This window comes from Streptomyces sp. NPDC017890 (genome assembly GCF_044328675.1).
Taxonomy (GTDB): domain Bacteria; phylum Actinomycetota; class Actinomycetes; order Streptomycetales; family Streptomycetaceae; genus Streptomyces.
The window spans coordinates 1-56,802 of record NZ_JBIRHU010000034.1; the positions used below are offsets into that span (position 1 = coordinate 1).

Below are 56,802 nucleotides of genomic sequence, written 5' to 3' on the forward strand. Positions count from 1 at the left end.
GGCCCGGGACCGGGCCGGGGGCCGCCGCGCGTATCCGTAGCGCCCCCCAGCCACAACATCGGCCGCCCCCGGGGGGCGTCTGGGCACCCCCGGGGGGGGCGGGGCCCGGGGGGCGCCCCCGGCCCTCCCGTATGTCAGTGACGTGTGGTGACGCGACGGCGCTCAGAACAACCGCAGCTTGTCGTCCTCGATGCCCCGCATGGCGTTGTAGTCCAGTACCTGGCAGCCGATGCCGCGGTCCGTGGCGAGCACGCGGGCCTGCGGCTTGATCTCCTGAGCCGCGAAGACGCCGCGTACGGGGGCGAGATGGGGGTCCCGGTTCAGCAGCTCCAGATAGCGGGTGAGCTGCTCCACGCCGTCGATCTCGCCGCGCCGCTTGATCTCGACCGCGACGGTCCGGCCCTCGGCGTCCCGGCACAGGATGTCGACGGGGCCGATGGCGGTCATGTACTCACGGCGGATGAGGGTGTAGCCCTCGCCCAGCGTCTCGATACGGTCGGCGAGCAGCTCCTGGAGGTGCGCTTCCACGCCGTCCTTGATCAGGCCGGGATCGACGCCCAGTTCGTGCGAGGAGTCGTGGAGGATCTCCTCCATCGTGATGATGAGCTTCTCGCCCGCCTTGTTGACGACGGTCCAGACGCCCTCCTCCTCGCCCGTGCCCTCCTTCAGGGTGCAGGGCGGCGACATCCAGTTGAGGGGCTTGTAGGCCCGGTCGTCGGCGTGGATCGAGACGCTGCCGTCCGCCTTGACCAGGATCAGCCGGGGGGCCGAGGGCAGGTGGGCGGTGAGCCGCCCGGCGTAGTCGACGGAGCAGCGGGCAATGACGAGACGCATGGTCGGCAACGCTACTCGACGCGCCCGGCCCGACGCGATTCGCCCGTACCCGGGTGACCCCGCCCGCTGTCCCACTTCTCCCATTGGCCCCACCTTGCACACTGGCCGATTGTGGGCCTACCGGTTGGTGTCCATATAGCCATTCTCCTGGTGCGGTCACGATCGGTTGCTTACGGTATTGAACGGGAGGTCGCGAGGTGTGTACACAGCGTGTTCAATATCGCGTCTCCCTCAACTGTCCGGCAACCCTCGCCAGTCGGGGGTGCGAGAGGAGAACCCATGTCGCTCGACGTCTCACCGGCCCTACTCGAACAGGCCGAGCGAGGCGAGGTCGACGAAGCAGCCTTCGTCGACTGCGTCCGGACTTCCCTGCCTTACGCATGGGAGATGGTCAGCTCCCTGGTGGCACAGCTGAAGGTCGACGGCGGTGCGTTCGCCGACAACCAGACGCCCCCGCCGGACGAGCAGGCGCGCGGCCAGCTGCTGCGTGCGCTGGCGAGTGACGCCATACGCGGTGCACTGCAGCGGCACTTCGGGGTGCGGCTGGCCTTCCAGAACTGCCACCGGGTGGCGGTGTTCCCGTTGGACTCCTCCGTCGACGAGAAGCTGACCCGATTCACCTCGGTACGCAGCCAGGTACTGAACCAGTCGCCCGAGTTCCGCGACTGCTGACGCGACGGTCGTCCGCTTGCCGTTCCGTACGTGGGAGGTGCAGTTCGTACCGGAGCGGCAAGCTGCCCGACAGGGGGGCGGCCTCTCGCGGGCCGCGCCCGGGTGCCCGTCACCGGCTCGCTCAGTGGAGCTGGGGGAGTACCTCGGCCCCGAGCCGCCGTACGTTCTCCTCGGTCGCCGCGAGGTCTCCGGACCCCTCGACGAGCAGGGCGAAACGGTGGATGCCGGTCCGCTCGCCGGTAGCCGCGAGCCGGTCCGCGCACAGCCGGGGCGGGCCCACCGGGTGCAGTCCGCAGAGCAGTTCGGTGTACGCGTACGGGTCGCGCATCTGCCGGGTGCGGCCGTCCACCGTGATGTGGGCGCCCAGCCCCTGCCGCAGCCAGCCCGGCATCGCCTTGAGCAGGGTCTCGGCCGCGTCCGTGCGGCGGTCCGCGATCTGGCAGACGCCGGCCGACACGTGGGCCGCGCGGTGGATCTCCGCCGCCGGCCGCCCGGCCGCGCGGGCGTGCTTGCGCCACAGGGCGACCATCTCGGCCTTCTCCTCGTCCCCGATGTGCATGCCGAGCAGCATGGGCAGCCCCCGCTCGGCCGCCGTGCGTACGCTCGCCGGGGACGTGCAGGCGACGACGACCTCGGGGCCCGGGCCTTCCGTCAGGGACTCCGACGGGCGGGGGACGACGGGCACCTCGCGGAACCGGAAGCGTTCGCCCGAGGTGCCGACGGACGGTTCGCGCAGCCAGCGGAGCAGCAGATCGAGTGACTCCGGAAAGCCTTTCTCGTACGCCTCCAGGCCCGCGTCGAACACCTCCAGGTCCACCCACGGGCCGCCCCGGCCCACGCCCAGCGAGAACCGGCCACCGCTCGTGACGTGCAGCAGCGCGGCCTGCTCGCCGAGCGCCACGGGGTGGGTGGTGGGCAGCACGCTGACGGCGGTGCCGACCCGGATGCGACGGGTGCGGCCCAGCAGCAGCGCGGCCAGCGTGACGGCCGACGGGCACGTGCCGTACGGCACGAAGTGGTGTTCGGCCAGCCAGACCGTGTCGAGCCCCGCCTCCTCGGCGACCTCGGCCGAGCGGACCGCGCGGTACAGCGCTTCCCCCTGGCCTTGGCCCGGGAACTGGGCGCCCAACACGAAACTTCCTACGCGCATCGTTCTTCCTGCTTCCTCGGCTCCGACAGGGAGCTCCCCCACAGGGCATAACCGTCTGACACGTGCCGAGGACACGGCAGGGCGAAGGGATATGCGGATTGTCTACAGAATCGGTCGTTGTGCAGCCCGTTGTGCAAGCCGTTGTCCGAGCCGTTGTGACGGCTGTCCTACCGCCCCGGTGTACCGGCTGCCGCGGTGGCGCGACGGCCGCGCACAGGCTCCGCAACGGGGGCGCTGCGGCGGTCGGCGGCATACGCGTACCCCTGTCCGTGCCGCGTAGGCTGGACGCCGCCCCTACTTCCTGTACAGCTCCGTGAGGTGTCCTGTGTCCCCGCGTCGCAACCGACCCAAGGAAGCCGGTTCTTCCGGCCGGAGCGCCGAGGACGACGGCTCCGTCCGCTACGGCGGCTGGCAGTCGTCGGAGAGCTGGCAGGGCGAGGAGTGGAGCGTACGGCACGTGGCGGGCTCGAGCGCGCAGGGGAAGTCGTACCGCTGCCCGGGCTGCGACCAGCTGATCCCGGACGGTTTCCCGCACGTGGTGGCCTGGCCGGCGCACTCGGGCGTCGACGACCGCCGGCACTGGCACAAGTCCTGCTGGAACGCGAAGGACCGCCGCACCACGCGGGTGCAGCGGTCCCGTAACGCGCCGAGGTTCTGAGCCCTCCCGCGCGTCGCTCTCCGGTACGTCGGTCTCCTACACGTCCCGCTTCTCCAGCAGCGCGAACGCGCCGGCGAACGCGGCGGCCGTCACGCCGAGCATGATCCACAGCGGGTCCCAGCCGGACGGGCCGGAGTCGCTGAGCGAGTTGGCGTAGAAGATGCTCATCTGGTTGGGGATCGAGTACTCGAACAGCGCCTGCTGCACGTCCTTGAGCGACTCCGTGAACATGAACAACGCGATCACGAGCGGGGCGAGCAGCGTCCCGATCATGATCGTGATGGCGCCCGCGGAATGCCGGATGATCGAGCCGATGGCGAGCGACAGCAGTCCGAGCAGCGCGGTGTAGAGCGAGACGCCGACCGTGGCCTTCAGCCACTCGCCGCCACTGGGATCGTCGGCTCCGTTGCCCTCCAGGAGTGCCATGTGCGCGAGGGCGACGAGCGCCGTGCACACCAGCGTCACGACGAACGCCACGAGGAAGAACACGATCGCCTTCGCCCCGAGGACCCGGCCGCGGCTCGGGCAGGCGGTCATCGTGGTCCGCACCATGCCGGTGCCGTACTCCGACGCGGTGGTCATCACGCCGAGGGTGATGACGCAGATGCTGCCGAGGAGCAGTCCGAAGAAGCCCAGCTCCAGCGAGTTCGAGCCGGAGAGGTCGGACTCGGTGCTCGCCACCACCAGGCCGGTCAGCAGCCCGATACCGAGGACCAGCAGGACGAACACGCCCAGCGTCCACATCGTCGAGCGCACCGACTTGATCTTCGTCCACTCGGAGGCGAGCGCGTGGCCGAGGTGCGTGCGCACCACCGGGATCGGCGACGTGTAGCTGGGGTACGGCGAACCGGGCCCCGCCTGCCGGTCGGGTGCGGCCTGCTGCATCGGGGGCTGGGGCGTGCTCATCGGGCGTCCTCGGGCTTGGTCGGGTCGGTGACGGGCGCGGTGACGGGCGCGGGGGCGGGAGTGGGGGAGGGGGCGGGAGTGGGGGAGGGGGCGGGAGCGGGTGAGGGGGCGGCGGCGGGCGGCGTGGGGAGCGGAGCGGGCGCGTGCGGGGCCTGCGGGGCCTGCTGTGCCGCGTACGGGTTGACGGGCTGCCCGCCCGGCACCGCGCCGGGCGCGGCCGGGGCGCCGTACGGTCCCGCCGGGGCCTGGCCCTGCGGCGCGGCGAAGGGCTGACCGCCCTGCTGGGGCGGCGGCGGGGCGTACCAGCCGGGCTGGCCCTGCCCGGGCACCGGCATCGGCGGCTGCGTGCCGGGCGGCAGCGGCTGCTGGAGCCCGGCCTTCTGGTCGATGGTCGACCGGTAGTCGACGGCGCCCTGCGTCATCCGCATGTACGCCTCCTCCAGCGAGGCCTGGTGCGGCGACAGCTCCCACAGCCGTACGTCACTGTCGTGGGCGATGTCGCTGATCCGGGGGAGCGCCAGCCCGGTCACCCGCAGCGCGCCGTCCTGCTCGGGCATCACGTGCCCGCCGGCCTCGGCCAGCGCGGACGTCAGCTTCTCGCGCAGCTGCGGCTCGCTGTCCGGCGTCCGCACGCGCGCGAAGTCGGCGGAGTTGGCCGAGATGAAGTCCTTCACGCTCATGTCGGAGAGCAGCTGGCCGCGCCCGATGACGATCAGGTGGTCGGCGGTCAGCGCCATCTCGCTCATCAGGTGCGAGGAGACGAAGACGGTACGGCCCTCCGCCGCGAGCGCCTTCATCAGGTTGCGCACCCAGTGGATGCCCTCGGGGTCGAGGCCGTTGACCGGCTCGTCGAACAGCAGCACCTGGGGGTCGCCGAGCAGCGCCGCGGCGATGCCGAGCCGCTGGCCCATGCCGAGGGAGAAGCCCTTGGAACGCCGCCGGGCCACGTCCTGGAGGCCCACCACACCGAGCACCTCGTCCACGCGCCGGGCCGGGATGCCCGACAGCTGGGCCAGGCTCAGCAGGTGGTTGCGGGCGGAGCGGCCGCCGTGCACCGCCTTGGCGTCGAGCAGCGCTCCGACCTGGCGGGCGGCGTTGGGCAGCTTGCGGTAAGGGTGGCCGCCGATCGTCACATGGCCGGCGGTCGGATTGTCCAGGCCGAGGATCATGCGCATCGTCGTCGACTTGCCCGAGCCGTTGGGCCCGAGGAAGCCGGTGACGGCGCCCGGCCGCACCTGGAAGGAGAGGTTGTACACAGCGGTCTTGTCGCCGTAGCGCTTGGTCAGGCCGACAGCCTCGATCATGCTCCGCACCCATCGGAAGGTTCAGGGACAGCAGGGCACACGCCCCCGTAAGGGTTAGGAGGATATCGAGGCGCTGACGGTTCCGTTCAAGCCCGGGCAAAATCCGGGCGCGGACGGAACCCTTCCAGCGTCTGCCCGGTCCTCACGCGTCCCGCCTCTTCAGCACAAGGTACCCGCCGACGAGCGCCGCGATCACCCACAGCGCCATGATCCCGAGGCCGCCCCACGGGCCGTACGGGACGTCGTCGTCGATCGGTGCGACCACCTGCATGATCTTGCTGCCGGCCTGGTCGGGCAGGAACCGGCCGACCTTCTCCGTCGCCGGGACGTTGCCCAGGATGTTGGAGATCAGGAAGAAGAACGGCATCAGGATGCCCAGTGACAGCATCGGCGAGCGCAGCATCGCGGCGACGCCCATCGAGAACATCGCGATGAGGGTCATGTACAGACCGCCGCCGATGACCGCGCGCAGCACGCCCGGATCGCCGATCGACGCCCTGAGGTCGCCGAGCATCGCCTGCCCGAGGAAGAAGGTGGCGAAGCTGGTGACCATGCTCACGACGAGGGCGAGCGCCGTGGCCACCGTGATCTTGCTGAGCAGGAAGCCGCCGCGTCGCGGCACGGCGGCCAGCGAGGTGCGGATCATGCCGGTGCTGTACTCGTTCCCCACGACCAGCACGCCGAAGACGATCATCGCCAGCTGGCCGAGGCTGGTTCCGGCGAAGCTGATGAAGGTCGGGTCGAAGGAGAGCCGGTCCCGCTCGCTCATGTTGCCGAACTCGCTCTTCGACAGCGCCGAGATCAGCATGCCGAGGGCGATGGTGACGACCAGGGCGAGGCCCAGCGTCCACACGGTGGACGCGACCGACCGGATCTTGGTCCATTCGGACCGGACCACCTGTGTCGCCGCCATGCTCATCCCTTCCTCCAGTCGCTGCCCCACTGCCGTTGCTGCTGCTGCCGTTGCTGCGGCGGCGGTGGCACTGCGCCGGTCGGCTGCCCGTCGTGCGCGTGGTACTCCACCGACTCCGCCGTCAGCTGCATGAACGCCTCCTCCAGCGAGGCCCGCTGCGGACTCAGCTCGTGCAGCACGATGTGGTGCCGCGCCGCCAGTTCCCCGATCGCCTCCGACTTGTCGCCGTCGACCTCCAGGGCCTCGGAGCCGGCCTCGACGACCGTGACGCCCTCGCCGTGCAGTACGTCGAGCAGCCGCTCGCGCTGCGGGGTCCGGATCCGGACGTAACCGCGCGAGTTCTCCGCGATGAACTCGGCCATCGATGTGTCCGCCAGCAGCCTGCCCTGGCCGATGACCACCAGATGGTCCGCCGTCAGCGCCATCTCGCTCATCAGGTGCGAGGAGACGAAGACCGTGCGGCCCTGGGCGGCCAGTGTCTTCATCAGATTGCGGATCCAGTGGATGCCCTCGGGATCGAGGCCGTTGACCGGCTCGTCGAACATCAGGATCCGCGGGTCGCCGAGCAGCGCGCCGGCGATGCCGAGCCGCTGGCCCATGCCGAGGGAGAAACCCTTGGTCTTCTTGCGGGCCACCGCCGTGAGCCCGACCGTGTCCAGGACCTCACGCACCCGGTTCGCCGGAATGCCGTTGCTCTGCGCGAGGCAGAGCAGGTGGTTGTAGGCGCTGCGCCCGCCGTGCCAGGCCTTGGCCTCCAGAAGGGCGCCGATGTACGTCAGGGGGTCCTTGAGCTGGTCGTAGTGCTTGCCGTCGATCCGGACGTCCCCGGCGGTGGGCCGGTCCAGGCCCAGCACCATCCGCATGGTGGTCGACTTGCCCGCGCCGTTGGGCCCGAGGAAGCCCGTGATGATGCCGGGTCTGACGGTGAAGGAGAGGTTGTTGACCGCCACCTTCTCGCCGTACCGCTTGGTCAGCCCCTCGAGCTCGATCATGGCGCCCACGCTAGAACGGGACGAAGCCCCCTGCCACCGCAGCGGCAAGAGGCCTCGCCCTCGTTCCGTACGCGTTCGTCCGGCGTACGTCCGGCGTCAGCGGGACTGCTGGGCCGGCACCCCGCGGGAGACCGGCTCGTCCTCGGCGGGCGTACCGGCGGCGGCCACCGCGGCGCCCGTGAGGGTCGCCAGCATCTCGCGCACGTTGGTCAGCTGCGCGTTGATGGAGTCGCGGCGGTTGGTGAGCGCGGCGAGCTCGCGCTCCGATTCCGAACGGATCCGGTCCGCCTTGGCGTTGGCGTCGGCCACGATGTCCTCGGCCTGACGCTGCGCCGTCTCGACGGTCTGGCGGGCACGGCGCTCGGCGTCCGTGCGCAGCTTCTCCGCCTCCAGGCGCAGCTGCTCCGCCCGGTGCTCGATCTCCGCGAGGCGCTTCTCGGCCTTGGCCTGACGGGAGGCCAGGTCGCGCTCGGACTGCTCACGGCGCTTGGCGAGGTTCGTCTCGAAGTCGGCGGCGGCCTGGGCGGCCTTGGCGCGGGTCTCCTCGAAGAGGGCGTCCGCCTCCTCGCGCTTGGACTGCGCGTCCTTCTGCGCCTCGGAGCGCAGCTGCGAGGCGTCGCTCTTGGCCTTCTCGACGATCCGGACGCCCTCGTCCTCGGCCTTGGCCTTGCGCTCCGCGGAGTACGACTCCGCGTCGTTGCGCACCTGCTGGGCCGCCGACTCGGCGAGCTCGCGGTGCTGCTCGGCCGCGCGCCGGGCCTCCTCACGCAGGTCCTTCGCCTCTTCCTCGGCGAGACGCAGGATCTTCTCGACCCGGGCGCCGAGACCGGCGTACGACGGCTCGGCGTCGTTGACCTGGGCCTGGGCGTTCTGAGTCTCGAGGTGGAGCTCCTCGATGCGCTTTTCCAGAGCGGTGATGCGGGCGAGAGCGCTGTCACGGTCGGAGACGAGCTTGGAGATCCGTTCGTCCACCTGAGCGCGGTCGTACCCACGCCGCACAAGCTCGAAGCCGTAGGGGGAAGTGTCGCTCATGGGGTTCCTGTCGAAAGAGACCGAGTGAGGTGATAGAGGGAATCCTAGGCGCCGATGCGGTGTGTCATCGAGTGGATGCACGTTTGGAACGGAGAATGACACCTCTTTTGGGTGGCTGACCCCCGGATGACTTGCCAAAGTTCTGGTCAAGGGTTTGACCGGAAAACCAGCCAAAGATCTCCAGGAGACACCCGATCGGCCCCGGGCGCTAGCCGTCTGACGACTTGCCACCCGAACGTGGGGCACCCACCGTGGCCCCGGCCTTGACCCCGTTCTCCTTGCCGCCGCCCGTCGGCGCCTCGAAGGACTCCAGCGCCTCCAGCACGTCCTGCACCCGGGAGATCTCGGTGTTGATGTCCTCGCGGCGCCGCACCAGGACCTCCAGCTCGCGCTTGCCCTCCTCGACCGTGCGCCGGGCCTCCTCGACCGCCTCCGCCTTGATCCCCTCGGCCTCCCGGACCAGGGACCCCTTCTTCTGCTCGGCCTCCTTGAGCAGTGCCTCCGCCTTCTTGACGGCGGCGATGCGCACCTTGCCGGCCTCGGAATTGGCCTCCGACACCAGCTCCTTCGCCTTCGCCTCCGCCTTGGCGAGCTGCTCCTCGGCGGCCTTGACGAGCGCGTCGCAGCGGTCGCCGGCCGACTTCATCGTCTCGGCGGCCTCGCGGCGGGCCCGCTCGTGCAGCTCCTCGATCTCGGAGGTGAGCCGCTCCCGCAGCTCCTCCGCGCGCTCTCTGATGGCGGTCGCGTCCCGGCGGGCGCCGACCAGCAGCTCGTCCGCGTCCGTACGGGCCTTCTCCACCCGCTTGTTGCCCTCGACCGTCGCCTCCGCGACGATCCGGTCCGCCTCCGCGCGGGCCGCGCCGACCATGGTGTCGGCCTGCGACTCGGCGTCCGCGGTGGCCTTCTGGGCCTGCTGCTGCGCCTCGGTGAGCAGCTTGTCGGCCTCGGCCGTGGTCTCCGTGATGAGCGTGTCGACCTGCTCGGCCGCCTCCGAGCGCCGCTTGTTGGCGTCCTTGCGGGCCTCGTCGAGGGTGCGCTCGGCCTCCTCGCGGGCGGCCGTGGTCACCCGCTCGGCCTCCGCGGCCGCCTCGGCCCGGACGCGCTGCGCCTCGGTGCGGACGCGCTCGGCGTGCTGCTGGGCGGAACCGACCGTCTCGGCGGCCTCGGCGCGCAGCCGCTCCGCCTCCCCGGTGGCGTCCGAGACCAGCTGCTCGGCCCGGGCACCCGCCTCGGCCCGGACCCGGTCGGCCTCGGCGACCGTCTCGGTCCGCAGCCGCTCCGCCTCGCCGGCCGCCTCCGTGCGGACCCGCTCGGCCTCGTTCGCCGCCTCCGTGCGGACCCGCTCGGCCTCGTTCGTCGCCTCGGTGCGGACGCGCTCCGCCTCCGTGACCGTCTCCGTGCGGATCCGGTCGGTCTCGGCCGCCGTCTCCGTGGTGAGCCGCTCCGCCTCGGAACGCGCCTCGGTGATCAGGGTGTCCGCCTGCGTCGCCGCGTCGGACCGGATGCGGTTGGCGTCCTCGCGGGCGTCCGCCCGGGTCCGCGCCGCGGACTGCTCGGCCTCGGCGATGGTGTCGGAGGCCTCGGTGCGCACCCGCTGGGCGTGCTCGGAGACGTCCGAACGGATCCGGTCGGCCTCCGCGATGGCCTCGGACATCGTCCGCTCGGCCAGCGCCTTGGCGGCCTCCGTCTCCTCCTGCGCCTCGCGCCGCAGCCGCCCGGCGTCCTCGCTCGCACGTTCCCGCTCGGCGTAGGCGTCGGCGCGGACCCGGTCCGCCTCCTCCTCGGACTCGCGCCGGACGCGCTCCGCCGCGTGCTCGGCGGCGCTGCGCAGCCCGGTGATCTCCTCCTGCGCCTGCTCGTGCAGCCCGGCGACCGACTCCCGTACCTGCGTCGCGTGCTGTTCGGCCGCCGACACCATCTCGGTGGCGCGCCGGTCGGCCTCCTCGACCAGCCGGACCGCCTCGGCCTGCGCCTCCTCCACGCGCTTGCGTGCCGAGGCCAGCAGCTCCTCGCTCTGCTCGCGGGCCCGCTCGCGCTCCTGGTCCGCCTCCTGCCGGGCGTCACCCAGCAGCTCCTCGGCCTCGCGGCGGCGCCGGGCAGCCTCCTCCTGGGCGGCGGACAGCGTCTCGGACGCCTCGGCGGCGATGCGCTCGGCGGCGGTCTGCGCCTCCGCCCGCACCCGGTCGGCGCTCTCCTGCGCCTCCGACTTCAGCCGCTCGGCCTCGCTCGCCGCCTCGGTCCGCAGCCGTACGGCGACGGCCTCGCCCTCCGCGCGGGAGGCGGAGGCGTCCGCGGCGGCCTCGGTGCGCAGCCGCTCGGCCTCCGTCTCGGCCTGCTGCTGGAGCGTACGGATCCGCTCCGCGGCCTCCGTGCGCAGCCGCTCGCTCTCCTCGGCGGCCTCGCGGCGGATCCGCTCGCCCTCCTCACGGGCCTCGGTCAGCGCCTGCTCGGCGGCGGTGCGGCGCTCCTCGGCCTCGGACTGCAGCCGCTTCAGCTCGCCGGCGGCCTCCGCCTGCCGGGCCTCGACGGCGCGCTCGGTCTCCTCGCGCAGCTCGCGGGCGGCCCGCTCGGCGTCCGCCTGCAGCTCCTCGGCACGCTCGACGGCCTCCGCGCGGTGCCGCTCGGCCTCGGCACGGGTGCGCTCCAGCGTCTCCTCGGCCTGCCGGCGCAGGGTCGTCGCCCGCTCGATGGCCTCGGTGCGGACCTTCTCGCTGTCCGTCGTCGCGGTCTGCCGAAGCTCGTCGGCGTCCGCCTTGGCCTTGGCGAGCAGCTCCTCGGCGGTCTTCGCGGCCTCCTCGATCTGCGCCACGGCCTCCTTGCGGGCCTCCGCGCGGATCTTCTCGCCCTCTTCGACCGCGTCGGCCCGCAGCTGCTCGGCCTCGCCGCGCAGCCGGCGTGCCTCCTCCTGCAGCTCGACCGTCTTGGCGCGGTACTCCTTGGTGTCGTCCTTCGCCGCGCCCTTGAGCTGAGTGGCGATGTCGTGTGCCTCGGCGCGCAGCCGGTCCGCCTCGGCCTCGGCCTCGGTGCGGATCCGCTCGGCCTCCTCGGTGGCGGCCTTCGTGGTGCGCTTGGCGTCCTCGGACGCCTTGTTCAGCACGTCCTCGGCGGTCTTGGCCGCCTTGGACAGCTGGGTGGCCGACTCCTCGGCGGTGAGGGTGCGGGCCCTCTCGGCCGCCTCGGTGACGATCTTCTCGGCCTCGGCGCGGGCGTCCGCGACCAGCTGCTCGGCCTCGGACTTCGTCGACTCGGCGTCCTTCGTGGCCTCGCTGACCAGCCGGGCGACCTGCTCCTTGGCGGTGCGGGTGCGCTGCTCGTTGGTCTGCTCGGCGCTCGCGAGTGCCTTGGCCGCGGCCTCCTTGGCCTCGGCGACCACCTTCTCGGCCTCGGTCTGTGCCTTGCGCAGCGCCTCCTCGGCGTCGGTCATGCGCTGCTCGGCGGCCCGGCTCAGCTCCTGCACCTGGCGGCGGGTGGACTCCGACTCGGAGGCCGTGGAGCTGCGCAGCTGCTCGGCGTGGTCGGTGGCCTCCTGTGCCTGCGTGGAGGCCGCGTCCAGCAGCCGCTCGGCGTCGGCGCGGGCCCGGCGCAGGATCTGCTCCGCCTCGGCGCGGGCGCTCTCGGCGTCGTTGCGCAGCCGCTGCCGGGCCTCGGAGGTGAGCCGGTCCGCCTCCGCGCGGGCCGCGGCCAGGGCCTGCTCGGCCTCGGCACGGGACTCGTCGAGCAGCCGGCGGGCCTGCTGCTCGGTGCGGGCGCGCAGTTGTTCCGCCCAGGCCACGTTCTCGTTGACGTGCGACTCGACGGTCTGCCGGCGCTCGGCCAGCTCCTGGTCCAGCTGCTGGCGCCGGGTCACCGCCTCCTGGTGCAGCTCGGCCTGGAGCCGGGCGGCCTGCTCGGCGTGCTCCTGGAGGATGCGCTGGGTCTGCGCCCGGGCCTGGCTCAGCTCCCGCTCGGCGTCCGAGCGCAGCTGGTCGGCCTGCGTCTGCGCGTTGCGCAGCAACTGTTCGGCCTGGTACCCGATGTCGCCGCCGTCGAAGGCGGGCCGGGACATGATGGTGCGCCGCGCCTCGTGCAACTTGGCGCGCAGCACCTCGACCTGGTAGCCGAGGTCCTCGGCGTGCTGGATCGCCTTTTCCCGCTCGGTCTTCAGCCGCTTCATCTCGGCCTCGAACCGAGAGAGGTGGTCGACGTCAGCCGCCGGCTCTCGCTCCTGGCTCTCGTAGCCCCGCACTGCGCGGTCCCATCCGTCCCCTGGTCGCAATCTTCCCGTACGAGCTCCGTCCGTCCACCGGACGGGGCCCCCGGGGAATGGTGTCAGATCAACGGCGGGGCACGTGCTTCTGCCCCGGCGCCCGCCCCCCGAAACACGACCCCGGCGGTCCCGCCACCACTGACGGCAGGACCGGGTCACCCTGGACTGAGCGGCGACCGCACCCAACCCTACCGGCCCCTATGTACGAGGGTCAGTGCTCAGGTGTCTCAACGGCCGCCGAAGTGACCAGTTCTGTCAGTACGCCATGGCAGTCCTTGGGGTGCAGGAAGGTGATCCGCGACCCCATGGAACCGCGCCGGGGCTCCTCGTACAGAACGCGTACGCCCTTGCCCCGGATGTCCGCGGCGTCCGCGTCGACGTCCGCCGTGCCGAACGCGATGTGGTGGACGCCCTCGCCGTTCTTGGCGAGCCATTTGCCGACCGCGGAGTCCTCGCGAACGGGCTCCAGGAGCTGGAGGTACGAGGCACCGCCGTCCGACGTATCGTTGATCTTGAGCATGGCCTCACGCACGCCCTGTTCCTCGTTGACCTCGGTGTGGAACACCTCGAAGCCATAGGTGGCACGGTAGAACTCGACGGTCGCGTCGAGGTCACGGCAGGCGATTCCGATGTGGTCGATTCGCGTCAGCATGAATTGATTGCAGCGCTCCGGAGGTGGTTACGCAACGTGCGCGCGATCACACCGACAGCCCGGTGACGGGCGGCATACCGCTCAGTACATTCGAGTAAACCCTCGTTCACTCCTCGGCCTGTGCGGGCCGGAAAAGGGGATCGCAGCTCATGTCTTCCGCAACTTCTGGAACGAACGGCACGACCTCCGTCATCGTCGCGGGTGCCCGCACCCCGATGGGGCGGCTGCTCGGCTCGCTGAAGTCCTTCTCCGGGGCCGACCTCGGCGGCTTCGCGATCAAGGCCGCCCTCGACCGTGCGGGGATCGGCGGCGACCAGGTCCAGTACGTGATCATGGGCCAGGTGCTCCAGGCCGGCGCGGGCCAGATCCCCGCCCGCCAGGCGGCCGTCAAGGCCGGCATCCCCATGAACGTCCCGGCGCTCACGATCAACAAGGTGTGCCTCTCCGGCCTTGATGCCATCGCGCTCGCCGACCAGCTCATTCGCGCCGGCGAATTCGACGTGGTCGTCGCCGGCGGCCAGGAGTCCATGACCAACGCCCCGCACCTGCTGCCGAAGTCCCGCGAGGGCTACAAGTACGGCGCGGTCCAGATGATCGACGCCATGGCGCACGACGGTCTGACCGACTCCTTCGAGGGCATCGCCATGGGCGAGTCCACCGAGAAGCACAACACCCGCCTCGGCATCGCCCGCGACGCCCAGGACGAGATCGCCGCCCTGTCCCACCAGCGCGCCGCCGCCGCCCAGAAGAACGGCGTCTACGAGGCCGAGATCACCCCGGTGGAGGTCCCGCAGCGCAAGGGCGACCCGGTGCTGTTCAGCAAGGACGAGGGCATCCGCGGCGACACCACCACCGAGTCGCTCGGCAGGCTGCGTCCGGCCTTCTCGAAGGACGGCACGATCACCGCGGGCTCCTCCTCGCAGATCTCCGACGGCGCGGCGGCCGTGGTCGTCATGAGCAAGGCCAAGGCGCAGGAGCTCGGCCTGGAGTGGATCGCGGAGATCGGCGCACACGGCAACGTCGCGGGGCCGGACAACTCTTTGCAGTCGCAGCCGTCCAACGCCATCCGGCACGCCCTGAAGAAGGAGGGCCTGGAGGTCGGCGACCTCGACCTGATCGAGATCAACGAGGCGTTCGCGGCCGTCGCCGTGCAGTCAATGAAGGACCTCGGCGTATCCACCGAAAAGGTGAACGTCAATGGCGGTGCCATCGCCCTGGGCCACCCCATCGGCATGTCCGGCGCCCGGCTCGTGCTGCACCTGGCGCTGGAGCTGAAGCGGCGCGGCGGCGGGGTCGGCGCGGCGGCGCTGTGCGGCGGTGGCGGCCAGGGTGACGCGCTGATCGTGCGGGTACCCAAGGCCTGACGTCGCGTCACCGGGTTACGACTCTCACCGACCGGGTTACGACTTCCCACTGAACGGAGCTGTGATGCAGGACGTCTCCTCGCTGGTTGCCCAGGCCAGGGAAGGCAGGCCGCGGGCCGTGGCCCGGCTGATCTCCCTGGTGGAGGGGGCGTCCCCGCAGCTCAGGGAGGTCATGAAGACGCTCGCGCCGTTGACCGGCGGGGCGTACGTGGTCGGGCTGACGGGCTCGCCGGGCGTCGGCAAGTCCACCTCCACCTCGGCGCTGGTGACGGCGTACCGGGGGCAGGGCAAGCGGGTCGGCGTCCTCGCCGTCGATCCGTCCTCCCCCTTCTCCGGCGGCGCCCTGCTCGGCGACCGCGTCCGGATGTCGGAGCACGCGTCCGACCCGGGCGTCTACATCCGCTCCATGGCGACCCGCGGCCACCTCGGCGGCCTCGCCTGGGCGGCCCCGCAGGCGATCCGCGTCCTCGACGCGGCCGGCTGCGACGTGATCCTCGTCGAGACGGTCGGCGTCGGCCAGTCGGAGGTGGAGATCGCCTCCCAGGCCGACACCTCCGTCGTCCTCCTCGCCCCGGGCATGGGGGACGGCATCCAGGCGGCCAAGGCCGGAATCCTGGAGATCGGAGACGTCTACGTCGTCAACAAGGCCGACCGCGACGGCGCGGACGCGACCGCCCGCGAGCTGAACCACATGCTGGGCCTCGGCGAGGCCCGCGGCCCCGGCGACTGGCGCCCGCCCATCGTCAAGACGGTCGCCGCGCGCGGCGAGGGCGTCGACGAGGTCGTCGAGGCCCTGGAGAAACACCGCGCGTGGATGGAGGAACGGGACGTCCTGACCGAACGCCGCCGGGCCCGCGCCGCCCGCGAGGTCGAGACCATCGCCGTCACCGCCCTGCGCGAACGCATCGGCGACCTGCACGGCGACCGCCGCCTCGGCGCACTGGCGGAACGCATCGTCGCGGGCGACCTCGACCCGTACCGCGCGGCCGACGAACTGGTGGCCGGGCTGACGAGCGGCTGACACCGAGGCCGGAAAAACCGGTGCGGCCGCAGCGCCGCGCCGGTATGTTGACCCGCATGTTCCTCCTCTTGGCCTAGGGCCCGCCCCGCACGCGACCGCCGCACCCGGCCGTCGCGTGCTTCGGCGTCCCCTCGTTGCCTTCCTCTGAGGAACCTTCCGTGTCCACGCATGCTCCGCGGCCCTCGTACGCCGCCGTCCTCCGTGTCCCCCACGCCCGCCGTACCTTCGCCGCCGCCCTCGTCGGCCGGCTGTCGTACGGCACGGTCGCCCTCGCCCTGATGCTCTCCCTGACCCGGTCCACCGGGTCGTACGCCGTGGCCGGCACGGTCATGGCGATCTTCGGCGCCACCGGCGTCTTCCTGTCCCCCTACCGCGCGGCCCTCGTCGACCGGCACGGTCCGCGCCGGGCCCTGCTCCCCATGGCCCTGCTGTACGCCGCCCTGCTCTGCGCGCTGGCGGCGGTCTGCGCCCGGCCGGGCACGCCCGCGGCCGTCCTCGCGGTGACCGCCGCGTTCGCGGGCGCCTGTACGCCCCCGCTCGGGCCCACGATGCGCGCGGTGTGGGCCGAACTGCTGCCCGACCGGGCCATGCTGCAGCGCGCCTACAGCCTGGACGGCGTCGCCGAGGAGCTGCTCTTCGTCTCCGGCCCGCTCCTGGTCGGCGTGGTGATCGGGGTCGCCCCGCCGACCGTCGGCGTCGTGCTCAGCGCGCTGCTGGTGACGGTGGGCACCCTCGCCTTCGTCACGTCACCGGCGGCGGGCGTGCTGCGTCCGGCGGAGCGTGCGAAGGACGGCTCCGCGCCGGCCGGCCGAGGGGGAGCGGGGCAGGGACGTGCCCTGCTGCAGCCCGTCGCCGTCGCCGCGGGCGTCGGCATCTCGGTGAGCGCCGTCGACCTCCTCGTGGTCGCCTTCGCGGGCCAGCGCGGTCTCGGCGGCTCCACCGTCGCCTGGGTGCTCGCGGCGCTGTCGGCGGGCAGTGCGGTCGGCGGGCTCCTGAACGGCGCCATCGCCTGGAGCTCGGCCGCCCGTGCCCGGCTCCCGTTCCTCGCGGCCGGCCTCGGGGTCTGCATGGTCGCCGCGGGCCTCGCGTCCGGCGTCGGCACGCTCGCCGTGGCCGTCGCCTGCGCGGGCCTGTTCGTGGCACCGGCGCTGACGACGGCGTACCTGATCGCCGAGGAGAGCGCGGCGCCGGGCTTCCGGATCCGGGCGGGAGCCTGGTGCAACACGGCCGTGAACGCCGGGGGTTCCGCCGGCGCCGCGGCGGTGGGCCTGCTGGTGGAACGGCTGCCGCTGCCGGTGTGCTTCGCGGTGTCCGGCGCGGTCGCCGTGGCGGCGGCGCTGGTGCCGGGGTGCCGCCGCGGCCGGCCCGTCGAGCGGCCGGGACTGCTCAGTCGTCGTCCGAGCCGGAGTGGTCCGACTCGTCCGACTCATCCGACTCGTCCGAGTCCTCGGGGTGCGAGTGGTGTGAGCGATCGGCCGTGACCTTGCCGGTCTTCGGGTCGACGCGCCAGTCCTGCTCGGCCTCGCCCGAGGCGCGGGTCTCGACCTCCCAGGCCGCCTCGCCGTCGCCGTAGTAGCCGTCGTCGTCCAGCTCCACGGAGGTCACGGTCCCGTGGCCGGCCGCGGCCTTCGCGGCCTCGGCGGCGTCCACGGACGTGCCTTTCAGCGCGGTACGCACCTCGTCGGTGTCGTCCTCGTCGCCGGTCTCCGAGCCGAGGACCTTGCCGTCGGCAGGGTCGATGCGGACGCTGTGCCAGGTGCCGTCACCGGAGAGGACGTCGACCTCCCAGGCCGCGCGGTCGTCGCCGTCGTCGCCGTCCTCGTCGTCCAGTTCGGCGGAGACGGCGGTGCCGGGCGCCTCCTTCAGGGCGGAGGCGATGGCGTCGGCCGCCGTCACCCTCACCGAAGGCACGCGGGAGGCGTCGTCGTCACGGTCGCGGGAGTCGTCCCGGTCCTCGTCATCGGCGTCGTCGTCCCGGGTGCCGTCGTCCGCCCGGTCGTCCGCGCCGTCGTCCGAGGCGTCGCGCACGTCCGCCTGACGCGTCGTCGTACCCGGGTCGTCGTCCCCCGTGGTCGCCAGAGCCGTCGCCGTACCGCCCCCGATCAGTGCGGCGGCGGTGACGGCGGCGATCACGATGTTGCGCTTCATGCGGTTCCTCCCGAGTCGTGCACAGTTGTTTCGAGCCGATGTGATTTCGACGTCTTCACTGTCGCGGACCGACGCTGAGGCCGAGCTGAAGCCGCCTGAAGGGATCTTCAGCTTGGTTTTGGGACCCTCTACCCATGCGCCTGTTGATCGTGGAGGACGAGAAGCGCCTCGCCGTGTCGCTCGCCAAGGGGCTCACCGCCGAGGGCTACGCCGTGGACGTCGTCCACGACGGCAGGGAGGGCCTGCACCGGGCCGGCGAGGGCGCGTACGACCTCGTCATCCTCGACATCATGCTGCCCGGACTCAACGGCTACCGGGTCTGCGCGGCCCTGCGCGCCGCCGGGCACGACGTTCCGATCCTGATGCTCACCGCCAAGGACGGCGAGTACGACGAGGCGGAGGGCCTGGACACGGGAGCGGACGACTACCTCACCAAACCCTTCTCGTACGTGGTCCTCGTCGCCCGCGTGAAGGCCCTGCTGCGGCGGCGGGCGCAGGGCGCCGGGGCGTCGCCCGTGCACGTCCACGGCGACCTGAAGGTCGACACCGCCGCCCGCCGGGTCTTCCTGGGCGAGCGCGAGGCCACCCTCACCGCGAAGGAGTTCGCCGTCCTGGAGCAGCTCGTGGTGCGGGCCGGACAGGTCGTCTCCAAGGCGGAGATCCTGGAGCACGTCTGGGACTTCGCCTACGACGGCGACCCCAACATCGTCGAGGTGTACGTCAGCGCCCTGCGGCGCAAGCTGCGCGCCGGTCTCATCCGCACCGTGCGCGGCGCCGGCTACCGGCTGGAGGGCGAGCGGTGAGCCGGCTCCTCGGGTCGGTCCGGGCCCGGGCCACGCTCGGCGCCACCCTCGTGGTCGCCGTCGCCCTCGTCGCCGCCGGCACCGCGGTCCTGCTGTCCCTGCGCTCCAACCTGCTCGGCGAGGCGGGCACCCAGGCCGAGCGCTCCGCACGCGACGTCGCGACCGAACTGGCCGTCGGGACGCGCTACACCGAGCTCCACCTGGACGTGGACGACCGCCCCGTGCAGATCGTCGACGAGGAGGGCACGCTCGTCGCCGCCAGTGAGGACCTGGAGCGGATCACCGGTACCGGCGTCGACGCCGTCGAGCCGCAGCCGTCCCCCACCGACGCCGGCGACGGCGACGGCGACTCGGACGACGATGACGACTCCGGCGAGCCGCTCGAGGCCGGCGAGATCGGCGCGCGGACCACCGTCAGCGACGGCACGGCGACGATCGACGGGGACACGGAGGACTACCGCTTCGCCGCCGTACCCGTGGAGACCCGGGGCGGAGACCAGCTCACCGTCTGGGCCGGTGCCCCGCTGTCCGCCGAGCACGGCGCCGTGAACACCGCGCTGACCGTCATGCTGATCGGCTTCCCCCTGCTCCTCGCGGTCGTCGGATGGGTGACCTGGCTGGTCACCGGGCGCGCGCTGCGCCCCGTGGCCGGCATCCGCCGGGAGATGGCCGCGATCACCGCCAGCGAGGACCTGGCGCGCCGCGTCCCGGTGCCGGGCACCCACGACGAGGTGGCCAGGCTCGCCTCGACCACCAACGAGACGCTGGCCGCCCTGGAGTCCTCGGTGGAGCGGCAGCGGCGCTTCGTCGCCGACGCCTCGCACGAGCTGCGCAGCCCGATCGCCTCGCTGCGCACCCAGCTGGAGGTGGCCGCCGCCCACCCGGAGCTGCTCGACCTCGACGGTGCCGTGGCGGACACCGTACGGCTGCAGCGGCTCGCCGCCGACCTGTTGCTGCTGGCCAGACTGGACGCGGGGGAGCGGCCCGCCGACGCGCGCGTCGACCTCGCGGCGCTCGCGCGGGAGGAGGCCGGAGGCCGGCCGGGAGTGCGCGTGCGGTCCCGGGGTGACGGAGCGGGGGACGGAGCGGGCGAGGTGACGGTGTCCGGGTCGCGGGGGCAGCTGGGGCGGGTGCTGGCCAATCTGCTCGACAACGCGCAGCGGCACGCCCGCTCGGTGGTGGAGGTGTCCGTCCGGCGGGACGGCGGCGTGGCGGTGGTCGCGGTGGCCGACGACGGGGAGGGCGTGCCGGCCGCCGACCGGGAGCGGATCTTCGAGAGGTTCGTCCGGCTCGACGCCGCCCGCAGCCGCGACGACGGCGGTGCCGGGCTGGGGCTGGCCATCGCCCGTGACGTCGCCGTGCGGCACGGTGGCACGCTCACCGTCCACGAGACACCGGCAGGCGGCGCCCTGTTCGAGCTCCGCCTGCCGACTGCCGATACCTTCACGCCTTCGAGAATGTGACCGAGGACGTGATCGAGGACGTGGTCAGGGACGCCCCCGCTGCCCGCGCAGGTGCTCCGCGATCGGCTTGAGCGCCTTGTCGAGGTCGGTCATGGCCTCGGGGGCCAGCAGGTCGATGAAGTGCCTGCGGACGGACGCCACATGGTGCGGTGCGACCTTCCGCATCGTCTCCAGGCCGTGCTCGGTGAGGACGGCGTAGAGCCCGCGGCGGTCGGACTCGCAGTTCTCCCGCCGGACCAGGTTCGCGTTCTCCATGCGGGTGATCTGGTGGGAGAGGCGGCTCTTGGACTGCATCGTGGCGGTGGCCAGATCGCTCATCCGGAGTCTGTCGCCCTCCGACTCGGAGAGGTTCACCAGGATTTCGTAGTCGTTCATTGTCAGGCCGAACGGCTGCAGATCCTTCTCGAGCTGGTGCGTCAACAGCCTGTTGACCTCCAGGTGGGTGCGCCAGGCACACTGCTCCGTATCGGTCAGCCAGCGGGTGGCCGTCTCGGTCTCCATGAATGAAGTCTACCTAAAAAGTTGAAAGGCGAACTAGTGAAGGGGTGTCCGTGACGGTGACGGTGCGCACGCGTTCGATGTCACACTCCGCAGATTACCGCTCACAGCCCGAAGCGGCGCTGGAGGTCCCCCAGCTGTCCGGGAAGCCCCGGTACCCCCGGCCGGCCTCCCGGCGCTCCGGAAGTCCCGCCTCCGGGCACCCCCGCCTGCTGCGGAGTGGCCCCCGTGGCCTGCTCCGCCATCAGCGCCTCGCTCGACTGCAGCAGCACCGTCCCCGCCCCCACGAACTCGAACTGGTGCTCCTCCCCGGATGCCCCGCCGAGGCCCGTCATCGCACGTAGGCCGCCCAGCAGGCCGGTCATGTACCCGTGGTCGTAGTGATGGCACGGCGACGGGCAGTCGGACCAGCCGACCAGGGCCTGCGGGTCGACCCGGACCGGGGGTTCCATGAACACCACCGGACCGTTCGACGCGGCCACGAACTTCCCGGTTCCGATCAGGGTCAGAAAGCCCGGCACGATCGACTGCTTGAGAGCGAGACTTGGCTGAAAAGCAAGCAAGTTGCCCGAGCGAATGGTCAGGTTGCCCTCTTCGAGGTCATACGAATTCACATCGAAGGCCCGGTCGGCGAGGAGCATCTTGCCCGAGCCCTCGGCCACGACCCAGTCGCTCGCGTGCAGAGGCGAATGGAAGGACGTCCGCACCAGACGGTCCAGCCGGCCGTGCCCGATCCCGTTGAACTCGATCGTCCCGTAGTAGGCGATCATCTTCCCCTTCTGCAGGAACCACTGGCTCCCCTTGAGCTCCACGCAGAAGGTGTAGTCGTTGACGTTGTCATCGGCCGGCAGCGTCGCCGGGTCGTGGTGAACGGTGCTCACAGCTTCTCCTCGGACGCCTGGACGTACACCGTGCCGCTGCCGCTGAGCTCCAGCTGGAACGCCTCGCCGGAGCCGCGTCCGACCATGTCCCGCCAGCCCATCGCCGTGGACAGCCTGTTGCGTACGTCGCCGTGGTGGGCGACGTACGCCTGCGGGTCGACGCGCACCGGGCGCTGCGGGGTGATGGGGATCTCGAAGACGCCCCCGTGGGCCATCACCGCCACCGAGCCGTGACCCTTGAGGGTGGTCGTGAACAGCCCCTGCCCGCTGACCTGGCCGCGCACCATGCCCATGACCCCGCCCTGCGAACCCAGGAACACCGTGCCCTGCTGCAGGGTCCCCTCGAAGGCGAGGAGGCGGTCCGCCTCGACGTACAGGGTGTCGCCGGCCAGGCCGATCACCTGGACGTGGTGGCCGCCGTGCCCGAAGAGCACGGTGCCGTTGCCCTCGACGGTCATCAGCGGCGTGTCCTCGTCCGCCACCCGGCGGCCGATCATCGACATGACGCCGCCCTGGCCGCCGCGCAGATCGGGGGTGAAGGACACCTCGCCCCGGTAGGCGAGCATCGCGCCGCGCTGACTGAACAGCCGCTGCCCGGGTGCCACGGTCGCCTGCACCATCTTGGAGTTGATCTCCTGGAAGGCCATGGTCAGACATCCCCCGCGATCGTGTTCCGCTCGCTCGGCTGCACGTACACCAGGCCGTCGCCCTCGAAGCGGATCTGGAAGGCCTCGCCACCGCCCTCCCCGAACAGGGTGCGGAAGGTCACACCCGACTGGAAGGACTGCCGCAGGTTCCCCTGGTGCGCGACGTACGCGCCCGGATCGACGGTCAGCGGGTACTGGGCACTGACGCGCAGCACCACCGCCGGTCCGTCCGACATGATCGCCACCTGCCCGTGGCCCTCCACGGTCGTGGTGAACAGCCCGTTGCCCTGCGAGGCACCGCGCGTTCCCGTGAAACTGGTGCCCGTCCGCAGCCCGGCGTCGGCCGCCAGGAAGTTGCTGGACTCGACGTACAGCGTGTCGCCCCGGAGACCCACGAGGTTGATCTCCGAGGCGCGGTCCGCGAACCAGCAGGTCCCGTGCCCCTTCACCTCCATCACCGTCATCTGCTCGCCGGTGATCCGCCGGGTCACCATGCCCCGGATCCCCTCACCGCCGCCGCTCAGCTTCTTGAAGGCCATCTCCCCGTCGTACGCGACCATCGAGCCGTTCTTCGCCTTCACGGCGTCCCCGGTCATGTCGACGGCGAGTACCTTGCTGTCTTGAAGTCGGAACATCGCCACAAATGGGAAGGTAGCCCGCCGAGCGGGCCCGCCGACAGGTCCCACGGGCACGGACGTCCCCAGATCACCCCCGGGTGCCGTTGTCGCCGCCCCCCTCACCCGGGCGCGTCGGAGGTTTGCCACAATGGACGCGCGCTTGTGCGCACGTTCACAAACCCCCAGTTCGTCGATGTCCGGCGACTCTCCCACCGAAGGTGACCCGTGGACCTCAAGACCGCCTCCGCCCTCCGCCGCCTCCGCCTGGTCTCCGGCCCCGAGGCGATCTCCTTCCTGCTGCTGCTGGTCTGCTCCGTCCTGAAGCGGACCACCGACTTCAACGCGGTGCCCGTGATGGGCGCGGTCCACGGGTTCCTCTTCGTCGTCTACGTGGTCTTCTGGGCGGACGCCTGGAACCGCGCCAAGTGGTCCTTCGGCACCGCCGCCTTCTACTTCGTCATGTCGGTCCTGCCGACCGGCGGCTTCTTCGCCGACCGCAGGCTCAAGCGGGAGGCCGAGGACGCGGTCATCGCCTCCCGCGCCCGCCAGGAAGGCGTCGTGGGCGCATGATCGTCGCCTTCTCCGTGACGCCGCTCGGCGTCGGCGAGGACGTGGGGGAGTACGTCGCCGACGCCGTCCGGGTGGTCCGCGAGTCGGGCCTGCCCCACCGCACCGACGCGATGTTCACCTCCGTCGAGGGCGAGTGGGACCAGGTCATGGACGTCGTCCGGCGGGCCGTCGCCGCCGTCGAGGCGCGGGCGCCGCGCGTCTCCCTGGTCCTCAAGGCGGACATCCGCCCCGGCGTGACGGACGGCCTCACGTCGAAGGTGGAGACGGTGGAGAGGCACCTCGCCGAGTAGCGGCGCGCCCGGGCGTCGGTACCGAAACGCGAGACGGGGCTGACCGGGATATGACCGGCCGGTAGGGTCTGATGCCGTGCCGAAGCCCCTCAGTCTCTCCTTCGATCCCATCGCCCGTGCCGACGAACTCTGGAAGCAGCGCTGGGGCGGCGTGCCCTCCATGTCCGCCATCACCTCGATCATGCGGGCGCACCAGATCCTGCTGGCCGAGGTGGACGCGGTGGTCAAGCCGTACGGGCTGACCTTCGCGCGCTACGAGGCGCTGGTGCTGCTCACCTTCTCCAAGTCGGGCGAGCTGCCGATGTCCAAGATCGGCGAGCGCCTCATGGTGCACCCCACCTCCGTCACCAACACCGTCGACCGGCTGGTGAAGTCCGGCCTGGTGGACAAGCGCCCCAACCCCAACGACGGCCGCGGCACGCTCGCCACCATCACCGACAAGGGCCGCGAGGTGGTCGAGGCGGCCACCCGCGACCTCATGGCGATGGACTTCGGCCTGGGCGCGTACGACGCCGAGGAGTGCGGCGAGATCTTCGCGATGCTCAGGCCGCTGCGGGTCGCCGCCGGGGACTTCGAAGAGGCCTGAGCGAGTCGCCGGGCCCGCTCGAAGATCGCGCGAAACGGACGGTTACGCTCGTAGCCATGAAAAAGAGCGTGCTGACCCGCTACCGGGTCATGGCGTACGTCACCGGTGTGCTGCTGATCCTGCTCTGCCTCGGCATGATCGCCAAGTACCTGCTGGACATGGACGGTGCCGCCGACTTCACCCGCATCGTCAGCATCGCGCACGGCTGGCTGTACGTCGTCTACCTCGTCTTCGCCTTCGACCTGGGCGCCAAGGCGAAGTGGAAGGTCAGCAAGCAGCTGTGGGTGCTGCTGGCCGGGACCGTCCCGACCGCCGCGTTCTTCGTGGAGCGCAGGATCAGCCAGGAGCTGGACGCCGAGTCCGCCGCCGCCGAGGCACCCGCGGCAGCCAAGGCGTAGCCGGCTCTTCCCGGGCCCCTCTTCCTGGACCCCTTCGCGGGGTACTCACCGCCGTACGAGCACCCGTACGGCGGTACCCCATCGACATTTACTTGGACGTCCTAGTAAATTCGAGGGTATGGACGCTCACGCCATAGACGAGGGCCGCCGTCGCTGGCAGGCCCGGTACGACGCGGCGCGCAAGCGCGACGCGGACTTCACCACGCTCTCCGGCGACCCCGTGGAGCCGGTGTACGGGCCCCGCCCCGGGGACGAGTACGAGGGCTTCGAGCGGATCGGCTGGCCGGGGGAGTATCCCTTCACCCGCGGCCTGTATCCGACCGGCTACCGGGGGCGGACGTGGACCATCCGGCAGTTCGCCGGGTTCGGGAACGCCGAGCAGACCAACGAGCGCTACAAGATGATCCTCCGCAACGGCGGAGGCGGGCTCTCGGTCGCCTTCGACATGCCGACGCTGATGGGCCGCGACTCCGACGACCCGCGCTCGCTCGGCGAGGTCGGTCACTGCGGGGTCGCCATCGACTCGGCCGCCGACATGGAGGTGCTGTTCAAGGACATCCCGCTCGGCGACGTGACGACCTCCATGACGATCAGCGGGCCCGCCGTGCCCGTGTTCTGCATGTACCTGGTCGCCGCCGAACGGCAGGGCGTCGACGCGTCCGTGCTCAACGGCACGCTCCAGACCGACATCTTCAAGGAGTACATCGCCCAGAAGGAGTGGCTCTTCCAGCCCGAGCCGCACCTGCGCCTGATCGGCGACCTGATGGAGTACTGCGCGGCCGGCATCCCCGCCTACAAGCCGCTCTCCGTCTCCGGCTACCACATCCGCGAGGCCGGATCGACGGCCGCTCAGGAGCTCGCGTACACGCTGGCGGACGGCTTCGGGTACGTGGAGCTGGGGCTGTCGCGCGGCCTGGACGTCGACGTCTTCGCCCCCGGCCTCTCCTTCTTCTTCGACGCGCACCTCGACTTCTTCGAGGAGATCGCCAAGTTCCGCGCGGCACGGCGCATCTGGGCCCGCTGGATGCGCGACGTGTACGGCGCGCGGTCCGACAAGGCGCAGTGGCTGCGGTTCCACACCCAGACCGCCGGAGTCTCGCTGACCGCCCAGCAGCCGTACAACAACGTGGTGCGTACGGCCGTGGAGGCGCTCGCCGCGGTGCTCGGCGGCACCAACTCCCTGCACACCAACGCGCTCGACGAGACCCTCGCGCTGCCCAGTGAGCAGGCGGCCGAGATCGCCCTGCGCACCCAGCAGGTGCTGATGGAGGAGACCGGCGTCGCCAACGTCGCGGACCCGCTGGGCGGCTCCTGGTTCGTCGAGCAGCTGACGGACCGCATCGAGGCCGACGCGGAGAAGATCTTCGAGCAGATCAAGGAGCGGGGCCTGCGCGCCCACCCCGACGGGCAGCACCCCATCGGGCCGGTCACCTCCGGCATCCTGCGCGGCATCGAGGACGGCTGGTTCACCGGCGAGATCGCCGAGTCCGCCTTCCGCTACCAGCAGGCCCTGGAGAAGGACGACAAGAAGGTCGTCGGCGTCAACGTCCACACCGGCTCCGTCACCGGCGACCTGGAGATCCTGCGGGTCAGCCACGAGGTCGAGCGCGAGCAGGTGAGGGTCCTGGGCGAGCGCAGGGCCGCCCGCGACGACGCGAAGGTGCGCGGCGCGCTCGACGCCATGGTCGCGGCCGCCCGCTCCGGCGCCAACATGATCGAGCCGATGCTGGACGCCGTACGCGCGGAGGCGACCCTCGGCGAGATCTGCGGTGTCCTGCGCGACGAGTGGGGCGTGTACACGGAGCCCGCCGGCTTCTAGACCCCACGCCACCCGGTCGGGGCGGCGGGAGCAACCGCCGGCGCGGCTGCCTCCGCCGTCGTGCCGCCCGGGACGCGCCGCCGGTCGACGGTGTTCCGGGCGTGGAGCCGGTGTCCTGCTCCGAACCACGCGAATACGAGGTCGCCGTGGTCCGCGGTCCCGATCCGGACCACGGCGACCTCCGTGCCAAAGGCCACGTCAGCGGCGGGTGATCTCCACGGTCACCTCGGCGGAGGCCGCGGTGTGCCAGGGGTCACCGGCGTACGTCACGCCGTACCTCACCTGACCGGTCCTGCTCGGCGTGTCGGTCACGGTGAAGGTGCCGTCGGCCGCCACCGTGACGCTGCCCAGCGAGGTGCCTTCCGGAGCGGCGGCGTCGTAGCGCGTCACGGCGACGGTGGTGCCGGGAGCAAGGCCGGCCGCCGGAGCCAGGGTGCCGGTGACGGCCAGTTCCCGGTACCTCCTGCTGGTCGGGGGCGCCTCGAGGGCAAGGGTGGTCTGCACGGTGGTGGCGACCTGCCGCGCATGGAACCGGAGTCCCATGACGCCGGTCTGCTGTGTCACGGCGAAGACCCGGCTCCCGTCCGGCGCCCAGGCAAGCCCCTCGTCCACCAGCCTCTCGGTGTCACCGCCCAGCTCGGCCGTGGTCAGCGGAGCGGAAGCGCCCGGCGCGTAGAAGGACAGGTCCGGCACGTCGACGCTGTTGTTGGAGGTTCCTCCGGCCACCGTGCCGTCGGGTGCGACGGCGACGGCCAGGGGAGAGGGCGAGGCCGCAGGGGTTCCCTGGTCCGCGAGGTCGTCGAGGCGGAAGGTCTGGTAGCCGGGCGATACGAGGGCGGCCACGACGACGCTCCGGCCGTCGGGTGTCACGGCCAGGTCCCGCAGACCGTTCATCTCGGTCCCGGAGAAGACCCGCCGGGCGGCCGCCACGGGGGATCCGCCGCTCACGTCGTACACCGTGAGGGTGTTGACGTTGGGGTTGCCCGTGCCGGCCACCAGCACGTCGGGGTCGGCGGGGGAGGCGACGAGTTCCGCCCCCCAGTCCAGCGAACCGTCCAGACCGAGCTCGATCACCGGTTCGGCACCGGACACGTCGACCGATCCGAGGTCCCCGGTGGAGCCGTATCCGAACCACAGCTTCCCGCCCGCGAAAGCCAGGCTCCACGGGGCGGTGTCCTCGCCCACGAAGTACCGTGCGGTCTCCGCCAGTGTCGCGGTGTCGTACGCGACGATGGTGTCGATGTCCCGCGCGGCCACGTAGAGGGTCCGGGAGTCGGGCGAGAGGGCCAGCCCGCCGGCGCCCGGCAGGCCGCCCAGCCAGGTGCTGTTCCCGCCGTCGTAGTCCGTCACCACGACCCGGCCGTCCGCCCCCGCGGGCATGCTGAGAAAGACCCGCTGGTTGCTCCCGTCGACCTCCATGTCGGCGAGGGAGTACAACGGCAGCGGCACGCCGCCCGCCGCGAACGCCGGGGCGGCTGTCGGAACGGTCAGCAGCAGCGAACCGATGGCTGCGGTGAGCGTGGTGCCCAGCGCCCGTCTGAGTATGCGCAAGGTAGTGCCCTTCTGTGTCCCATGAATCACGGCGGCACACCGGCTGGACGACCGGAGGGGACGGCGTAGGGCGCCGCCCGCCAGGATTCTGCGGCGCGGAGTCCCTTGAATCACGGCGGCACACCGGTTGGACGACCGGAGAGGAAGGCGCGCGGCGCCGTCCGTCGGGATTCTGGGACTCCGTAGCTGCGGCTCGGCGCGCGTCCCCCAGTGGTTTCCGCGCATGCCGCAGTGACCCGGCCCGCATGGCGAGGCGGCGCGGAACCCTCACGCTGGACGGTTGGCCGTCTCCGCACCCGCGAGGCCCGACAGCAGGACCCGGGTGAAGCCGTGCACCCACTCCTCGTCGGCCGGTTCCGCGCTCACCAGGGTGCGGTGCACCACCGCGCCGGCCACCATGTCGAAGATCAGGTCGACCGTGCGGGCCGCCTCGCCGGCGTCGGGCTCAGGCGGCAGCTCGCCCCGCGCCTGCGCCCGCGCCCGGCCGGCGAGGACGAGACGCTTCTGGCGCTCCACGATCGACGTGCGGATGCGCTCGCGCAGCGCGTCGTCGCGGGTGGACTCGGCGACCACCGCCATCAGGCCGCTCCTGGCCTCCGGGCGGGCCAGGATCGCCGCGAACTGGAGCACGACGCCCTCGATGTCGGCCGCGAGGGATCCGCTGTCGGGGAGCCGGAGTTCGTCGAAGAGTTCGGCGACCGCGTCGACGACCAGCTCGTTCTTGCCCGTCCAGCGGCGATAGAGCGTCGTCTTGGCAACCCCGGCCCGCGCGGCCACGTCTTGCAGGGTGAGCTTCGACCACCCCAGGTCGACCAGGGCCGCCCGCGTCGCGGCCAGGATCGCGGTGTCCGCCGCGGCGCTGCGCGGGCGCCCGGCACGGCCGGCGGGGGTGCTGCTCTGCATCCTCCGACCCTAACCGGCGGGTAACCCGCCGACGGACGTGACCGAGATCACTGGAGCAGGGTGCTCCGGAGGCCCTTCACCGCATTACGCTACGGGTCGTAGCGAAAGTGCGGGCTCGCCCGTGCCCCAGCGACGACCACGGGCGAGGGTGGGGACCCGGCGCCAACAGCACACGTCAGGGCGGGCTTTCGACCCGCTTTTCACGCACGCGCGCAGTACGGGGGAGGATAGGCCCATGCAGCCACGGAACATGTCCATGAGCGGGGTCGTCGACCTCGCCGCGGTGAAGGCGGCCCAGGAGGCCAAGGCGAAGGCGGAGCAGGCGCGCGCCGAGGCGGCCCGGCACGGCGGGGCGGGGGCCGTCTCCCCGGCCGATCTCGTCATCGACGTCGACGAGGCCGGCTTCGAGAGTGAAGTCCTGCAGCGGTCCACCGAGGTCCCGGTCGTCATCGACTTCTGGGCCGAGTGGTGCGAACCCTGCAAGCAGCTGAGCCCGGTGCTCGAGCGGCTCGCCGTCGAGTACAACGGCCGCTTCCTCCTCGCCAAGATCGACGTCGACGCCAACCAGATGCTGATGCAGCAGTTCGGCGTCCAGGGGATCCCGGCCGTGTTCGCGGTCGTGGCCGGACAGGCCCTGCCGCTCTTCCAGGGTGCCGCCAGTGAGACGCAGATCCGGCAGACCCTGGACCAGCTGGTGCAGGTCGCCGAGGAGCGCTTCGGCCTGACCGGTCTCGCCGTCGACCCCGAGGCGGAGCCGGGCGCGCAGCCCGCCGCCGCCCCCGAGCGTCCGGCCGGCCCGCACGACGCGGCCCTGGAGGCCGCCGTGCAGGCGCTGGACGCGGGCGACCTGGCCGGGGCGGTCCAGTCGTACAAGAACGTGCTGAGCGAGGACCCGGGCAACACGGAGGCCAAACTCGGCCTGGCCCAGGCCGAGTTGCTCCAGCGCGTGCAGGACGCCGACCCGCAGCGGGTCCGTCAGGACGCGGCCGACAAGCCCCGTGACGCCGAGGCGCAGATCGCCGCCGCCGACCTGGATCTGGTGGGCGGTCACGTGGAGGACGCCTTCGGGCGCCTCATCGACACGGTGCGCGTCACGGCCGGGGACGACCGGGAGGCCGTACGGGTGCGGCTGCTGCAGCTGTTCGAGGTGATCGGCGCCGACGACCCGCGGGTGACCGCGGCCCGCAGGGCGCTGGCCCGCGCCCTGTTCTAGGGGCCGGTTCGGGCGCCCCTCACCGACCGGTCGGCGACCGTTCGGCCGGGTGGTACCCGTGTGAAAGAGCTGTCGACGGAACGCCAGTGCGGCCGCGCTTTACCAAATCTTGGTAATCGCGGCCGCTGTTACTGCCAGTAAGTCGGCCTCGTCGGTCTGTCGGTGTCTGTCCGGCGATCAACAGTTTTGTTCCGCCCGCGTGGCACACCCAGCGTCGCCGTTCGGGGCCGGTGTGTCGCCCCCCGGCCGTCCGGCCGTTACCAGCGAGTAACGAACCCCCTTGTGTCGACGGCGAGAATGCACCACGATCGGCGACGCTCGGTCCATTCCCGTATCCCGAAAGCCAGTCGGGTCGCGGGGTTCCTGGGTCCCCACCGAGCAGAGCCGGCGGCAGTGGAGCCGGCTCTTGGGCAGGGGGGTCTTCGCCCACCCGGCGAAGCCTGTCCAGCAGGGTTGTGCGTGATCGTGTCAGGCGCGACCAGTGGTTGTCGCTCGGGGGTGATCGCCGGTGATTCGGGCGCGTGGCACGCGCCGCCGAGTGCGGGCGCTCTCCTTCCCGAGGACGTAGCACTTCTCCCATCCCTGCCAGGCCGAGCCGCCGATCCCGGGGCGGGCCGAGGCCAGGAGATGTACGTCCGAGAAGGAGGAAATATGGAGTCCCAGGTGCGTGGCGGGACCAGATGGAAGCGGTTCGCTGTGGTCATGGTGCCCAGCGTTGCCGCGACGGCCGCGATAGGTGTCGCGATGGCGCAGGGCGCCCTCGCCGCGTCGTTCAGCGTGTCGGGCCAGTCGTTCAAGGTGACGGCGAAGGAGCTCCGAGGCGAGGGCTTCACGCAGTACGGCGCTCTCACCGAGGGCTACACGCTCACCGGTGACAAGGTCCACCACCCGGTGGCGGTCTCGTCGTTCGCCGAGGCGCACATCGAGAAGATGTGCCAGTCGGTCGTCACGCCGAACATCCCGGTGATCGGCTCGGTCACCCTCCGGCTGGAGGCGGGCAACAGCTCGAAGGAAGACGAGCAGGTCTTCGCCAAGAACCTGCAACTCGACGTCGAGAAGCTCGAAGCCGACGCCACCTTCGAGGGCATGGAAATCGGCGTGGCCGCCGGTGACCTGAACAAGGGCCCCGGCATGCAGGGTGGCAAGGAGCAGGCCAACAAGTTCGGCTTCGCCCAGCAGTCCGACAGGGCCGTGCTCAAGGACGTGAAGCAGACGGCGTGGGCCACCACCGCCGGAACCTTCAAGCTCCCCAATCTGAGCATGTCTCTGCACAAGGGCAAGGACGCCGAGTGCTACTGAGCGCTCGCTGACGGGCGGGGGCCCCTGGCGCCCCGCCCGTCTTCCCACCGGCCGCGCCGTCGTGCGCGGCCCACTTCTCCACCACAGCAAAGCCGTACCAGGGAGCTGTTTTCCATGAGCGCCGAGACTCCTGCCGCCGTACCCGGCCAGTTCACCCGCCGGAGGCTGCAGTTCCGTGCCTGGCGCGGCGCGCGGCCGTTCTGGGCCGGCCTGTTCGTCGCGCTGGCCGGCTTTCCGATCATGTACTTCCCGTACGCGAATCTGCAGATCGGCCACCTGACGCTGGCGATGTCGACCACCGCGGGTGCCGGGTCCCTGATCATCGGCGTGCTGCTCGTGGTCCTCGGACTGAGCCTGTGGTTCCAGCGGCACATCAGGGTCTTCGCGGGCGTCGCGGCGATCCTCCTGGGGCTGGTCTCCATTCCGGTGTCCAACTTCGGCGGTTTCATCATCGGGTTCCTGCTCTCGCTGGTCGGCGGGGCGATGGCGGTGTCGTGGGTGCCGGGTACGCCCCCCGACACCGAGCCCCCGGCCGAGGCCAAGGGAACGGGCGGCGCCCCCGAGGGCGCGGTCCTCGGCGGCCAGGAGCCCGACACCACGATGCCGCAGCCGCGGACGGGAGCGGACATGCCGGCCGAGCCGAATGACCTGTCAGGAACGAGCCCGGGCAACGGGGCGAACGGGAGGCACAGTGCCGGCTGACGAGGCGACCCGCGGAACTGACGTGGAGGCGTCCCGCGCGAGGACCGGGCCGCGCCACGCGGCTCCCAAGAAGCCGTTGTTCACGAGGCTCCACATGCCGGCCGGGAAGGCGATCGCCCTGGCGGCGATGCCCACGGCGGTGCTCATGGGGCTGGGGTTCACGCCGACCCTCGCCGTCGCGGACGGAAACGACCCGGGCGCGCCGCCGGCCAACAGCCTGACGGCCGAGGAGTACAAGGCCTGTGTGGAGGCCATGACGGACCCCGGCAAGGGATCGTCCGCGTCTCCCACACCCTCACCGTCGTCGACCGGGAAGGCCGACGGCGACAAGGCCGACGGCGACAAGGCCGACGGCGACAAGGGTGCCACGCGCGAGCCCAGCCCCTCGGCCTCGACAGGGGACTCCGGCAGCGACAAGGGCGCGGAGACGGGCGGTGCCTCTTCGTCGGATTCAGGTTCCGACGACAAGGCCGGGCCCGTCCCGAGTGCTACCGCGTCGCAGGAGAAGGAGCCGCGGAGCGAGGAGGCGTCCCCCTCGGCGTCCGAGTCCGGCGGCGGCCTGCTGGAGGGCCTCGGCGACGCCATCGAGGGCATCTTCACCGGCGGTGCGAAGGCCGAGGAGAGCCCGAGTCCCACGCCGTCCCCCTCGGCGTCCGGGAGCGCCGGCGCGGACGCGTCCGACCCGGCGAAGGACGCCACCGACAAGGTCACTGACACGGCGAAGGGCGCTGTCGAGGCCCCGGCCGACAAGGCGTCCGGGGCGGCCGATGGCACCGAGGCGCCGGGGGACAAGGCGACCGGGGAAGCGAAGGACGAGGCGGAGGACGAGGCGGAGGGGACGGCCGGGGAGGCCACCGCCTCGCCCAGCCCCGGCGCCTCCGAGAGCGCCGGCGCGGATCCGGAGGACTGCCCGGTCGCCACGGACGAGGTGGGCGGGGTCGACAACTCCATCCCGGTGCCGGACGACCCCTGGCATCTCGAGGCCAGTTCACTGCTCCTCAAGGGAGCCTCGTACCAGGGCATCGTCGAGGTGAAGACGGCGAGCGGCAAGACCAAGAAGGTGCTGAAGTACGTCATATCGAAGGGCACCGACATCGGTGACCTGCACCAGATCGTGAAGGACGAGCAGATCGGCAGGACCTACCACGTGCAGGCGGCCAAGGGATCGACGTCCACGATCCGCGACGGTGACACGGTGATGTACACGGAGAGCATCTCGGGCAACCTTCTCGGGCTGGTCCCGATCACCTTCGATCCGGAGCACCCGCCGCCGTTGGACATCCCGCTGATCTACTTCACCGACGTGAAGGTGGTGCAGGCCGGTCAGTTCGGCGGCACCCTGCACATCCCCGGGCTGCATCAGTACATCACCGACTGAGACGGGCTGAGACCGACTGAGACCGGTCGACACCGCCCGAGAGACCGGCCGCGACGGAGCTGAGGGCGCCCCCTGCCGCAGGGGGCGCCCTCAGTCGCGTACCGGGGGAAGAGGCGTCAGCCGCGTCGCGTCTCGCCCAGGTGGAGCACCCGGACCATGTTGGTGGTGCCGGGCACGCCGGGGGGCGAACCGGCGGTGATCACGACGACGTCGCCGTCGCTGAACCGGCCGAGGCGGGCCGTCTCCTGGTCCACCAGGTCGACCATCTCGTCGGTGGTGTTGACGAACGGCACCACGTGCGGCTCCACGCCCCAGCTGAGCGCCAGCTGGTTGCGGGTGGACTCGTCGGTGGTGAAGGCGAGGATCGGCTGGGCCGCCCGGTAGCGGGACAGCCGGCGGGCGGTGTCACCGGACTGGGTGAAGGCCACCAGGCCCTTGCCGCCGAGGAAGTCGGCGATCTCGGCGGCGGCACGGGCCACCGAACCGCCCTGGGTGCGCGGCTTCTTGCCCGGCACCAGCGGCTGCAGGCCCTTGGACATCAGCTCCTGCTCGGCCGCGGTGACGATCTTCGACATCGTCTTCACGGTCTCGATCGGGTACGCGCCCACCGACGACTCCGCCGACAGCATGACCGCGTCCGCGCCGTCCAGGATCGCGTTGGCCACGTCGGAGGCCTCGGCGCGGGTCGGCCGGGAGTTGGTGATCATCGACTCCATCATCTGGGTCGCCACGATCACCGGCTTGGCGTTGCGCCGGCAGAGCTCGATCAGGCGCTTCTGCACCATGGGGACCTTCTCGAGCGGGTATTCGACGGCCAGGTCGCCGCGGGCGACCATGACGGCGTCGAACGCCATCACGACGTCCTCCATGTTCTCGACCGCCTGCGGCTTCTCCACCTTGGCGACGACCGGGACGCGGCGGCCCTCCTCGTCCATGACGCGGTGCACGTCGGCGACGTCCTTGGCGTCCCGCACGAAGGAGAGGGCGACGAGGTCGCAGCCCATGCGCAGCGCGAAACGGAGGTCCTCGATGTCCTTCTCGCTCAGCGCGGGCACGTTCACCGCCGCACCGGGCAGGTTGATGCCCTTGTGGTCGGAGATGACACCGCCCTCGATGACGATCGTCCGCACCCGGGGGCCGTCGACCTCGGTGACCTTCAGCTCGACGTTGCCGTCGTTGATGAGGACCTGGTCGCCCTTGGTCACGTCGCCGGGCAGACCCTTGTACGTCGTGCCGCAGATCGTCCTGTCGCCCGGCACGTCCTCGGTGGTGATGGTGAACTCGTCACCCCGCACCAGCTCGACGGGACCCTCCGCGAAGGTCTCCAGGCGGATCTTCGGACCCTGCAGGTCGGCGAGGACACCGATGGCCCTGCCGGTCTCCTTGGCGGCGGCCCGGACACGGTCGTAACGGCCCTGGTGCTCGGCGTGGGTGCCGTGGCTGAAGTTGAAGCGGGCCACGTTCATGCCGGCCTCGATCAGCGCTACAAGCTGCTCGTGGGAGTCGACCGCGGGGCCGAGAGTACAGACGATTTTCGAACGGCGCATGGGGCGATCCTATCGGTTTGTTTCGCTGCGGAATATTCCGTCTGGCGGAATGTACAAAAGGGCGGGATGCCGCTCAGGTGAGATTCCCTGAATCATTTACCAGCGCGTAGGTCTGTGTCGCGATCTCCATTTCCTCGTCCGTCGGCACCACGGCCACCGCCACCCGCGCGTGGGCCGGCGAGATCAGCCGCGCCCCGTCACCGCGTACGGCGTTCAGCTCGCCGTCGACCGCCAGGCCGAGCCCCTCCAGGCCCGCCACGGCGGCCTCCCGCACCGGCGCCGAGTTCTCCCCGACCCCGGCGGTGAAGGCCACCGCGTCCACTCGTCCGAGAACGGCGTAATACGCACCGATGTACTTCTTCAGCCGGTGAATGTAGATGTCGAAGGCCAGCCGCGCCCGCTCGTCACCGGCGTCCACACGGCGGCGGATCTCCCGCATGTCGTTGTCGCCGCACAGCCCGATCAGGCCGCTCCTCTTGTTGAGAAGAGTGTCGATCTCGTCGGCGGACATTTCGCCAACACGCATCAAATGGAAGATGACGGCCGGGTCCATGTCTCCCGAGCGCGTACCCATCACGAGCCCCTCCAAAGGCGTCAGCCCCATGGAGGTGTCCACGCAACGCCCGCCCCGCACCGCCGAGGCGGACGCCCCGTTGCCCAGGTGCAGCACGATGACGTTCACGTCCTCGGGCGCCTTCCCCAGCAGCTTCGCGGTCCGGCGGGAGACGTACGCGTGCGAGGTGCCGTGGAATCCGTAGCGGCGGACGCGGTGGGCGTCGGCGGTCTCGACGTCGATCGCGTAGCGGGCCGCGGACTCCGGCATCGTCGTGTGGAAGGCGGTGTCGAAGACGGCTACCTGCGGCAGGTCCGGGCGCAGCGCCCGCGCGGTGCGGATGCCGGCGAGACCCGCCGGGTTGTGCAGCGGGGCGACCGGGATCAGCCGCTCGATCTCGGCGAGCACGGCGTCGTCCACGACGGTCGGCTCGGTGAACTTCAGTCCGCCGTGCACCACCCGGTGCCCGATCGCGGCCAGCTCCGGCGAGTCCAGGCCGAGGCCGTCCTTGGACAGCTCGGCCGCGACCGCCTTCAGTGCGGCGTCGTGGTCGGCGACGGGCCCGTTCCACTCCCGGGCCTCGCCACCCGGGGGCGTGTGCTTGAGCCGCGACGTCTCCTCGCCGATCCGCTCGACCAGGCCCGCGGCCAGGCGCTCGCCGCCGCGCGCGTCGATGAGCTGGTACTTCACCGACGAAGAGCCGGAGTTGAGGACGAGGACACGCGTGGAGCTCACTGGGCGGACGCCTTCTCGCTCGGGGACTGCTGGGCCTGGATCGCCGTGATGGCGACGGTGTTGACGATGTCCTGGACGAGTGCGCCCCGGGACAGGTCGTTGACCGGCTTGCGCAGACCCTGGAGCACCGGGCCCACCGCGATCGCGCCGGCCGAGCGCTGCACGGCCTTGTACGTGTTGTTGCCGGTGTTCAGGTCGGGGAAGATCAGGACGCTGGCCTGCCCTGCGACCTCCGAGCCGGGCAGCTTGGTCGCGGCCACCGACGGCTCGACGGCGGCGTCGTACTGGATCGGCCCCTCGACCCTGAGGTCCGGCCGGCGCGAGCGGACCAGCTCCGTCGCCTCGCGCACCTTGTCGACGTCCGCGCCGGAACCGGACGTGCCCGTCGAGTACGACAGCATCGCGATCCGCGGATCCACCCCGAACCGCGCCGCCGTGGACGCCGACTGGGTGGCGATGTCGGCGAGCTGCTCCGCGTCCGGGTCGGGGTTGACCGCGCAGTCGCCGTAGACCAGGACCTTGTCGGACAGGCACATGAAGAAGACGGACGACACGATCGACGCCTCGGGCTTCGTCTTGATGATCTCGAAGGCCGGCCGGATCGTCGCCGCCGTCGAGTGCACGGACCCCGACACCATGCCGTCGGCCAGCCCCTCCTGCACCATCAGCGTGCCGAAGTAGTTGACGTCCGAGACGACGTCGTACGCCAGCTCCACCGTCACGCCCTTGTGGGCGCGCAGGGCGGCGTACTTCTCGGCGAAGGAGTCGCGCAGCTCGGACACCGCGGGGTCGATCAGCTGCGCGTCGCCGAGGTCGATGCCCAGGTCGGCGGCCTTCTTGCGGATCTGCTCGACGGGGCCGAGCAGGGTCAGCTCGCACACGCCCCGGCGCAGCAGCACCTCCGCCGCGTGCAGCACCCGCTCCTCGGTGCCCTCGGGGAGGACGACCCGGCGCAGGTCGGAACGGGCCTGCTCCAGCAGCGTGTGCTCGAACATCATCGGCGTGACGCGGTCGCTGCTCGGCGCGGAGACCCGCTTGCTGAGGTCGGCGGTGTCGACGTACCGCTCGAAGAGGCCGAGGGCGGTCTCCGCCTTGCGGGGGGTGGCCGCGTTCAGCTTGCCCTCCAGGGAGAACAGCTGCTCGGCGGTGGGGAAGCTGTTGCCGGTCACCGAGAGCACCGGCGTGCCGGGGGCGAGGCGGGCGGCGAGGGTGAGGATGCCCTCGCCCGGCACCTCGTTCAGGGTCAGCAGGACGCCGGCTATCGGCGGGGTGCCGGCGCTGTGCGCGGCGAGCGTGCCGACGACCAGGTCGGCGCGGTCGCCGGGCGTGACGACCAGGCAGCCCGGGGTCAGGGCGCTCAGCAGGTTGGGCAGCATGGCCCCGCCGAAGACGAAGTCCAGCGCGTCCCGGGCGAGCCCCGAGTCGTCGCCGAGGACCACCTTGGCGCCGAGGGTGTGCGCGATCTGCGAGACGGTCGGCGCGGACAGCGCGGGCTCGTCCGGCACCACCCAGCACGGCACCGGCAGCCGGCCCGCGAGCAGCCCGGCGATCTCGTCCCGGTCCTCGCGGGCGACGCGGTTGGTGACCATGGCCAGCACGTCGCAGCCCAGCCCGTCGTAGGCCCGGAAGGCGTTGACGGTCTCGGCGAGCACGGACTCGGCGGTCTGCCTGCGGCCGCCCACCACCGGCAGCACGGAGGCCCCGAACTCGTTGGCGAGCCGCGCGTTCAGCGACAGCTCGTCCGGGAACTGGGTGTCGGCGAAGTCGGTGCCGAGGACGAGGACGACGTCGTAGTCCCGGGCGACCAGGTGGAACCGGTCGACCAGCCCGGACACCAGCTCGTCCGTGCCCTGCTCGGCCTGGAGGGCGGACGCCTCCTGGTAGTCCATGCCGTACACGGTCGCGGGGTCCTGCGCGAGCCGGTAGCGGGAGCGCAGCAGCTCGAAGAGCCGGTCGGGCCCGTCGTGGACCAGGGGGCGGAAGACGCCGACCCGGTCGACCTGCCGGGTCAGGAGCTCCATGACCCCCAGTTCGACGACCTGGCGGCCGTCGCCGCGGTCGATACCGGTCACGTACACGCTGCGCGTCACGCGTTGCTCTCCGTTTCTGTGGTGGCGTCTTCGTCTTCGTCTGGTGGCGGCTGCCCCGTGCACAAAGATCACCCACGGGGGTGAGCAGAACCCTCTTGACAATACCTCCGGCGATGGATAAGGCGCCCGTCAATGCCGGTGAGTGCCCGCCAGGGGCCCGGTCATGAAAGAATTGGATCGGCTCACCGGTGTCAACAGCGAGCAGGAGACACAGCACGATGCGTATCGGAGTTCTCACCGCAGGCGGCGACTGCCCCGGCCTGAACGCAGTGATCCGGTCGGTCGTGCACCGAGCGGTCGACAACTACGGCGATGAGGTCATCGGCTTCGAGGACGGCTACGCCGGCCTCCTCGACAGCCGCTACCGCGCCCTGGACCTGAACGCGGTCAGCGGCATCCTCGCCCGCGGCGGCACCATCCTCGGTTCCTCCCGCCTCGAGCGCGACCGGCTCCGCGAGGCCTGCGAGAACGCCGGCGACATGATCCAGAGCTTCGGCATCGACGCGCTGATCCCGATCGGCGGCGAGGGCACGCTGACGGCCGCCCGGATGCTGTCGGACGCCGGGCTCCCGGTCGTCGGCGTGCCGAAGACCATCGACAACGACATCTCCTCCACCGACCGCACCTTCGGCTTCGACACGGCGGTCGGCGTGGCCACGGAGGCGATGGACCGCCTCAAGACCACCGCCGAGTCCCACCAGCGCGTGATGGTCGTCGAGGTCATGGGCCGGCACGCCGGCTGGATCGCCCTGGAGTCCGGCATGGCCGCCGGCGCCCACGGCATCTGCCTGCCCGAGCGCCCCTTCGACCCCGCCGACCTGGTCAAGATGGTCGAGGAGCGGTTCTCCCGCGGCAAGAAGTTCGCCGTCGTCTGCGTCGCCGAGGGCGCCCACCCCGCCGAGGGCTCCATGGACTACGGCAAGGGCGCCATCGACAAGTTCGGCCACGAGCGCTTCCAGGGCATCGGCACGGCACTCGCCTACGAGCTGGAGCGCAGGCTCGGCAAGGAGGCCAAGCCGGTCATCCTCGGCCACGTCCAGCGCGGCGGCGTACCGACCGCGTACGACAGGGTGCTCGCCACCCGCTTCGGCTGGCACGCGGTGGAGGCCGCGCACCGGGGCGACTTCGGCCGGATGACCGCGCTGCGCGGCACGGACGTCGTCATGGTGCCGCTGGCGGAGGCCGTGACCGAGCTGAAGACGGTGCCGAAGGACCGGATGGACGAGGCGGAGTCGGTCTTCTAGACCCGCAGGTCATACGGGGTGCTCGGGGTCCTCGGGCCCCGCAGGTCCTACGGGGTCCTCGGGTTCCTCGGGCCCCGCAGGTCCTACGGGGTCCTCGGGTTCCTCCGGTTCCTCGGGCTTCTTCGTTACGGGTGCCTCTCGACCGCCGCCCAGAAGTGCTCCACGATCCGGTCGAGGAAGTCGCGGCCCGCCGAGTCGGAGTCACCGGGGCCGCCGCCCCAGGCGAGGGTGGCGGTCATGTGTCCCTGGTAGTCCTGGTGCAGTACCTGGAGGACGTTCTCCAGGACCCTCCGGTCCAGGGGTGCCACCTTGGTGACCGGGCGCACATAGCCCTGCCAGCGGGTGGTCACCGCGCTCGTCAGCAGGTCGGCGAGTTTCCCGTCGCGTCCCGTGACGGTCACGAAGTCGGGCAGGGCGAGGCCGAGCACGTCGGCGAGGGCGGCCGACTGGCGGTCGGTGCCGCGCCAGCCGTCCGTCTCCTCCATCCGCAGGTAGGCCGGGAGCGCGACCCCGACGGCACGGGCCACGTCCTCCGGCGCCAGGGAACGGGCGACACGGTGCTCGCGCAGGGTCTGCGGCCGGCCGATCAGATCACCGGGCGAGCACCACAGCACCCCCGCGAGCGCGGTCAGCTCGGAGTTCTGGGGGGAGGCGGCCCCCCGCTCCCAGGCGACGACGAGGTCCGGGGTGACGTACGGCAGCCCGTACGAGACCCGCATGTCGTGGGCGACGTGCTCGGGGCCCATGTTCAGGGCGGCGCGGAGCCGGCGGGCGGCGAGGGCGTTGAACGGGGGACCCGACTGGTTCGGGTGGGGTGAGGGTCGGCGCACGCGCCACACCGTAGGGGGCCGGGGGGCCCTTGACTACGGGCTGTTCAGCCAGCGATACGGATCGTATGAACCTACGGATGCGCACGGCGCGTACCGGCGCACGAGGATGACCGCGCGCCGCGCCTGTGGACGCCGGTGCCTGGGGGGCGCCCCGGTCACCCCTTGACCGCCCCGCCCAGCGCGAAGCCCCCGCCCAGCCGTCGGGAGATCAGCACGTACAGCAGGATGACCGGTGTCGAGTAGACGATCGAGAACGCCGCCAGCTGCCCGTACGCCACCATGCCCCGGTTGCCGAAGAAGTCGTTGATGCTCACCGAGGCGGGCATCTGATCCGGGGAGAGCAGCAGCATGAAGGGGACGAAGAAGTTCCCCCACATCATCACGAACGAGAACACCGTCACCACCGCCACGCCCGGCCCCATCAGCGGCAGCACGATCCGCAGCAGCGACTGGAACGGCGACGCCCCGTCCGTCCACGCGGCCTCCTCCAGCTCCTTGGGCACGCCGTCCATGAAGTTCTTCATCAGCCAGATGGCGAAGGGGAGTTGTGAGGCGGCGAAGAAGAAGATCGTCCCCTGCATGGTGTCGATCATGTTCACCCGCACGAAGAGGGCGTAGACCGGCACCATGATCGCCGTGATCGGGAGGCTGGTCGCGAACAGGATGGTCAGCAGGAACGGCCGGTTGAGCCGCGACCGGAAACGGGAGAGCGGATACGCCGCGAGCGCCGCGCACACGACCGTCAGCAGGGTCGCGCCGCCGCACAGGACGAGGCTGTTGAGGAGCGGGGTGAAGGTGATCTCCGGGGTGAGGATCGCGTCGAAGTTCTCCAGCGTCACCCCGTCGGGGACCTTCACCCTGAGGCTCGCGTGCGGGTCCAGGGCGGACAGCACCACCCAGGCCAGCGGCAGCACGAACGCGGCGGCGGCCACCAGCAGCCCCGCGTCGGCGGCCAGTCGGCGCCGGTCGCGCCGGGAGGCGGGGGTACGGCGGGACGCGAAGGCGGATGCCATGTCAGACCTCCGTCCGCAGCAGGCGCAGGTACACGACCGAGAACAGCGAGCCGATCAGCAACAGCAGCAGCGCCACCGCCGTGCCGTAGCCGATCAGGCTGTTCTGGAAGGCCTGCTCGTACATGAACAGCGGCAGCGTCTGGCTCTTCCCGCTCGGGCCGCCCCGCGTCATCACCCAGATCAGCCCGAAGACCGACAGGGTCTGCAGGGTGTTCAGCATGAGGTTGGTGCCGATGGACCGCCGGATCATCGGCAGCGTGATGTGCCACATCCGGCGCCAGCCGCTCGCCCCGTCCACCTCGGCGGCCTCGGTGACCTCCTTGGGGATCTCGTTCAGCGCGGCCGAGTACACCAGCATCGAGAACGCCGTGCCCCGCCACACGTTGGCGAAGGACACCGCCAGGATCGGCAGCGTGAACAGCCAGTTCTGGGACGGCAGATGGAGCCAGTCCAGGACGGCGTTGAGGGTGCCCTCGCGGCGGAAGAAGGCGTAGAGCAGGAAGCCCGCCACCACCTCCGGCAGCACCCACGCCGTGACGACGATGCCCCCGGTGAGCGTACGGACCGGCTTCGACGCCCGCTGCATCAGCGAGGCCAGCGCGAGCCCCAGGGTGTTCTGCCCGATCAGCGACGACAGCACCGTGAACACCAGGGTCAGCCACACGGCGTTGAGGAACGCCTCGTCCTGGAACGCCCGCCGGAAGTTCTCGAAGCCGACGAAGGACTCCTCGGCCTGCCCGGTGAGCTGGAGGTCGGTGAAGGCGATGACGACGCAGTACGCGATCGGCCCGGCGAGGAAGAGCAGCAGCAGGACGACGGCGGGAGAGACGGGCAGGGCGCGGACCAGGGAGCGGCGGGCGGTGCCGGACCGTCTCCCGGAGGCCGGGGGCGCCGGGGCCTTCCGGACCTCCGGACCCGCGTGCCGCGGTTCGGCCGCGGTCACCTGCTGACCACCTGGTTGTCGGTGGCCTCCCTCAGCGCCTCGTCGTAGCCGCGCGCCGCCTCCTCCACCGACTTGTCGCCGGTCGTCACGCCCTCCATCGCCTCCTGGATGGCGACCGACACCTTCGGGTACGCCGGGTAGGCGGGCCGGTAGTGGGTGTCGGCGACGAGGTCGGTGAAGAACTCGATGCCGGGCTGGGCCGCGACGTACGCGGGATCGTCCGCGACGTCCTCGCGGACCGCGATGCCGGAGTTGGCGACGTACCACTTCTGGGCGTTGGCCTTGGTCTGCATCGTCTTGATGAACTCGAAGGCCAGGTCGGGGTTGCCCGCTTTGTCCGGGATCGACCAGGTCCAGCCGCCCGACATGCTCACCCTGCCCGGAGCCTGCCCGTTCTGTGTGGGCATGGCGGCCAGCCCCAGCTCCTTCGACCACTCGGGCCACTCGTGCCCGCTGCCCTCCAGCCAGTCCTGCGGCAGCCAGGAGCCGTCCAGGGCGATGCCGAGCTTGCCCTGCGGAAGCAGCTCACCGCGCACCTTCGTGCCGAAATTGGGGTCGAGCGCGTCGGAGACCTCAGGGCCGAGCTTCTCCTGGTACACGGTCTCGACGAAGGCGAGGGAGTCCCTGAACCCCTGCCCCGCCGTGATCCACTTCTTGCTGCCCTTGTCGTACAGCGGGTCGGAGCCGCCGTCACCCGTGCCGTACAGCAGCATCTGGAAGCCCTGCATGGTGGCGGCCTCACCGGCGGGCTTGCCCGTGTACACGTTGAGCGGTGTGACGCCGGGGACCTTCTCCTTGATGGCGCGGGCCGCGGCCAGCACGTCGTCCCACGTCCTCGGCTGCCAGTCGGCGGGCAGGCCCGCCTTGGCGAACACGTCCTTGCTGAACCACAGGCCCCGGGTGTCCGTCCCGTCCGGGACGCCGTACGTCTTGCCGTCCTCGCCCTTGGCGGCGGCCTTCGCGGTGTCGATGAACCGGTCCCAGTCCTTCCACTCGGCGAGGTAGTCGTCGAGCGGCTTCAGATACCCGCTGGTGATGTCGGAGTTGATGAGGAAGGTGTCCTCGTAGACCAGGTCCGGCGCGGTCTTGGGGGAGCGGAGCATCTGCTGGAGCTTGGTGTAGTACTCCGAGTCCGGGGCCTTGATGGGCACGAGCTCGACCTTCTTGCCCGGGTTGGCCTCCTCGAACTGCTTCTTGATGCCGGCGAGGTAGGTGTCCGTCACCTTGATGGAGTTGTCCGTCGACTGCTTGAAGGAGACCTTCACCGTGTCCGGGTCGCCGCCGGAGCCGCTTCCGCAGGCGGCGAGGGTGGTGGAGGTGAGTGCGGTGAGGGTGAACAGAGCGGTGAACCGGACGGTGGGACGCACGCTGGGACGCACGGGCACGACCTCCTACGGGCACGACGCTGTGGCCGGGACGGCTGCTCGGCGAACGTAAGAGGGGCGGTCTGGTCAGGTCAATGCGTGTGCGGTGGACAACCTGTGTTCATCGGCCCCGCTCGGCATCCCGGACCCACCGGTACACCAACTCGGGCCGTCCCACCTGCCCGTACAGTGGGCTCCGTCCCGCCCGTCCCGCCTCCACCAGGTGTTCCAGGTAACGGCGGGCCGTGATCCGGGAGATGCCCACGGCTTCGGCGACCCCGGCGGCGGTGAGGCCCTCCTCCGAGCCGCGCAGCGTGCCCGTCACCCGTTCGAGGGTCGGCCCGCTCAGCCCTTTCGGCAGGGCGGCCGGGCCCGGCGCCCGCAGGGTGGCCAGCGCCCGGTCCACCTCGTCCTGGCCGCTCGCCTCCCCGGCGGCGCCCCGGAACTCGGCGTACCGCACCAGCCGGTCCCGCAGGGTGGCGAACGTGAACGGCTTCAGCACGTACTGGACGACGCCCAGCGACACGCCCTCCCGTACGACCGCCAGGTCCCGTGCCGACGTCACCGCTATCACGTCGGCGTGATGCCCCGCCGCCCGCAGCGAGCGCGCGAGCTGGAGCCCGTGCACGTCCGGCAGGTGCAGGTCGAGCAGGAGCAGGTCCACCGGCGTACGGTCCAGCACGCGCCGCGCCTCGGCACCGGTGTGCGCCTTGCCGACGGCCGTGAACCCCGGCACCCGGCCCACGTACAGCACGTGCGCGTCGGCGGCGACGGGGTCGTCCTCGACGACCAGGACACGGATGGGTCGCGGGGCGGTCATACGGCGCCTCCGCGGTCCGGTCTGCGGGCCGGGACGCCGGGCCCGGGCGCGGGCCGGGGCCGCCGACGGGGGCGGTCCGGGTGGACGGGGCGGTCCGGGTGGACGGGGCGGTCCGGCTGCTCGGGGTTCACGCCTCGCCACCCGGGGTCGTTCCGCCCGTCAGGGCGTCGTCCGGTGCCGGTGCGCGGCCCCCGGCGTCGGAGGAGGGAAGCCCGCCCCCGGTGCCGGGCAGCGGCAGCCGGGCCTCGAAGCGGGCGCCGCCGCCCTCGGCCTCCGTCACGGTCAGGGTGCCGCCGTGCCGCCGCACCGCCTGCCGCACCAGCGCCAGCCCCAGGCCCCGCCCGCTCTCACCGGCCGGCTTGGTCGAGAAACCCCGCTGGAAGACCAGGTCGGCATGGGCGGGATCGACCCCGGCGCCGGTGTCCGACACGCGCAGCACCAGCTCACAGCCGCCGCCGTGCGCCGTACCCGTGTACGCCGCCACCGTCACCCGCGAGGGAACACGGCCCTGCGCCGCGTCCACCGCGTTGTCGACCAGGTTGCCCAGGATCGTCACCAGGTCCCGGGCGGGCAGGGACGGCGGCAGCAGCCCGTCGTCCAGTCGGCTGTCCCGCGACACCACCAGCTCCACTCCCCGCTCGTTGGCCTGCGCCGTCTTGCCCAGCAGCAGCGCGGCCAGCACGGGCTCGCCGACCGCCGCCACCACCTGGTCGGTGAGCGCCTGCGCCAGTTCCAGTTCGGCCGTCGCGAAGTCCACGGCCTCCTCCTCGCGCCCCAGTTCGATCAGCGAGACGACCGTGTGCAGCCGGTTGGCCGCCTCGTGCGCCTGCGAGCGCAGCGCCTGGGTGAAGCCGCGTTCCGAGTCCAGCTCGCCCGTCAGCGCCTGCAGCTCGGTCACGTCGCGCAGCGTCACCACCGTGCCCCGGTGCTCGCCGCCGGAGACCGGCGAGGTGTTCACCACCAGCACCCGCTCCGCCGCCAGGTGCACCTCGTCCACCCGGGGTTCCGACGCCAGCAGCGCCCCCGTCAGCTGCGCCGGCAGCCCCAGGTCGGCGACCGAGGCGCCCACCACGTCACCGGTCACGCCGAGCAGCTCCCGTCCGCCGTCGTTGATCAGCGCGACACGGTACTGCCCGTCCAGCATCAGCAGACCCTCCCGTACCGCGTGCAGCGCCGCCTGATGGTAGTCGTGCATCCGGCTCAGCTCGTCCGCGTTCATGCCGTGCGTGTGGCGGCGCAGCCGCGCGTTGATCACGTACGTGCCGACCGCGCCGAGCAGCAGCGCGCCGGCCGCCACCCCGAGCAGTGCCGTCAGCTGCTCCTGCGCCCGTTTGCTGATCTCCTCGACCTTGATGCCCGCGCTGACCAGGCCCGCGACCCGGTCGTCGTCCAGCACGGGCGTGACCGCCCGCACCGACGGTCCGAGCGTGCCCGTGTAGGTCTCGGTGAACGTCCCGCCCCGCTGCGCGCGCTCGATGTGACCGCGGAAGGGATGGCCGATTTGCTCCGGGTCGGGGTGGGTCCAGCGGATGCCCTCCGGATCCATGATCGTCACGAAGTCCACGTCGGTGTCCCGCATGACCCGCACCGCGTACGGCTGGAGCTGCGCCGTCGGGTCGGGGGTGCGGATCGCGTCCAGCACGGACGGTGAGTCGGCGATCGCGAGCGCCACCGACCTGGCCTGCCGCCCGGCCGCCGTCTCCGCCTGCTGCCGGTCGCTGACGTAGGTGAACAGCGCGTACCCGGCGACCACGACCGCTATCAGCACGGCCTGCATGGCGAAGAGCTGACCGGCCAGGCTGCGGGGTCTCGGGAGGCTGAGGCGCATGCCGCCAGTCTCTCGCGTGGCTGGATTGTGAACTAAATGAACGCAAGGGTGACCCCGCTCACGACAAGGGAGATAGTCACCAGATCCCCGATGCAAACCCCCGGACGTGAGCCGCACGCCGGTGATGCCGACGACGTCGTCAAGGAGGGCCGCCGTGACCAGCAAAGCCGCCGCTACGGCACCTGCCGCGCCCAAAGCCAAGCGGGACCGCACGCACTATCTCTACATCGCGGTGATCATCGCGGTCGCCCTCGGTATCGCCGTCGGTCTGATCGCGCCCGACTTCGCGACCGAGCTGAAGCCGCTGGGTACCGGCTTCGTGAACCTGATCAAGATGATGATCTCGCCGATCATCTTCTGCACGATCGTGCTGGGCATCGGTTCGGTGCGCAAGGCCGCCAAGGTGGGCGCGGTCGGCGGTATCGCCCTGGTCTACTTCCTGGTGATGTCGCTGGTGGCGCTCGCCATCGGCCTGGTCGTCGGCAACATCCTGGACCCGGGCACGGGCCTCGCGGTCACCGACGCCATCAAGGAGACCGGTCAGGCGCAGGTCGACGCGGAGGCCAAGGGCACCACCGAGTTCCTGCTGGGCATCATCCCGACCACGATCGTCTCCGCGTTCACGGCGGGCGAGGTCCTGCAGACCCTGCTGATCGCCCTGCTCTGCGGCTTCGCCCTGCAGGCCATGGGCTCCGCCGGGCAGCCCGTCCTGCGTGGCATCGAGCACATCCAGCGGCTGGTCTTCCGCGTCCTGGCCATGATCATGTGGGCCGCCCCGGTCGGTGCCTTCGGCGCCATCGCCGCGGTCACCGGCTCGGCCGGCGTCGACGCGCTCAAGAGCCTGGCCGTCCTGATGCTCGGCTTCTACGTCACCTGCTTCCTCTTCGTCGTCCTGGTGCTGGGCGTGCTGCTGCGGTTCGTCGCCGGCGTGAACGTCTTCTCGCTCTTCAAGTACCTGGGCCGCGAGTTCCTGCTGATCCTGTCCACCTCCTCGTCGGAGTCGGCCCTGCCGCGCCTCATCGCGAAGATGGAGCACCTGGGCGTCAGCAAGCCGGTCGTCGGCATCACCGTCCCGACCGGCTACTCGTTCAACCTCGACGGCACCATGATCTACATGACCATGGCCTCGCTGTTCATCGCCGACGCCATGGGCACGCCGATGTCGATCGGTGAGCAGATCCCGCTGCTGCTCTTCCTGCTGGTGGCCTCGAAGGGCGCGGCCGGCGTCTCCGGTGCCGGTCTCGCCACGCTGGCCGGTGGCCTCTCCTCGCACAAGCCCGCCCTGGTGGACGGCATCGGCCTCATCGTCGGCATCGACCGCTTCATGAGCGAGGCCCGCGCCCTGACCAACTTCGCGGGCAACGCCGTCGCCACCGTCCTGATCGGCACCTGGACCAAGGAGATCGACAAGGGCCGGGTGGACGAGGTGCTCGCCGGGCGGGCCCCGTTCGACGAGAAGACGCTCCTGGACGACCACGCCGGCGCCGACGACGGGGACGACACCCCGGAGGTGCCCGAGCAGGGCGGTGAGAAGGAGCTGGCCAAGGCCTGAGGCCCGCGCGACGCCCCACTCTCCGGGCGGCTGAGGTGCTCCCCCCGTCGCTCAGCCGCCCGGTCTCCCTCTCCCGGTCCGCTCCCGGTCCGCTTTCGGCCTTCCCCGGTCCTTCGCCCCGCGCGTTTTCGCGCGGGGCTTCTTGCCTTGACGTCCGCGTCAAGGCTTACGTTCGTCCGTATGCGAATCGGCGAGCTGGCCGCACGCGCCGGGACCACGACGCGGACGCTGCGGTACTACGAGTCGCGCGGGCTGCTGTCCGCGCGGCGCACCGGCAACGGTTACCGGACGTACGACGAGGACGACCTGAAGCTGCTGCGGCAGATCAGGACACTGCAGGACTTCGGGTTCGACCTGGAGGAGACCCGCCCGTTCGTGGAGTGCCTGCGCGCGGGGCACCCCGAGGGCGACTCGTGCCCGGCGTCCCTCGTGGTCTACCGGAGCAAGCTGGCGGAGCTGGACGCGCTGATCGGGCAGCTCACGTCGGTGCGGGCGCAGGTCGGTGCGCAGCTGGCGCGGGCCGAGGCGGCGGTTCCGGGGGGTCCGGAGCCCAAGTGCGAACTGGGAGGACACGTATGACGGGCAATGGGGTGGCCGAGGTGACGGACGCGGATTTCGCGGCGGAGGTGATCGGGGCCCAGCTGCCGGTACTGGTGGAGTTCACCGCGGACTGGTGCCCGCCGTGCCGGCAGATGGCCCCGGTACTCAGCGCCGTCGCCGAGGAGGAGAGGGACCGGCTCCGGGTGGTGCAGTTGAACGTCGACCGGAACCCGGCGACCACGAACGCGTACCAGGTGCTGTCGATGCCGACGTTCATGGTGTTCCGCGGTGGTGAGCCGGTGAAGTCGATGGTGGGTTCGCGGCCGAAGCGACGGCTGCTGGAGGAATTGTCCGACGTGCTGTAGGCGGCGGACGGAGACATTCGGCAACAGGAAATCCCCCCGAGCAATTGCGCTCGGGGGGATTCTTCGCGTATATTCGTTGATTCGTGACTTCAAGATAATGAGGACACGACGAAGTTCATGAGCACAGTATATCCGGGCGGGAGTGGAATTGTCAAACACCGAATTTCCGGACGACGAATTGCGGTACGAGCAGGAATTCGTCGACGGACTCTACGCACGCGTGGACGCGCTGCGCGGCGACGCCGAGGGCTCGGTCACGGACGCGCTCGCGCAGGGCAACACCCCCATGCAGGCCCGGCTGGAGCGGGACATCCTGGTCGCCGAGCGCTCCGGGCTGCTCGCCGCGCTCAACGCGGTGGACGGTTCGCTCTGCTTCGGCCGGATCGACCTCGCCTCCGGCGTAGGCCACCACATCGGCCGCATCGGGCTCCGTGCCGACGACGCCGAACGCACCCCGGTCCTGATCGACTGGCGGGCCGACGTCGCCCGCCCCTTCTACCTGGCCACCGGCCACACCCCGATGGGCCTGCGCCGCCGCCGGCACATCACGAGCGAGGGCCGCACGGTCACCGCCCTGCACGACGAGATCCTCGACCTCGGCGACGAGACGCGCACCGGTCACGAGGACCCGTCCGGCGACGCCGTGCTGCTGGCCGCGCTGAACTCCGCGCGCACCGGTCGCATGGGCGACATCGTGCAGACCATCCAGGCCGACCAGGACCGCATCATCCGCGCCCCGCACCGCGGCGTCCTGGTCGTCGAGGGCGGCCCCGGCACCGGCAAGACCGCCGTCGCCCTGCACCGCGCCGCGTACCTCCTCTACGAGCACCGCGAGCTGCTCGCCAAGCGCGCCGTCCTGATCGTCGGCCCGAACCCGGCCTTCCTCGGCTACATCGGCGAGGTGCTGCCCTCCCTGGGTGAGACCGGCGTACTCCTCGCCACCGTCGGTGAGCTGTTCCCCGGCGTGAAGGCCACGGCGACGGACACGCCCGAGGCGGCGGCGGTGAAGGGCCGTGCCGGCATGGCCGACGTCCTCGCCGAGGTGGTCCGCGACCGGCAGGCGCTGCCCGACCCGGTGATCGCGATCGAGCACGACCGCGAGGTCCTCATGCTCGACGACGACCTGGTCAACGTCGCCCGGACACGCACCCGCGCCGCGAAGCTGCCGCACAACGCGGCCCGCGAGCACTTCGAGGGCCACATCCTCAACACGCTCACCGACATGGTCGCCGAACGCATCGGCACCGACCCCTACGACGGCTCCAACCTCCTCGACCCCAGCGACATCACCCAGATCCGCGACGAACTCGCCGAGAACCCCGAGGTCTGGTCGGCCGTCGACCAGCTCTGGCCCCGCCTCACCCCGCAGCGCCTCGTCGCCGACTTCCTCGCCGCACCCGAGGGCTACCTCCCCGCCGAGGACGCCGCCGCCGTCCGCCGCCCGGTCACCCGGCACTGGACCGTCGCCGACGTGCCCCTGCTGGACGAGGCGGCCGAACTGCTCGGCGAGGACGACCGGATCGCCCGCACCCGCGCCGAACGCGAGCGGCAGCAGCAGATCGCCTACGCGCAGGGCGTGCTGGACGTGTCGTACGCGTCCCGGACCTACGAGTTCGAGGACAAGGACGAGGAGGAGGCGGAGGTGCTGTCGGCGCACGACATCATCGACGCCGAGCGGTTCGCCGAACGCCAGGAGGAGGACGACCACCGCAGCGCCGCCGAACGCGCCGCCGCCGACCGTACCTGGGCCTTCGGGCACATCATCGTGGACGAGGCGCAGGAGCTGTCCCCGATGGCGTGGCGGCTGCTGATGCGCCGCTGCCCGACCCGCTCGATGACCCTGGTCGGCGACCCGGCGCAGACCGCGGAGGCGGCCGGCGTCGGCTCCTGGTCGAAGATCCTCGCCCCCTACGTCGAGGACCGCTGGGACCACACCCGCCTGGGCGTCAACTACCGCACCCCGGCCGAGATCATGGACGTGGCGGCCGCGGTGGTCCGGGCCGAGGACCCGTCCTTCGCACCGCCGAGTTCGGTCCGCTCCACGGGCGTACGCCCCTGGTTCCGCGCCACCGACGACCTCCCCTCGGCCGTCGCCGAGGCCGCCCGGGAGCTGACCCCCGAGGAGGGCCGCCTCGCGGTCATCGCCCCACGCGAGCTGCACCGCGCCCTCGCGGCCCGGCTGGACGGGGTGACGGCGGACGCCGAGCCGGACCTCACCCACGGCGTCGTCCTCCTCGACCCGCGCCAGTCCAAGGGCCTGGAGTTCGACTCCGTCCTGGTCGTCGAGCCCGGCCGCTACGGCACGAGCGACCTCTACGTGGCCCTCACCCGGGCCACCCAGCGGCTCGGCGTCCTGCACACCGGGCCGCTGCCGAAGGGACTGGTGGACGCGTCCTGACGGTCAGGCCGGACGCAGCCACACCGTCGCCAGGGGCGGCAGGGTCAGCCGGATGCTCGCCGGCCGGCCGTGCCACCCCTGCGGTTCCGGCTTGACCGGGTCCGGGTTGCCCACGTCGCCGCCGCCGTACCGCGCGGCGTCGGTGTTGAGCACCTCGTGCCAGGCGGGGACGTCGTCGGGGACGCCGAGGCGGTAGTCGGTGCGGACGACCGGGGCGAAGTTGGCCACCGCGAGCAGCGGGGTGCCGTCGGCGTCCAGCCGCAGGAACGCGAGGACGTTGTCCTCGGCGGCGTCCCCGGCCACCCACGCGAATCCGGAGGGGTGGGTGTCGCGCTGCCACAGCGCGGGCGTGGCCCGGTAGACGGTGTTCAGGTCGCGGACCAGGTCCAGCACCCCCCGGTGGTCCGCCGCCGCCCCGTACTGCGGGTCGAGCAGCCACCAGTCGGGACCGTGCGCCTCGGACCACTCCGCTCCCTGCCCGAACTCCTGCCCCATGAAGAGCAGCTGCTTGCCGGGGTGGGCCCACATGAAGCCCAGGTACGCCCGTTCGTTCGCGCGCTGCTGCCACCAGTCGCCGGGCATCTTCGACACCAGTGACTTCTTGCCGTGCACCACCTCGTCGTGGGATATCGGCAGCACGTAGTTCTCGCTGTACGCGTACACCATCGAGAAGGTCATCTCGTGGTGGTGGTACTTGCGGTGCACCGGCTCGTGGCTCATGTACTCGAGGGAGTCGTGCATCCAGCCCATGTTCCACTTCAGGCCGAAGCCGAGCCCGCCGAAGCCGCTCGGTCCCTTGTGGTGCGTGGCCCGCGTGACGCCGTCCCAGGCCGTCGACTCCTCCGCGACGGTCACGACGCCCGGCACCCGCCGGTACACCGTCGCGTTCATCTCCTGGAGGAACGCCACCGCGTCCAGGTTCTCCCGGCCGCCGTGCTCGTTCGGCGCCCACTGGCCCGGCTCGCGCGAGTAGTCCAGGTAGAGCATCGAGGCGACCGCGTCGACCCGCAGCCCGTCGATGTGGAACTCCTCGCACCAGTAGACGGCGTTGGCGACGAGGAAGTTGCGCACCTCCCGGCGCCCGAAGTCGAACTCCAGCGTGCCCCAGTCCGGGTGCGCCGCCCGCAGCGGGTCGGAGTGCTCGTACAGCGGACGCCCGTCGAACTCGGCCAGCGCCCAGTCGTCGCGCGGGAAGTGGGCCGGCACCCAGTCCATCAGGACGCCGATGCCGGCCCGGTGCAGCCGGTCGACCAGGTATTTGAAGTCGTCCGGTTCGCCGAGGCGGGCCGTGGGCGCGTAGAAGCCGGTGACCTGGTAGCCCCAGGAGCCGCCGAAGGGGTGCTCGGCGACCGGCATCAGCTCGACGTGCGTGAAGCCGAGGTCGCTGACGTACGCGGGGAGTTGTTCGGCCAGCTCACGGTAGGTCAGCCCGGGGCGCCAGGACGGCAGGTGCACCTCGTACACCGACAGGGGCGCCTCGTGCGCGGGCGCGTCCGCCCGGCGGGCCAGCCACTCCCCGTCGCCCCACGTGTAGTGCGAGGCGTGCACGACGGAGGAGGTGGCCGGCGGGACCTCCGTACGGCGGGCCAGCGGGTCGGCGCGGAAGGTGCGTGAGCCGTCGGGCCGGGTGATCTCGAACTTGTACAGCTCGCCCGCGCCGATCCCGGGCAGGAACAGTTCCCACACGCCCGTGCCGCCGAGCGAACGCATCGGGTGCCCGGTGCCGTCCCAGAAGTTGAAGCCGCCGGCCACGCGGACCCCGCGCGCGTTCGGCGCCCACACCGTGAAGCGGGTGCCCGCGACGCCCTCGTGGACCGTCGGGTGCGCGCCGAGCGCCTGCCACAGCTGCTCGTGCCGGCCCTCGCCGATCAGGTGCAGGTCCAGGTCGCCCAGCGTGGGCAGGAAGCGGTACGGGTCCTCGGCCTCCTGGACCGCGCTCTCGTACGTCACGAGGAGCCGGTGGACGGGGACCTCCTGGAGCGGCAGCAGCCCGGAGAAGAACCCGTCCCCGTCGTCGCGCAGGTCGAGCCGCACCTCCCCGGCCAGGACGGTCACCGCCAGGGCGTACGGCCGGAAGGCCCGGAAGACGACCCCGCCGGGCACCCGGTGGGCACCGAGCACGGAGTGGGGGTCGTGGTGCGTACCGGCGAGCAGCCGTTCCCGGTCGGCGGAGTCCATGGCGGGGGAGACGGCGCCCTTGGCCCGCACGTCCGTCTTCGCGGCCTTCTGCACGGCCTTTTTCGCGGCCTTCTTCCCCGTCTTCTCGGCGGTCTTCCCGGCGGCCGGTTTCCTGGGCGTCGTGTTCTTCGAGGCGGCCTTCTTGGCGACCGTCTTCTTCGCGACCGCCTTCTCGGCCGCCGCCTTCTTCACGGCCGTCTCCTTGACGGCAGCCTTCTTCGCGGGCGTCTTCTTGGTCACCGCCTTTTTGGTCACCGCCTTTTTGGTCACCGCCTTCTCGGCCGCCGCCTTCCGAGGCGGCACCGCCTTCTTCGCGGCGCTCCTCTCCTCGGCCGTCTTCTTCGGGTCGGGACCGCTGGACGAGGGGCGGGGGGTCACGGGCGGGGCCTCCTGGACGAAGTGGGATCGAAGCGGGATCGATGCGGGGTCAGGAAGGGACAGCGTGCGGTGGCGTCATGCCGGTTCGGGCGTGGACAGGCGGCGCACCGCGGACAGGGGCACCGGAAGCCAGTCGGGACGGTGCCGGGCCTCGTACAGGACCTCGTAGACCGCCTTGTCCGTCTCGTGGGCGCGCAGCATCACCGGGTCGGTACGCGGGTCGGCGCCGGCGACCTCCGCGTACCCGGTGCAGTACGCGGCGCGGCAGGACCCGGCCCAGCCCGGCACGGGGGCGTCGGCCGAGTGCGCGGCGTAGTCGAAGGAGCGCAGCATGCCGGCGACGTCCCGCACCGGTGGCTGCGGCATCCGCCGTTCGGCCAGCGGTTTCGCCGGTTCACCCTCGAAGTCGATCAGCGACCATCCGCCCGAGGGCGAGCGCAGGCACTGGCCGAGGTGCAGGTCCCCGTGGACGCGCTGGGCGGTCCAGGTACGGCCCTCGGCGGCCAGGTCTCCCAGCGCGGTGAACGCCGTCCGCAGCGCGGGCGCGTACGGCCGCAGCAGGGGCACCGCGTGGGCGGCCTCCTCCAGCCGTCCGATCATGCCGTCGGCGAGCTGCCGCATCTGTCCGTGGCCGAGGGTGACGGTCGGCAGCGCGCGGGCCAGCGCGGTGTGCACCTCGGCGGTGGCCCGCCCGAGAGCCCGTGCCTCGGCGACGAAGTCCTCCCCCTTCGCCAGTTCGCGCAGGGCCAGCTCCCAGCCGTCGGTGGCGCCCTGCACATAGGGCTGGAGCACGCCCAGCACCCAGGACCGGCCGGCCAGGTCCGCCACCATCCATCCGGTCGGTGCCGGCACCCGGGGGCAGCCCTCGCGGGCCAGCGCCAGCGGCAGCTCCAGGTCGGGGTTGACGCCGGGCACGATCCGGCGCAGCACCTTGAGAATGAACGTATCTCCATAGACGACCGACGAGTTCGACTGCTCGGCGGTCATCAGCCGGGGCACCAGCCCGGCGCGTATCTCGGGCTCCCCTTCCCGCTCGAAACGAAGCCCGCCGATGCGTGCCCTGGTGCGCAGCGCCTCCAGGAGCACCTCGGTGGGCCGGGTGTCGTACAGGGCGTCGTAGGCGGTGCGGCCGGCCAGCGGGCCCTCGGTCACATGTCCGACGAGCGCGGGCGCCAGCCGGGGCGGCAGCGCCTCGCGCGTGCCTATGAGGAGCTGATAGCAGTCGCCGGGTTCCTCGGGTCCGCCCGGGGCCGGTGCGAGCTGCTGGTGGGCGCGCACCAGCAGGTGGTGGAGGCCGAGGCGGGCGTCGGCCGGGAGCAGCTCGGTGGCGGCGACCAGCGAGAACCCGGTGACCGGACGGCCCTTGCCCGCGAACCAGCGTTGCCGTGGCAGCCAGTCCCGCAGCAGTGGTTCGAGTGACGCAAGGAGGCTTGGCGGGCTCGTGACGGTGCGTGTGACGGCTTCCGACATGGCGTCGCGTCCTTTCCCCGGATCGTCGGGGTGCTACTGATGCGTGCCCCGGGCGGAGCGGCAGAAACCGCCCCGCGCCGGGGATCGGGCCGATGGGGCCTAAACGGCGTCCTTGCGGAGCCGGAACCAGAAGAAGCCGTGCCCCCCGAGGGTCAGCAGGTACGGCAGTTCGCCGACCGCCGGGAAGCGGACCCCGCCGAACAGCTCGACCGGGTGGCGTCCGGCGAACTCGCGCAGGTCGAGTTCGGTGGGCTGCGCGAACCGGGAGAAGTTGTGGACGCACAGCACCAGGTCGTCCTCGTGTTCCCGCAGGAAGGCCAGTACCGCGGGGTTGGAGGAAGGCAGTTCGGTGTAGGTGCCGAGGCCGAACGCGGGGTTCTGCTTGCGGATCTCGATCATGCGGCGGGTCCAGTGCAGCAGGGACGAGGGCGAGGCCATGGACGCCTCGACGTTCGTCACCTGGTAGCCGTGGACCGGGTCCATGATCGTGGGCAGGAACAGCCGCCCCGGGTCGGACGACGAGAAGCCCGCGTTGCGGTCGGGAGTCCACTGCATGGGGGTGCGCACGGCGTCGCGGTCGCCGAGCCAGATGTTGTCGCCCATGCCGATCTCGTCGCCGTAGTACAGGATCGGCGAGCCGGGCAGGGAGAGCAGCAGCGCGGTGAACAGCTCGATCTGGTTGCGGTCGTTGTCGAGGAGCGGGGCCAGTCGGCGGCGGATGCCGATGTTGGCGCGCATACGCGGGTCCTTGGCGTACTCCGCGTACATGTAGTCGCGTTCCTCGTCGGTGACCATCTCCAGGGTCAGCTCGTCGTGGTTGCGCAGGAAGATGCCCCACTGGCAGCCGGACGGGATGGCCGGGGTCTTGGCGAGGATCTCGGAGACCGGATAGCGCGACTCCCTCCTGACCGCCATGAAGATCCGCGGCATGACCGGGAAGTGGAACGCCATGTGGCACTCGTCGCCGCCCGCGGCGTAGTCGCCGAAGTAGTCGACGACGTCCTCCGGCCACTGGTTGGCCTCCGCCAGCACCACCGTGTCCGGGTACTGCGCGTCGATCTCCTTGCGCACCCGCTTCAGGAAGGCGTGCGTGGCCGGGAGGTTCTCGCAGTTGGTGCCCTCCTCCTGGTACAGGTACGGCACCGCGTCCAGCCGGAACCCGTCGATGCCCAGGTCCAGCCAGAACTTCAGGGCGGAGATCATCTCCTCCTGCACGGCCGGGTTCTCGTAGTTGAGGTCCGGCTGGTGGGAGAAGAAGCGGTGCCAGAAGTACTGCTTGCGCACCGGGTCGTAGGTCCAGTTCGACGCCTCGGTGTCGACGAAGATGATCCGCGCGTCCTGGAACTGCTTGTCGTCGTCGGCCCAGACGTAGTAGTCGCCGTAGGGGCCGTCGGGGTCCTTGCGCGACTCCTGGAACCACGGGTGCTGGTCGCTGGTGTGGTTC

At 71.4% G+C, this 56,802-nt stretch carries 49 protein-coding genes; 21 read left to right on the top strand and 28 right to left on the bottom strand.

Annotated elements, in window-relative coordinates; translation table 11 throughout:
* Positions 1-162: 162 nt before the first annotated feature.
* On the bottom strand, positions 163-834 hold the full coding sequence (gene nucS, locus ACH4F2_RS32350) for an endonuclease NucS (protein WP_053137172.1): 672 nt from the start codon (positions 832-834) through the stop codon (positions 163-165).
* Between the two features lie 279 nt (positions 835-1,113).
* Between nucS and ACH4F2_RS32355 the strand changes: the two genes are divergently transcribed.
* A complete protein-coding gene (locus ACH4F2_RS32355; RefSeq protein ID WP_055421911.1) occupies positions 1,114-1,506 on the top strand; it encodes an SCO5389 family protein in 393 nt (130 codons plus the stop codon).
* Between the two features lie 121 nt (positions 1,507-1,627).
* Here the strand turns inward: ACH4F2_RS32355 and ACH4F2_RS32360 are convergent, their stop codons facing one another.
* The gene (locus ACH4F2_RS32360; RefSeq protein ID WP_398136306.1) at positions 1,628-2,656 is read right to left on the bottom strand and encodes an LLM class flavin-dependent oxidoreductase; all 1,029 of its coding nucleotides are present in this window, start codon (positions 2,654-2,656) and stop codon (positions 1,628-1,630) included.
* 325 nt (positions 2,657-2,981) lie between these two features.
* On the opposite strand from ACH4F2_RS32360, the gene ACH4F2_RS32365 reads away from it, so the two are divergent.
* Entirely contained in the window at positions 2,982-3,314 is a 333-nt protein-coding gene (locus ACH4F2_RS32365) for an ATP/GTP-binding protein (RefSeq protein ID WP_398136307.1), read from the top strand.
* Positions 3,315-3,350: 36 nt separating this feature from the next.
* Here the strand turns inward: ACH4F2_RS32365 and ACH4F2_RS32370 are convergent, their stop codons facing one another.
* The 7 genes from ACH4F2_RS32370 to mce form a co-directional block, all read right to left on the bottom strand.
* Entirely contained in the window at positions 3,351-4,220 is an 870-nt protein-coding gene (locus tag ACH4F2_RS32370) for an ABC transporter permease (RefSeq protein WP_398136308.1), read from the bottom strand.
* Complete coding sequence (locus ACH4F2_RS32375) at positions 4,217-5,524, bottom strand: ABC transporter ATP-binding protein (protein ID WP_398136309.1); 1,308 nt, start codon at positions 5,522-5,524, stop codon at positions 4,217-4,219. The genes ACH4F2_RS32370 and ACH4F2_RS32375 overlap by 4 nt, the downstream gene beginning before the upstream one ends.
* 142 nt (positions 5,525-5,666) lie before the next feature.
* Positions 5,667-6,443 carry an ABC transporter permease gene (locus ACH4F2_RS32380; protein WP_398136310.1) on the bottom strand — a complete coding sequence of 259 codons (777 nt, stop codon included), beginning with the start codon at positions 6,441-6,443 and terminating at the stop codon, positions 5,667-5,669.
* Positions 6,440-7,429, bottom strand: coding sequence for an ABC transporter ATP-binding protein (locus ACH4F2_RS32385; RefSeq protein WP_398136311.1), 990 nt, complete (start codon positions 7,427-7,429; stop codon positions 6,440-6,442). Before ACH4F2_RS32385 ends, ACH4F2_RS32380 begins: the two co-directional genes overlap by 4 nt.
* Positions 7,430-7,525: 96 nt before the next feature.
* Positions 7,526-8,461, bottom strand: a complete 936-nt coding sequence (locus tag ACH4F2_RS32390) for a cellulose-binding protein (RefSeq protein ID WP_398136312.1) — start codon at positions 8,459-8,461, stop codon at positions 7,526-7,528.
* A gap of 208 nt (positions 8,462-8,669) precedes the next feature.
* Positions 8,670-12,686, bottom strand: a complete 4,017-nt coding sequence (scy, locus tag ACH4F2_RS32395; RefSeq protein WP_398136313.1) for a polarized growth protein Scy — start codon at positions 12,684-12,686, stop codon at positions 8,670-8,672.
* A gap of 232 nt (positions 12,687-12,918) precedes the next feature.
* Positions 12,919-13,359, bottom strand: coding sequence for a methylmalonyl-CoA epimerase (mce, locus tag ACH4F2_RS32400; protein ID WP_398136314.1), 441 nt, complete (start codon positions 13,357-13,359; stop codon positions 12,919-12,921).
* Positions 13,360-13,508: 149 nt separating this feature from the next.
* Between mce and ACH4F2_RS32405 the strand changes: the two genes are divergently transcribed.
* The 3 genes from ACH4F2_RS32405 (at position 13,509) to ACH4F2_RS32415 (ending at position 17,225) form a co-directional block, all read left to right on the top strand.
* On the top strand, positions 13,509-14,723 hold the full coding sequence (locus tag ACH4F2_RS32405) for an acetyl-CoA C-acetyltransferase (protein ID WP_398136315.1): 1,215 nt from the start codon (positions 13,509-13,511) through the stop codon (positions 14,721-14,723).
* A 64-nt stretch (positions 14,724-14,787) separates the two neighbouring features.
* Positions 14,788-15,744, top strand: a complete 957-nt coding sequence (gene meaB / locus ACH4F2_RS32410) for a methylmalonyl Co-A mutase-associated GTPase MeaB (protein ID WP_398136316.1) — start codon at positions 14,788-14,790, stop codon at positions 15,742-15,744.
* A gap of 158 nt (positions 15,745-15,902) precedes the next feature.
* A complete protein-coding gene (locus ACH4F2_RS32415) occupies positions 15,903-17,225 on the top strand; it encodes an MFS transporter (protein WP_398136317.1) in 1,323 nt (440 codons plus the stop codon).
* Here ACH4F2_RS32415 and ACH4F2_RS32420 read toward each other — a convergent pair.
* Complete coding sequence (locus tag ACH4F2_RS32420) at positions 17,131-17,892, bottom strand: PepSY domain-containing protein (RefSeq protein WP_398136318.1); 762 nt, start codon at positions 17,890-17,892, stop codon at positions 17,131-17,133. The genes ACH4F2_RS32415 and ACH4F2_RS32420 overlap by 95 nt on opposite strands.
* A gap of 134 nt (positions 17,893-18,026) precedes the next feature.
* Here ACH4F2_RS32420 and ACH4F2_RS32425 point away from each other — a divergent pair, with 134 nt between their 5' ends.
* On the top strand, positions 18,027-18,695 hold the full coding sequence (locus tag ACH4F2_RS32425; protein ID WP_398136319.1) for a response regulator transcription factor: 669 nt from the start codon (positions 18,027-18,029) through the stop codon (positions 18,693-18,695).
* Positions 18,692-20,158, top strand: coding sequence for an ATP-binding protein (locus ACH4F2_RS32430; protein WP_398136320.1), 1,467 nt, complete (start codon positions 18,692-18,694; stop codon positions 20,156-20,158). The genes ACH4F2_RS32425 and ACH4F2_RS32430 overlap by 4 nt, the downstream gene beginning before the upstream one ends.
* A 24-nt stretch (positions 20,159-20,182) precedes the next feature.
* Here ACH4F2_RS32430 and ACH4F2_RS32435 read toward each other — a convergent pair whose 3' ends face one another.
* The 4 genes from ACH4F2_RS32435 to ACH4F2_RS32450 form a co-directional block, all read right to left on the bottom strand.
* On the bottom strand, positions 20,183-20,659 hold the full coding sequence (locus ACH4F2_RS32435; protein ID WP_398136321.1) for a MarR family winged helix-turn-helix transcriptional regulator: 477 nt from the start codon (positions 20,657-20,659) through the stop codon (positions 20,183-20,185).
* Between the two features lie 101 nt (positions 20,660-20,760).
* Positions 20,761-21,537: an AIM24 family protein gene (locus ACH4F2_RS32440; RefSeq protein ID WP_398136322.1), complete on the bottom strand. Its 777-nt coding sequence runs from the start codon at positions 21,535-21,537 to the stop codon at positions 20,761-20,763.
* Positions 21,534-22,184: an AIM24 family protein gene (locus tag ACH4F2_RS32445; RefSeq protein ID WP_398136323.1), complete on the bottom strand. Its 651-nt coding sequence runs from the start codon at positions 22,182-22,184 to the stop codon at positions 21,534-21,536. The genes ACH4F2_RS32440 and ACH4F2_RS32445 overlap by 4 nt, the downstream gene beginning before the upstream one ends.
* 2 nt (positions 22,185-22,186) lie before the next feature.
* Positions 22,187-22,819 carry an AIM24 family protein gene (locus ACH4F2_RS32450; protein WP_398136324.1) on the bottom strand — a complete coding sequence of 211 codons (633 nt, stop codon included), beginning with the start codon at positions 22,817-22,819 and terminating at the stop codon, positions 22,187-22,189.
* A 207-nt stretch (positions 22,820-23,026) separates the two neighbouring features.
* Between ACH4F2_RS32450 and ACH4F2_RS32455 the strand changes: the two genes are divergently transcribed.
* The 5 genes from ACH4F2_RS32455 to ACH4F2_RS32475 all read left to right on the top strand — a co-directional run bounded on the left by ACH4F2_RS32455 (position 23,027) and on the right by ACH4F2_RS32475 (position 26,464).
* Positions 23,027-23,371 carry a DUF3817 domain-containing protein gene (locus ACH4F2_RS32455; protein ID WP_398136325.1) on the top strand — a complete coding sequence of 115 codons (345 nt, stop codon included), beginning with the start codon at positions 23,027-23,029 and terminating at the stop codon, positions 23,369-23,371.
* The gene (locus ACH4F2_RS32460; RefSeq protein ID WP_398136326.1) at positions 23,368-23,661 is read left to right on the top strand and encodes an MTH1187 family thiamine-binding protein; all 294 of its coding nucleotides are present in this window, start codon (positions 23,368-23,370) and stop codon (positions 23,659-23,661) included. The genes ACH4F2_RS32455 and ACH4F2_RS32460 overlap by 4 nt, the downstream gene beginning before the upstream one ends.
* A 76-nt stretch (positions 23,662-23,737) precedes the next feature.
* Positions 23,738-24,247: a MarR family winged helix-turn-helix transcriptional regulator gene (locus ACH4F2_RS32465; protein WP_398136327.1), complete on the top strand. Its 510-nt coding sequence runs from the start codon at positions 23,738-23,740 to the stop codon at positions 24,245-24,247.
* A 56-nt stretch (positions 24,248-24,303) separates the two neighbouring features.
* Positions 24,304-24,645 (top strand): DUF3817 domain-containing protein, encoded by a 342-nt coding sequence (locus ACH4F2_RS32470; RefSeq protein ID WP_398136328.1) that lies wholly within the window; start codon positions 24,304-24,306, stop codon positions 24,643-24,645.
* Between the two features lie 118 nt (positions 24,646-24,763).
* A complete protein-coding gene (locus ACH4F2_RS32475; protein WP_398136329.1) occupies positions 24,764-26,464 on the top strand; it encodes a methylmalonyl-CoA mutase in 1,701 nt (566 codons plus the stop codon).
* A gap of 198 nt (positions 26,465-26,662) precedes the next feature.
* On the opposite strand, the gene ACH4F2_RS32480 is transcribed toward ACH4F2_RS32475, so the two are convergent.
* Together ACH4F2_RS32480 and ACH4F2_RS32485 are read right to left on the bottom strand one after the other, a co-directional pair.
* The gene (locus ACH4F2_RS32480) at positions 26,663-28,015 is read right to left on the bottom strand and encodes a hypothetical protein (RefSeq protein ID WP_398136330.1); all 1,353 of its coding nucleotides are present in this window, start codon (positions 28,013-28,015) and stop codon (positions 26,663-26,665) included.
* Between the two features lie 267 nt (positions 28,016-28,282).
* Entirely contained in the window at positions 28,283-28,918 is a 636-nt protein-coding gene (locus ACH4F2_RS32485) for a TetR/AcrR family transcriptional regulator (RefSeq protein ID WP_398136331.1), read from the bottom strand.
* Between the two features lie 235 nt (positions 28,919-29,153).
* On the opposite strand from ACH4F2_RS32485, the gene ACH4F2_RS32490 reads away from it, so the two are divergent.
* The 4 genes from ACH4F2_RS32490 (at position 29,154) to ACH4F2_RS32505 (ending at position 33,510) form a co-directional block, all read left to right on the top strand.
* Complete coding sequence (locus tag ACH4F2_RS32490) at positions 29,154-30,131, top strand: tetratricopeptide repeat protein (RefSeq protein ID WP_398136332.1); 978 nt, start codon at positions 29,154-29,156, stop codon at positions 30,129-30,131.
* Positions 30,132-30,782: 651 nt separating this feature from the next.
* Positions 30,783-31,430 (top strand): DUF6230 family protein, encoded by a 648-nt coding sequence (locus tag ACH4F2_RS32495; protein WP_398136333.1) that lies wholly within the window; start codon positions 30,783-30,785, stop codon positions 31,428-31,430.
* Positions 31,431-31,544: 114 nt separating this feature from the next.
* Positions 31,545-32,132, top strand: a complete 588-nt coding sequence (locus ACH4F2_RS32500) for a DUF6114 domain-containing protein (protein WP_398136334.1) — start codon at positions 31,545-31,547, stop codon at positions 32,130-32,132.
* A complete protein-coding gene (locus tag ACH4F2_RS32505; RefSeq protein WP_398136335.1) occupies positions 32,122-33,510 on the top strand; it encodes a hypothetical protein in 1,389 nt (462 codons plus the stop codon). Before ACH4F2_RS32500 ends, ACH4F2_RS32505 begins: the two co-directional genes overlap by 11 nt.
* Positions 33,511-33,626: 116 nt before the next feature.
* Here the strand turns inward: ACH4F2_RS32505 and pyk are convergent, their stop codons facing one another.
* From pyk to pta, 3 genes are all read right to left on the bottom strand, one after another.
* On the bottom strand, positions 33,627-35,057 hold the full coding sequence (gene pyk / locus ACH4F2_RS32510) for a pyruvate kinase (protein WP_398136336.1): 1,431 nt from the start codon (positions 35,055-35,057) through the stop codon (positions 33,627-33,629).
* Positions 35,058-35,130: 73 nt separating this feature from the next.
* Complete coding sequence (locus tag ACH4F2_RS32515; RefSeq protein WP_398136337.1) at positions 35,131-36,345, bottom strand: acetate kinase; 1,215 nt, start codon at positions 36,343-36,345, stop codon at positions 35,131-35,133.
* A complete protein-coding gene (pta, locus tag ACH4F2_RS32520; protein ID WP_398136338.1) occupies positions 36,342-38,435 on the bottom strand; it encodes a phosphate acetyltransferase in 2,094 nt (697 codons plus the stop codon). The genes ACH4F2_RS32515 and pta overlap by 4 nt, the downstream gene beginning before the upstream one ends.
* 218 nt (positions 38,436-38,653) lie before the next feature.
* On the opposite strand from pta, the gene ACH4F2_RS32525 reads away from it, so the two are divergent.
* Complete coding sequence (locus ACH4F2_RS32525; protein ID WP_310871176.1) at positions 38,654-39,679, top strand: ATP-dependent 6-phosphofructokinase; 1,026 nt, start codon at positions 38,654-38,656, stop codon at positions 39,677-39,679.
* Between the two features lie 125 nt (positions 39,680-39,804).
* On the opposite strand, the gene ACH4F2_RS32530 is transcribed toward ACH4F2_RS32525, so the two are convergent.
* From ACH4F2_RS32530 to ACH4F2_RS32555, 6 genes are all read right to left on the bottom strand, one after another.
* Positions 39,805-40,518, bottom strand: coding sequence for a helix-turn-helix domain-containing protein (locus ACH4F2_RS32530; RefSeq protein WP_398136339.1), 714 nt, complete (start codon positions 40,516-40,518; stop codon positions 39,805-39,807).
* A 146-nt stretch (positions 40,519-40,664) separates the two neighbouring features.
* The gene (locus ACH4F2_RS32535) at positions 40,665-41,522 is read right to left on the bottom strand and encodes a carbohydrate ABC transporter permease (protein ID WP_398136340.1); all 858 of its coding nucleotides are present in this window, start codon (positions 41,520-41,522) and stop codon (positions 40,665-40,667) included.
* Between the two features lies 1 nt (position 41,523).
* Entirely contained in the window at positions 41,524-42,465 is a 942-nt protein-coding gene (locus ACH4F2_RS32540) for a carbohydrate ABC transporter permease (RefSeq protein ID WP_398136341.1), read from the bottom strand.
* Positions 42,462-43,832 (bottom strand): extracellular solute-binding protein, encoded by a 1,371-nt coding sequence (locus ACH4F2_RS32545; protein WP_398136348.1) that lies wholly within the window; start codon positions 43,830-43,832, stop codon positions 42,462-42,464. Before ACH4F2_RS32545 ends, ACH4F2_RS32540 begins: the two co-directional genes overlap by 4 nt.
* A 118-nt stretch (positions 43,833-43,950) precedes the next feature.
* A complete protein-coding gene (locus ACH4F2_RS32550; RefSeq protein ID WP_398136342.1) occupies positions 43,951-44,649 on the bottom strand; it encodes a response regulator in 699 nt (232 codons plus the stop codon).
* 127 nt (positions 44,650-44,776) lie between these two features.
* On the bottom strand, positions 44,777-46,477 hold the full coding sequence (locus tag ACH4F2_RS32555; RefSeq protein WP_398136343.1) for an ATP-binding protein: 1,701 nt from the start codon (positions 46,475-46,477) through the stop codon (positions 44,777-44,779).
* 124 nt (positions 46,478-46,601) lie between these two features.
* Here ACH4F2_RS32555 and ACH4F2_RS32560 point away from each other — a divergent pair, with 124 nt between their 5' ends.
* From ACH4F2_RS32560 to ACH4F2_RS32575, 4 genes are all read left to right on the top strand, one after another.
* Complete coding sequence (locus ACH4F2_RS32560) at positions 46,602-48,029, top strand: cation:dicarboxylate symporter family transporter (RefSeq protein WP_398136349.1); 1,428 nt, start codon at positions 46,602-46,604, stop codon at positions 48,027-48,029.
* A 180-nt stretch (positions 48,030-48,209) separates the two neighbouring features.
* Positions 48,210-48,608 carry a MerR family transcriptional regulator gene (locus tag ACH4F2_RS32565; RefSeq protein ID WP_398136344.1) on the top strand — a complete coding sequence of 133 codons (399 nt, stop codon included), beginning with the start codon at positions 48,210-48,212 and terminating at the stop codon, positions 48,606-48,608.
* Between the two features lie 11 nt (positions 48,609-48,619).
* Positions 48,620-48,934, top strand: coding sequence for a thioredoxin family protein (locus tag ACH4F2_RS32570; protein ID WP_398136350.1), 315 nt, complete (start codon positions 48,620-48,622; stop codon positions 48,932-48,934).
* A 130-nt stretch (positions 48,935-49,064) separates the two neighbouring features.
* Positions 49,065-51,332: a HelD family protein gene (locus ACH4F2_RS32575; RefSeq protein ID WP_398136351.1), complete on the top strand. Its 2,268-nt coding sequence runs from the start codon at positions 49,065-49,067 to the stop codon at positions 51,330-51,332.
* Positions 51,333-51,335: 3 nt separating this feature from the next.
* Here the strand turns inward: ACH4F2_RS32575 and glgB are convergent, their stop codons facing one another.
* The 3 genes from glgB to treS form a co-directional block, all read right to left on the bottom strand.
* A complete protein-coding gene (gene glgB, locus ACH4F2_RS32580; RefSeq protein WP_398136345.1) occupies positions 51,336-53,888 on the bottom strand; it encodes a 1,4-alpha-glucan branching enzyme in 2,553 nt (850 codons plus the stop codon).
* A 75-nt stretch (positions 53,889-53,963) separates the two neighbouring features.
* Entirely contained in the window at positions 53,964-55,358 is a 1,395-nt protein-coding gene (locus ACH4F2_RS32585; RefSeq protein ID WP_398136346.1) for a maltokinase, read from the bottom strand.
* Positions 55,359-55,457: 99 nt separating this feature from the next.
* Positions 55,458-56,802 (bottom strand): maltose alpha-D-glucosyltransferase (gene treS, locus ACH4F2_RS32590; RefSeq protein ID WP_398136347.1); only part of this gene is annotated, 1,345 nt, incomplete at its 5' end.

Coding starts and splice junctions, on each gene's coding strand:
- ACH4F2_RS32450 (WP_398136324.1), bottom strand. CDS start 22,819: ATGTTCCGACTTCAAGACAGCAAGGTACTCGCCGTCGACATGACCGGG.
- ACH4F2_RS32445 (WP_398136323.1), bottom strand. CDS start 22,184: ATGGCCTTCCAGGAGATCAACTCCAAGATGGTGCAGGCGACCGTGGCA.
- ACH4F2_RS32370 (WP_398136308.1), bottom strand. CDS start 4,220: ATGAGCACGCCCCAGCCCCCGATGCAGCAGGCCGCACCCGACCGGCAG.
- mce (WP_398136314.1), bottom strand. CDS start 13,359: ATGCTGACGCGAATCGACCACATCGGAATCGCCTGCCGTGACCTCGAC.
- ACH4F2_RS32585 (WP_398136346.1), bottom strand. CDS start 55,358: ATGTCGGAAGCCGTCACACGCACCGTCACGAGCCCGCCAAGCCTCCTT.
- ACH4F2_RS32565 (WP_398136344.1), top strand. CDS start 48,210: ATGCGAATCGGCGAGCTGGCCGCACGCGCCGGGACCACGACGCGGACG.
- ACH4F2_RS32525 (WP_310871176.1), top strand. CDS start 38,654: ATGCGTATCGGAGTTCTCACCGCAGGCGGCGACTGCCCCGGCCTGAAC.
- ACH4F2_RS32390 (WP_398136312.1), bottom strand. CDS start 8,461: ATGAGCGACACTTCCCCCTACGGCTTCGAGCTTGTGCGGCGTGGGTAC.
- ACH4F2_RS32375 (WP_398136309.1), bottom strand. CDS start 5,524: ATGATCGAGGCTGTCGGCCTGACCAAGCGCTACGGCGACAAGACCGCT.
- ACH4F2_RS32355 (WP_055421911.1), top strand. CDS start 1,114: ATGTCGCTCGACGTCTCACCGGCCCTACTCGAACAGGCCGAGCGAGGC.
- ACH4F2_RS32555 (WP_398136343.1), bottom strand. CDS start 46,477: ATGCGCCTCAGCCTCCCGAGACCCCGCAGCCTGGCCGGTCAGCTCTTC.
- ACH4F2_RS32560 (WP_398136349.1), top strand. CDS start 46,602: ATGCCGACGACGTCGTCAAGGAGGGCCGCCGTGACCAGCAAAGCCGCC.
- pyk (WP_398136336.1), bottom strand. CDS start 35,057: ATGCGCCGTTCGAAAATCGTCTGTACTCTCGGCCCCGCGGTCGACTCC.
- ACH4F2_RS32535 (WP_398136340.1), bottom strand. CDS start 41,522: ATGGCATCCGCCTTCGCGTCCCGCCGTACCCCCGCCTCCCGGCGCGAC.
- ACH4F2_RS32380 (WP_398136310.1), bottom strand. CDS start 6,443: ATGAGCATGGCGGCGACACAGGTGGTCCGGTCCGAATGGACCAAGATC.
- ACH4F2_RS32495 (WP_398136333.1), top strand. CDS start 30,783: ATGGAGTCCCAGGTGCGTGGCGGGACCAGATGGAAGCGGTTCGCTGTG.
- ACH4F2_RS32490 (WP_398136332.1), top strand. CDS start 29,154: ATGCAGCCACGGAACATGTCCATGAGCGGGGTCGTCGACCTCGCCGCG.
- meaB (WP_398136316.1), top strand. CDS start 14,788: ATGCAGGACGTCTCCTCGCTGGTTGCCCAGGCCAGGGAAGGCAGGCCG.
- ACH4F2_RS32460 (WP_398136326.1), top strand. CDS start 23,368: ATGATCGTCGCCTTCTCCGTGACGCCGCTCGGCGTCGGCGAGGACGTG.
- ACH4F2_RS32360 (WP_398136306.1), bottom strand. CDS start 2,656: ATGCGCGTAGGAAGTTTCGTGTTGGGCGCCCAGTTCCCGGGCCAAGGC.
- ACH4F2_RS32420 (WP_398136318.1), bottom strand. CDS start 17,892: ATGAAGCGCAACATCGTGATCGCCGCCGTCACCGCCGCCGCACTGATC.
- ACH4F2_RS32435 (WP_398136321.1), bottom strand. CDS start 20,659: ATGGAGACCGAGACGGCCACCCGCTGGCTGACCGATACGGAGCAGTGT.
- nucS (WP_053137172.1), bottom strand. CDS start 834: ATGCGTCTCGTCATTGCCCGCTGCTCCGTCGACTACGCCGGGCGGCTC.
- ACH4F2_RS32425 (WP_398136319.1), top strand. CDS start 18,027: ATGCGCCTGTTGATCGTGGAGGACGAGAAGCGCCTCGCCGTGTCGCTC.
- ACH4F2_RS32475 (WP_398136329.1), top strand. CDS start 24,764: ATGGACGCTCACGCCATAGACGAGGGCCGCCGTCGCTGGCAGGCCCGG.
- ACH4F2_RS32470 (WP_398136328.1), top strand. CDS start 24,304: ATGAAAAAGAGCGTGCTGACCCGCTACCGGGTCATGGCGTACGTCACC.
- ACH4F2_RS32500 (WP_398136334.1), top strand. CDS start 31,545: ATGAGCGCCGAGACTCCTGCCGCCGTACCCGGCCAGTTCACCCGCCGG.
- ACH4F2_RS32550 (WP_398136342.1), bottom strand. CDS start 44,649: ATGACCGCCCCGCGACCCATCCGTGTCCTGGTCGTCGAGGACGACCCC.
- ACH4F2_RS32385 (WP_398136311.1), bottom strand. CDS start 7,429: ATGATCGAGCTCGAGGGGCTGACCAAGCGGTACGGCGAGAAGGTGGCG.
- ACH4F2_RS32485 (WP_398136331.1), bottom strand. CDS start 28,918: ATGCAGAGCAGCACCCCCGCCGGCCGTGCCGGGCGCCCGCGCAGCGCC.
- ACH4F2_RS32405 (WP_398136315.1), top strand. CDS start 13,509: ATGTCTTCCGCAACTTCTGGAACGAACGGCACGACCTCCGTCATCGTC.